Consider the following 56049-nt stretch of genomic DNA (forward strand, 5'->3'; position numbering starts at 1 on the left):
ACACCACAGACCGGCCATGCCATCGAGGATCTTGTTGCCCTCGCTGTCCCACAGGTGCACACCCTTGGCTTCAGTGATGATGCGTGGGCCCTTCTCGGCCAGTTGCTTGTAATCACTGAACGGCGCCAGGTGGTGGGCCTGGCTCAGGGCCTGCCAGTGGGCGGTTTTCGGGTTGTTCTGGGCGTTGTTCATGGCGCCTCCTTCTATCCGTGACATCAGAGATACCAGCGATATTCCCTGGCGTTGATGTCGTGCATGAAGGCCAGGTGATCCTGGCGTTTGTTCTCGCAATAGACCATGACGAACTCACTGCCGAGGCCAGCAGCGACGCGCTCGCTGGTCTGCATGCGGCGCACGGCGTCGAGCATGTCCTTGGGAAAGTCGACGCCGCTTTCGCGGTCGTCATTCAGGGGTGCGATGGGCTCGACCTTGGCGTCGAGGCCATGCTCGATACTGGTCAGCAATGCTGCCAGCACCAGATAGGGGTTGGCATCGGCGCCCGGCAGGCGGAACTCCAGACGCAGGTTGCGCGCGTCCGACTCGGGGATGCGCACGCAGGCGTCGCGATCCTCGAAGCCCCAACTGGCCTGGCTCGCCGAGTTCACCTGGGCGCCGAAGCGGCGGTAGCTGTTGTGGTTCGGCGCGTAGATCGGCATCAACTCCGGCAGCAGATTCAGGCAGCCTGCCACGGCATGACGCAGCGGGCGCTGCTCATCACGCGTCAGCAGGTTGTCACCGGCTTCGTCGTACAGGCTGACATGGATGTGCATGCCACTGCCCGGATACTGCAGGTACGGCTTGGCCATGAAGCTGGCGCGATGGCCGTATTTGAGCGCCACGCCACGGGTCAGCCGACAGAACAGCGCCGACCAGTCGGCCGCCTGCAGCGGGTCGGTGTTGTGGCTGAAGTTGATCTCGAACTGTCCCGGGCCGATCTCGGCGGTGATCACCGTGGTATCGATGCCCTGCAGGCGTGCGGTCTCGGTGATGTCGTCGAGCACGTCGGCGAAGCGCGAGAGCCGCTCGATATGCATGTTCGGCTGATCATCGGCATCACCACTCAGATCATCGCGCGGGTACTGCGGCAAGCCGTCCTTGAGCGCCTTGTCGAACAGGTAGAACTCCAGCTCGAACGCCACCACCGGGCGAATGCCGCGTGCGGCCAGGCGCTGCACCACGCGCGCCAACACCTCGCGCGGCTCGAACTCGATGGGCGCTTCGGTGCCATCGGAGCTGATCAGCATCTGCCCCAGCGGCTGGCGCTCCCAGTTCACCAGCTTGAGCGTGCCGGGAATCAGTCGCCGTGGCGCATCCGGGTCGCCGTCATGAAAGCAGTAATCGCCGATCTCGTAGAGCCCACCCTGGGCGCCGAGCAGCACACAGTTTTGCGGCAGCTTCAGGGCGCTGCCTGCGGCGACCTTTTCCAGCATCTCGATGGGATAGCGCTTGCCATAGAAGTGCCCGGGGATGTCCAGGCAGATCAGGTCGACGAAGCGCACCTCGGGATGGGCCAGGCGAAATTGGCGGACTTCATCGAGCAGCTCGACTCGGGTGGCGTTCATTATGGTTATTTCCGGTTCACGAGTAGGTTCAGGTGTAGATCCACAGCACGCGCGCAGGCGTGTCGCCCTGGTTGGCATAGCGCAAGCGCGCGTAGCTCGGCACCTGAAAGGCATCGCCGGGATACAGGGTGGCGCTCTGTTCGTCCTCGCCCAGCCACAGGGTCAGCTGCCCCTCGAGCACGTAGCCGGCCTGCTCCGAGCGGTCGCTCATCTGCCGTTCGCCACTGCTGGCACCAGGCTCGAGCAGGCTGTCGACCACCATGAAGGCGCCTTGCAGCGTGGGTGACGCCATGATGTCGGTGATACCGCCGGCCAGGTACAGGGTGCGGCGCTCGTCCGGCCGGGTAACCCAGTCCAGCGCCTTGGGCTTGGGCAGGCTGTAGAAATAGGTGGTGGGTACGTCGAGCGCCTCACTGATGGCGGTCAGATCCTCCACCGTCGGACGCGACAGGCCACGCTCGACCTGCGAGAGAAAGCCCACGGAACGACCGATTCGCTCGGCCAGTTCGTTCAAGGTGACCTTCTTGTGCTTGCGCAGGTCGTGGATGAGCACGGCAAGGGCCGCCATCTCCAGATTCTTGTCCATATCAGAAATAGTCCCTGAGTCGATACCAGGCCTTGCCGATGGCCTCGAGCGGCGCCGCCAGGCGCTCGCCGAATGGGAATTGGCGATTGCGCAGTTGCTGGTACAGCGCCAGTTCGTCGTCATTGCCGAGAATGGCATCACTGACTGCCCGCGCCGCCGCCAGGGTCGGCAGCACACCGTGACCGGAAAAGCCCTGCAGCCAGTAGCGACCGTTCTCGCCGCCGATATCCGGGGTACGGCTACGGGTCACGTCGATATGCCCGCCCCAGGCAAAGTCGATGGTCACACCTGACAGCTGCGGGAACACGCGCTCGAGGAAAGGCCGGGTGGCGGCTGCCATGTCCCTTGGCAAACCACCCAGGTAGGTGCAGCCACCGCCGAACAGCAGGCGGTGATCCGGGGTACGGCGGAAGTAATCGAGCACGAACTGGTTATCGGTCACGCAGGCGTTGCGCGGTAACAGTGCTTCAGCGCGCTCGGCGCCCAGCGGTTCGGTGGCGATCTGGTAGGTACCGACCGGCAGGATGCGCCGAGCCAGGCGTGGCTCCAGGCGATCGATATAGGTGTTGCAAGCCAGCACCAGATTGTCGGCCTGCACACTACCCTGCTCGGTGCGCACGCGGTAGCCGCCGCCATGCACATCCTGGGTCAGCACGCGGCTCTGCTCGAAGATCTGCCCACCGGCCCGAACGAAGGCCTCGGCCAGACCGAGCGCCAACTTGAGCGGGTTGAGATGCCCTGCCTCGGGGTCATAGAGGCCGGCGCGGTAACGCTCGCTGGCGACCCATTGCGGCATCTGTTCACGCGACACGAACTGCAGCGCGCGGTGCCCCCATTTATAGGCGGCTTCCTCCTGCCACTCATGCAGCAATGCCACGCGTCGGGGCAATACTGCCGTCCACAAATGACCATGGTGGTAATCGCAGTCGAAGCCATGGCGCTGGGGCAGTTCACGCAGCTCGTGGGCTGCCCAGGTCATGCTGTCCCACAGACGGCGAGCGCGTTCGATGCCCAGCGCTTTTTCCAGCGGCGGCATATCGCACGACCAGCCCAGAATCGCCTGCCCGCCGTTGCGTCCAGAGGCTGCCCAGGCCACGCGACTGGCCTCCAGCAGAATGACTCTGCGTCCCGCTTCGGCCAGGCGCAAGGCGGTGTGCAGGCCACTGAAACCGGCACCGATCACCAGCACCTCGCACTGCAGATCACCTTGCAGTACTGGATGATGCGTCAGTCGATCCTTGCAGCTATGGGCGTAATAGCTGTCGACGTGCTCACTGGCATGACGAAACATAGACGACTCATGAAATTTAAAATAATTAATTTCATGAAAATCTATAGAGATAATTTCACAAAGGCAAGCCTGAGCGGCTCAGGCGACTTGCTGCTGCAACTCCATACCACACTCGAGATGAGTGAACAGCCCTTCGTCTATCGCCTGGGCCACCACCTGGCGCAGGCCTTCGCTACCGAGGAAAGCGTCGCGTGCCGCTGCCGAGCGCCACTGCCCTTCTACCTGCCAGATCAACGGGTCAGCGCGCAGAGAGAACACATGTAGGCGTTCGCAACCCGGGATATCCCGGCCGACCTCATGCAACCGCGCCAGGCACTGCCCCAACCGATTTGAACGGTCGTGGCGGGCGCGAACGGTCATACGGTGAATGATGCTCATGGCAACCTCCTGGAGTTGAATCAATACATACCGGCAGCGTTTCGCTGCAAAACATGGGGCGCTGCGTCCGGCTCTGCAAAAGCCGCTTCGCCAACGGCTCGTGAGTCGAGCCAGGCAGTGGCGAGCAACAACAGGGTCAGCGGCGCGATCAACCATTTACTGGACATGGCTCGCTCCTTTCTTCACGTGTGGGCACCGTTCAGCGGGTGATGTCGCTACTGCATGCGTTCGAGCCGCGCAGAGGCACCGCTCGATGGCTACAAAGATCAGGCAGAAAGTCATCAGAGCGTTAGTCGATTACTGGTAAATTCTTGCCTAAACCTGCAATGCAGGGAATTGCATCAGCGTGGTGCGCAGAGCCGAAGCATTCCTTGAAATACTCTGTATCACTGGCTATTTGCCCATTACTGGCAAATATTTGCCTAATCCTGCCGCCCCTCATGACTTGCCTGAAAAACCTGGCTAGGCTTCGCTGACTTTCCGGAGGCGCGCTATGCATTCACCCATTCACACCGCCACAACTCTCGACACCCCACTTGCCGAGCTGAGCCACGAAATGGCACGTCTGGTCGAGCGCTTCGTCCCCGAGGATGGCTTACACCTCACCGCCATCCCCGGCCTGAAACTGGCGCGCGCCACAACACCCAGCCTGCCGATGCAGACGGTCTACGACCCGTGCCTGTGCATCATCGCCCAGGGCCGCAAGGAGATTCGTCTGGGTGACGAACTCTATGTTTATGATCCGTTGAATTACCTGGTGGCATCGGTGGTATTGCCAGTCACCGGCCGAGTGATCGAAGCCAGTCCGGAAGCGCCATACCTGAGCCTCGCACTGGAGATAGATCCGGCATTGATCAGCAGCTTGATCACCGAGATGCCACCCATTCCGGCCCCTGATGCCGCCTCGCAACGGGCGCTGTTTCTCGATCGTCTCGACCCGCGCTTGCTGGATGCGGTGATTCGTCTGCTGCGCCTGCTGGAAACCCCGCGCGACATCGCCATGCTGGCGCCACTGGCATTGCGCGAGATTTTCTACCGCATGCTGCTTAGCCCGCAGGGCCACCGCCTGCATGAAGTGGTCATCGCCGATAGCCAGAGCCAGCGCATCTCCCGCGCCATCGAGTGGCTGCGCAAGAACTTCGATCAGCCACTGCGCATCGAGGAGCTCGCCCGAGAGGTGAACCTGAGCCCCTCGACCCTGCACCATAGATTCAAGGCCGTCACGGCGTTCAGCCCACTGCAGTATCAGAAGCAGCTGCGCTTGCAGGAAGCCCGGCGACTGATGCTGTGCGACAACCTGGAGGCGGCAGCGGCCAGCTACCGCGTTGGTTATGAAAGCCCATCGCAGTTCAGCCGCGAGTACAGCCGTCTGTTCGGCGACCCGCCGCAACGCGACATAGCCCGCCTGCGCCAGGCAGCGCAGAATCAGCAAGCTTCCTGAACGCTCTCTTCTGTAGAAGGCGCTTTAGCGGCGACGGCGCTCAGCAGCGCCTCTGATCGCAGCTAAAACCCCTTCCACTGCGCGCCCGGCTACAGCCCCATCTGCTTCGCGATGATCTCGTTCATGATCTCGCGCGTACCACCACCGATAGAGAGGATGCGATTGTCGCGGTACAGGCGCTCGACGAGAGATTCACGCATGTAACCCATGCCGCCCATGATCTGCACGGCATCGTAAGTCAGACGGTCGGCGATATCGGTGGCGAAGTTCTTGGCCATGGAGATCTCCTTGATCACGCTCCTGCCGGCGGCCATCTGCACAGCCTGCCGGTAGGTGAATTCGCGGGAGACCTCAAGCTGCGTCGCCATCTCGGCCAGGCGATGCTTGAGCACCTGGAACTTGCCTATTGGCTTGCCGAACGCCTGGCGTTCGCGCGCCCATTTCAGCGACTCCTCCAACGCCAGTTGCGCGGTCATGTTGGCCATGATCGCCAGGCTCAGACGTTCACTCTGGAAGTTGGCCATGATGCAGGCGAAGCCGGCGTTCTCTGCACCGATCAGGTTATCCACCGGCACCTTGCAGTCATCGAAGAACAACTCGGCGGTATCGGACGCCCACCACCCCATCTTCTTCAGCTTACGGCCCACACTGAAGCCCGGCGTACCCTTCTCTACTAACAGCAGACTCACACCACCGAAGCCTTCACCGCCGGTACGCACAGCGACCGTGTAGTAATCGGCACGCACGCCGCTGGTGATGAAGGTCTTGCTGCCATTGATACGGTAATGATCGCCGTCGCGTACGGCGCAGGTCTTGAGACTGGCCACGTCGGAGCCACCGCTGGGCTCGGTCACCGCCAGCGCCATGATCTTCTCGCCAGCCAACACCTGCGCCACCACAGTTTCACGTACAGCCGGCTTGGCCCATTTGACGATAGGCGGCAGCCCGATATCCAGCGAACCGAGCCCGGCCACCAGGCCGCCGGAACCACAACGCATCAGCTCTTCGCTGGCCGCGACCTTGGCGAATACGTCGCCCTCATGGCTGCCGCCATACTGCTCGGGGTAACCAATGCCAAGAATGCCCGCCGCGCCCGCCTTCAGATACAGTTCGCGAGGAAACTCCTCGGCCTCTTCCCATTCATCGATATGCGGCAGAATCTCGCGCTCGACGAAGCGGCGAACGGAATCGCGAACCAACTGGTGAGAATCATCGAAATAGGATTGAGGGGCGGCCATGCGGGTACTCCCGTTATTGTTTTGGCCACCCTAACCTAGCGCTTGCTTGGTTTTCAAGCGAGCGTTTCATTTGTGCTCGCGCAGGGCCTTTCTAACCCGCTCGCCCATCACGTAGGCAGGGTCTTCAACCGACCGGAAATTGCGCGTGTAACGCTGGGCGAAGCCATCCGTGCCCCACTCGCGGTATTGCTGTACATGCCACAGTTCATGGGCCCAGAGCGCCGCATCCTGGGTGGCAGCATCGGCGTCGCGGAAAACCACTACGTCGACCAGCGTCACGGCCTGCACATCGGGGTTCTGCAGCATGACGGTGGCGGCGTCCATCTCGTCGGTGATTCCGACGCGAAAGCGCACTTCATCAAGCAACGTATCGTCGTAGAACGGCGCCAGCTGTGCACGGATCATCAAAGGAATCGGCTCGGCACCCGCTCGCAGCGCCGCCTGGCGAGATTGCAGCAACCAGGCTTCGAGACGCGCCGCAGCCAGCTTCAGGCCGTCCTCACGCACCCGTACGGGATCGGGCACGCACAAGCAGGAAGCGCCCAGACACACCTGCACCTGCCCGGTCGGGCATTGAGCCTGTGCGGCCAGAGGCGCTCCAAGCAGGAGCAACAGAGCGAGGCGGCGCAGAGTGTCGGTGGTCACTGGCACTGCGAAGCGAGAGGTTTGACTGCTTACAGGTTGATCGGGCGCCGACCTGCCAGTGCATGGGCCAGGGTGCCGCCGTCGACCAGCTCCAGCTCACCACCCAGCGGCATGCCATGGGCGATACGCGAGGCGACCAGACCTTTGCCGGCAAGGATCTGGGCGATGTAGTGCGCCGTGGCCTCACCTTCCACCGTCGGATTGGTGGCCAGGATCACTTCACTGAAAGCACCGGCATCGATACGCTCCAGCAGCGCTGGAATACCGATGGCCTCCGGCCCCAGACCATCGAGCGGTGACAGATGCCCCTTGAGCACGAAGTAGCGACCGCGAAAGCCGGTCTGCTCCACGGCATGCACGTCCATCGGACCTTCCACCACACACAGCAGGCTGTCGTCACGCCGCTCGTCCAGGCACAGCAGGCAGACCTCGTCTTCGCTCAGGCTGCGGCAGCGCTTGCAGTGCCCCACACCTTCCATCGCCGCATTCAGTGCCTGCGCCAGACGCTGACCGCCACTGCGATCACGCTCGAGCAGCTGCAGCGCCATGCGCTGCGCGGTCTTCTGCCCGACGCCGGGCAGGATGCGCAGGGAGTCGATCAACTGGCGAATCAGAGGGCTGAAACTCATGGCGTTCCTACAGGTTGATGGCCCGGATGCGATCCGGGGAACGAGACATACATCTATCCCCGGATTTCATCCGGGCTACGCCCCCACCTGACTCGGCTGTGGGCGCGTCATTATCACCACGCAATCCGAGGGGGCGACCAGACGGTATGCAGTACAAGGCGCGAAAGGCCGCGAGCACCGGAGTTTACGTCTGTAAATGAGGATGCTCGGGGCCTTTCGCAACGCAGTAATGCGTACCGGCTGTGCGTCACAGGCTCAGAAAGGCATTTTGAAGCCGGGGGGGAGTTGCATGCCCGCGGTCATGCCGGACATCTTCTCCTGGCTATTCTGCTCGACCTTGCGCACCGCGTCGTTGACGGCAGCCGCAATCAGGTCTTCGAGCACTTCCTTATCTTCCTGCATCAGGCTGTCATCCAGGGTGATGCGCTTGACGTCGTGACGACCGGTCATCACCACGCTGACCAGGCCGGCGCCGGACTGGCCGGTGACTTCAGCGTTGGCCAGCTCTTCCTGCATCTTCTGCATCTTTTCCTGCATTTGCTGAGCCTGCTTCATCAGGCCTGCCATGCCACCTTTCATCATGTCGGTTTCCTCGGTGTTCAGAATTAACTGGGGGTATCGATAGGTTCGATGCTGTCGTCGCGCACCTTGGCGGCGAACTGCTGAATCATCTGCTGCACCAGCGGGTCGGCATGGATCGATGCCTCGGCACTGCGCTGGCGGTCCGCGCGGCGTCGAGCAGCGGCCTGCGCCGGGGTTTCCTGCTCGGGCTTGCAAAGCTCGATGCGCAGTTTGATGCTGCGCCCCTGCTGCTGGTTCAGCGCATCATTGAGTCGACGCTGCTGAGTCGGATTGAACAGCGCGCTGTGCGCCGGGTCCAGGTGCAGCAGCCAGTCATCACCATTGGCTTCGATCAGGGTGCAGTTGGCAGCGATGCTGCCCGTCATGCCGCCCAAGCCAAGCTGCGGGAACAGTGACAGCCACTCTGCCGCCAGACCGGTAGCCGGCTTGGCGGCCGGTAGCGGTTCCTCGACCGCCTGCGTCACGGCTTCGGCTTGGCCGAAATCGTAGTCGAGGGTCTCGGCGTCCATTTCGACATAATCGTAGTCGCCGAGCGGTGGCTCGTCCTCACCGCCTTCAACATCGGCTACTGGCTGCGTGATCTCAGCCGGTGCGGGCACTTCGACCGCAGCAACTTGCACGGCTGCTGGCTCTGCGGGTTTCACCTCTGGCTCTGCCAGGGCGACAGACTGAGCAGGCTCAGCCACAGGCTCGGCAGCCCTGGTAGTTTCCCAAGGCACATCAACCACAGGAACAGCGGGCTCGGGCTCGGGCTCGGGCTCGGCGGGCAGGTTAGCGGCCGGCGCAACAGGCGCTTCAACAGGCTGAACCGGCTCTCTCACAGCAGGCGTGACACTCGCTGCCGGCACAACAGGGCTCGGCTCGACCACCGCAGTCACGACGGGAGCGATGACAGGCGCTGGAGCAGAAACCACGGGAGCCGGCATAGCGGTGCCGGCCACTGGGTTTTGTTGGGAATCAGCAGTGGCCTGGCTGATCCCCAAGGGCTTTAGCGTGACCCTGGGCGCGTCATCGGCGCCCGCCGGGCGGAAGGCCAACATGCGCAGCAGCACCATCTCGAAGCCGCCGCGCGGTTCAGGCGCCAAGGGTAGATCGCGACGACCGATCAAACCCATCTGATAGTAGAACTGCACGTCTTCGGCCGGCAGCGCCTGGGCCAGTTGCAGCACGCGCTCGCGGTCTCCCTGGCCATTGTCGACGGCCTCCGGCAGCGCCTGGGCAATCGCAACGCGGTGCAGAACGTTGAGCATCTCCGACAGCACGCCATTCCAGTCCGGCCCCTGCTCGGCGAGATGACGCACCGCCTCGATCAACGCCCGGGCATCGCCCTCGATCAGCGCATGCAGCACACCGTAGACCTGGCCGTGATCGAGCGTGCCGAGCATGGCGCGCACATCGGCCGCCAGCACCTTACCCTCGCCGAAGGCAATCGCCTGGTCGGTCAGACTCATGGCGTCGCGCATCGAGCCATCGGCAGCACGACCGAGCAACCACAGGGCGTCGTCCTCGAACGGCACGTTCTCGGCAGTCAATACGTGGGTCAGGTGCTCGACCACCCGCTCCGGCGGCATGTTCTTCAACGAGAACTGCAGGCAGCGCGACAGCACGGTGACCGGCAGTTTCTGTGGATCAGTGGTGGCGAGCAGAAATTTGACGTGGGGCGGCGGCTCCTCCAGGGTCTTCAACAGGGCGTTGAAGGAGCTGGTGGAGAGCATGTGCACTTCGTCGATCAGGTAGACCTTGAAGCGACCCCGACTTGGGGAGTACTGCACATTATCGAGCAGCTCACGGGTGTCTTCGACCTTGGTGCGGCTGGCGGCGTCCACTTCGATCAGGTCGACGAAACGACCCTCATCGATTTCCCGACAGACCGAGCAGGTGCCACAAGGGGTAGAGCTGATGCCGGTTTCGCAGTTCAGGCACTTGGCGATGATCCGCGCAATAGTAGTCTTGCCCACACCACGCGTGCCCGTGAACAGATAGGCATGGTGCAGGCGCTGACTGTCCAGAGCGTTTATCAAGGCTTTGAGCACATGCGTCTGGCCGACCATTTCGCGGAACGAGCGCGGACGCCATTTACGTGCAAGAACCTGATAACTCATGGAAAACCGTCATATAAGGAAAGCAAAAGTGGGCTAATCCTAGCGGAGCAACCGGCAAATTGCATCCGCCACCCGCTTGTGTGGAGCAGCATCGCCCCAGCTTGAGAAATAACACTGGTCATTTCTTGCACAAAGCATTAACATTTGCGCCGTTCGTACCACGCTGTAAGTCATTAAAGGCCTTTGCGCCCCCTCGCTGGTTTCCCGGTTCAACGTCTAGCGCATCTCTGCGCTGCCGCCCTCCCCGATCCCATCTGCTGACTGATCAGGCCGACTCGCCGTTTATCGGCGCAGTTCCTCTGCCTGCCTCCGACGTACCGACCACGCCGAAGAACCGTAACAATGGAACTTTATCGTGCTAATCAAGCTCCGATCGGTTGACATGCTATGGCCGCTTTTCGGCCAACCACATGGAGCTACACCACGCGCAACGAAGCGCACATGCTTTAAAGGAATACCCAGAAAAATGAATGCTCAACATCAAATTCAGAAAGCCATCAGCACCCTGACTCACGCCTTCGCTCCGTTCGATTGCCGCATCCTGGCAACGCGCAAGGGCAGCTTCAGCTTTACCCTGGTCGACAAGACTGGTATCGCTCAGTACAGCCAGCGTCTTTACCCAGGCCAGTACAGCGACGAGTCTCTGCAACAGGTGATCGAGCGTACCCGCCAGTCGCTCACCGCCTGAACTTAGTCGTCATCCTGAGGTCAAACGTGGCCAACCTCAGGATGGAGTAGGACATGGAACTCACCCACCAACAGCTCGTCGATCACCTGTTCAATCCGTTGCGTGCCAGCTTCAGCTCACCACGACCGGACGGCAGCATCATCCTCGCCCTGCTCGACGAGAGCGACAGCACCGTCTACAGCCGCGTCCTGGCCAAGCCACAGATCACTGACCAGAATGCCTTCGCCCAGAGCCTGGAAGAAATCCGCCTGGAACTGGCCGTACGCGCCGGCAATATCCCAGCCGACCTGCGCAAGACGCTCAAGGAACAGGACAGCGTGCTGAATTACCGCATCGCCTGAGCCTGCAAACACCCAAAGCCCGCGCCCAAAGCGCGGGCTTTTTTGCGCACAGCAAAAAACCACCAGATAGGCGCTGAAGATGGGGATAAGGGAGAGGCAACAGCCTGGAAAACTGGAGGTGGACCCCACCAGCCACACCCCGGCACACGATGTTCCCGCTGTGGCTGCTCCCTTCCGGGCCTGACCAGGTTGACGGGTAATCGTTGCGAGGGGACCGGCAGGGCCACCATAACGCTGCTCGCCATTGCGACAAGCCGCGCCATTGTAACGGCTAAACGTAAACTTACAACTGCTTCAAACACTTAGATACGCGAGACACTCACGTTACACCCGGAAACGCCCCACCAACTGGGCCAGTCCGTGGGACAACTCGGACAGATGCTGGCTGGCCCTCGTGCTCTGTTCGGAGGTCTGCGCCGCTTCGTTGGAAAGGTCGCGAATGTCGCTGATATTGCGTGCGATTTCCTCGGTGACGCTGCTCTGTTCCTCACAGGCGGTAGCGATCTGCGCGGCCATATCGTTGATGCGCTGCACCGAATCACCGGTCACGCTCAGCGCCTGGTCCACACCGGCCGCCTGTTCCACGCTTTGCCGCGCTCGCGCGCTGCCCGAATGCGTGGCCTTGACCGCGTTCTGCACACCCGCCTGCAGACGCTCGATCATCTGCTGGATGTCCTTGGTCGACTCCTGGGTACGCGCTGCCAGCGCCCGCACCTCATCGGCGACCACGGCGAAACCACGACCCTGTTCGCCTGCGCGCGCCGCCTCGATGGCCGCGTTGAGCGCCAGCAGGTTGGTCTGTTCGGCAATGCCCTTGATCACCGCCAGCACCGCACCGATGTTGGCAGTTTCCTGCTCCAGGGTCTGGATGGTGTCGGAGGCGCTCTCCACTTCCTGGGCCAGTTGACGGATCGAATGAATGGTCGCGCCGACCACCTGGGCCCCCTCGCGTGACTGCACTTCAGCGTGCCTCGCTGCATCGGCGGCATTCTGCGCATTGCGCGCCACCTCATGCACGGCCACGCTCATTTCGGTGGCCGCCGTGCTGACCTGATCGACCGCCGCGTGCTCGCTGCTGATCAACCGGTCATTGGCAGCCGCCATGCCAGCGAGACTCTGCGCCGAGTCGGCCACCTCACCCGTGACCCTTCCGACTTCCTTGATCAATGGCTGCAGTTTGTCGAGAAAGCGGTTGAAGGCATGACTGAGCTTGCCCAGTTCATCCCTGGAGAGCACGTCCAGGCGCACCCGCAAGTCGCCATCACCGTCGGCGATCTGTTCGATGCGATAAAGCAGGTTATGCAGCGGACGGGTCACCAACAGCGGGAACCCCACCACCAGAATCAGGCACACCAGCAGGCCTATGGCGATGATCAGTCCCTGCTGCCAGACCAGCGCTTCGCCGCGAGCAATGGCCTCGGTGCCAACGGCATTGGCGGCGTTGTCTTCCAACTCACCGAGCTTGTCGATGGCAGTGCGCGCCTCTTCGAACTGTGCCTCGCTGTCTGCGAAACTCAGCCGGCTGGCCGCATTGGGATCGCTACCGGCCATTTCCAGCACGCGCAACGAAGTCGCCTTCCAACGTTCAAAGCCGCGATCGAACTCCGCCACCAGTGCCAGCGCCTCGCTGCCCGGCTGCATGTCGGCGAACTTGTGCACACGGTCATAGGCCTGCTGCAAATTCTCCGTATGTGAGGCGCGCAGTTGTGCGGAATGCGTCCCGGAGTCTTCGTCGAGCAGACTGCGCTCGGCAACGAAGGCCTGGTAGAGGTCGCGGTCGGCATTGAGCAGCAGGCTGATGGCCGGCAGATGACGATTGGTCAGCGTGGTACTGGATTCGGCAACCTGAGTGATGCCACGCACCCCCAAGGTTCCCATCGCTACCAGCAAGGCAGCCAAGAGCAGAATGGGTAGGGCAATCTTCCAACGGAACCCCAGATCGGCAAATGCGCGCAACATGATGGCACTCCAGCACTAGGCAAGTATCAGTAGCTTAGTCGAGCCGTGCCAAGTCGCCGTCTGGCCGTGCAAAAACCCGGAAAACCTGTGGCGCTGGGCTAACCTTCTCCACTCCTACTCGCACCACTCGTCGCATCCCGCAGTTCGGCCATGATGAGCATTCCCGAGGCACGCGCACGCCACCTCAGGAGCAACCATGGCCAATTCGCATAGCCCCTTCGATCCGTTCATCTACGTGCGTGGCTACGCCTGCCCCGGCATCAGTGGCCGGCTGCGTTTTTTGCTCGCACGCTGGAACCACCAGAACTGATGCGACACTAAGCCCTATCGGCAGTGCCCGTTACGGCGCTGCCGAACCACCCCTTTTATGTTAGCGTTCCCATGTTTTCGGCTGTGCAGCCCATGTCTGCAGCACCGAACCTCTCACCTGCAAACGGAGTTACATCATGGCAATCACCAAAGACCAACTGATCAGCGACCTGGCCGAGGCCGTATCCCTGCCCAAAGCCACAGTCCGCACCCTGATCGATCAGCTGGGCGAAATTGTCGGCGACGCACTGGAGAACGACGGTGAGATCACCCTGCCAGGCATCGGCAAGCTCAAGGTAAGCGAGCGCCCAGCCCGCACCGGCCGTAACCCGCAGACCGGCAAGAGCATCGAGATCGCGGCCAAGAAAGTGGTCAAGCTGGTGCCTGCCAAGGCCCTGACCGACGGCCTGAATTGAGTGTTTGCTGGCCCAGGCGCAATGCCTGGGCCAGCTCGCCCCTAGTTATTTCATGACATGCAGCTCGGTGACGATGTAGCGATTTCCTTGTTGCTGTACTTGGAAACTCACCTTTTCTCCAGCTGAAACGCCTTCAAGCAGTTCCGGCTTCTCGACCTCGAACACCATGGTCATCGGCGGCATGCCAACACTGGCAATAGGGCCGTGACGCAGGGTGATCTTCTGCGCAGCGACGTCCACCTTGCGTACCTCGCCCTGACTCAGCGGCGCGGGGTCTGCGGCCAGCAGCGGCAGGCTGAACAGGGCGGCCAGGGCAGTGATCATCAGTTGCTTCTTCATGCGTTTTTCCTCTCGCAGGTCATTCGGCCAGCACGTGGATGGTGCCGACCATGCCAGCCTGGTAGTGGCCGGCGATCAGGCAGGCAAAATCGAATTCGCCTGCACGATTGAAAGTCCAGATCATCTCGCCGACTTGACCCGGCGACACATGCGCCATGTAGGGTTCGTCGTGTTCCATGCCGGGAAAGCGCAGCATCATCGCGGCGTGCTCGTCCAGCGTCTGGCGGGTGCCGATCACGAACTCGTGGAGCATCTTGCCGTCGTTGTGATGAACGAAACGGATGGTCTCGCCCTGCCTGACCTGCAGCCGATCCGGGGTGAAGCGCATCTGGTCGGTCATGCGAATCTCGATGGTACGGCCGACCTCACCGGCATCACCGGCGATGCCCCAGGGTTTCTGTTCCTTGATCGTCGCCTGAGTGTGATGGCCCTCGTGCGCCTGGCTGTGGGCCAGGGCAGGAGCGGCGACCAGCAAGCCGACCAGGAGCATTGGGATGGAAAATTTTATCGGTTTCATCTGCGGATTCCTCAAATTGCGCTGGCAACGCCTTTAACCGGGCGCTGCGTCAGTTCGCTTCGCGGCTATAGCGGAATGCCGCCCAGCCGCTCCTACTCACTCTACTTCCAGTGTCCGTCAATGCCCGGCATGACCGCCCGGCTTACGCACCTGAACCTCCACCGGCGCCTCGATCGGCTGCTTGAGCGGCATCGACTGGCCGCCGCCGTCGTGCGAGCGACTCGGGCTGGCCAACGCCGCCCCCTTCCATTCATAAGCCACCGTGCCGGCCGGATGCTTGAACCAGCCGGGGTCGCGGTAATCGCCGGCGGCCTGTTCCTTGCGCACCTTGAGCATGGTGAACATGCCGCCCATCTCCACCGAGCCAAACGGGCCGTCGCCGGTCATCATCGGCACGGTGTTGTCCGGTAGTGGCATCTGCATCTCCGCCATGTCGGCCATGCCGCGCTCGCCCATCACCATGTAGTCCGGCACCAGTTTGGCAATCTTGCGGGTCATCTCGCGATGATCGACACCGACCAGAGTCGGTACGTCGTGGCCCATGGCGTTCATGGTGTGATGACTCTTGTGACAGTGCAGCGCCCAGTCGCCCTCCTCGTCGGCGATGAATTCGAGCTGGCGCATCTGCCCCACCGCAACGTCGGCGGTCACCTCCGGCCAGCGTGAGCCGACCGGTGTCGGCCCGCCATCGGTGCCGGTGACCTCGAACTCATGGCCGTGCAGATGGATCGGGTGGTTGGTCATGGTCAGGTTGCCGACGCGCAGGCGCACACGCTCGCCCTGGCGCGCCACCAGCGGGTCGATACCGGGAAATACGCGGCTATTGAAGGTCCACAGGTTGAAGTCGAGCATCTGCATGATCTTCGGTGTGTAGGCGCCCGGCTCTATGTCGTAGGCACTGAGCAGGAAGCAGTAGTCGCGGTCCACCTCGGCGATCAACGGCTGATGTTCCCTGGGATGGGTGACCCAGAAGCCCATCATGCCCATGGCCATCTGCACCATCTCGTCGGCGTGCGGGTGGTACATGAAGGTGCCGGGGCGGCGGGCGACGAATTCGTAGACGAAGGTCTTGCCTACCGGGATCGCCGGCTGGGTCAACCCCGCCACGCCGTCCATGCCGTTGGGCAGACGCTGGCCGTGCCAGTGGATACTGGTGTGTTCGGGCAGCTTGTTGGTGACGAAGACGCGCACTCGGTCGCCCTCCACCACCTCGATGGTCGGCCCCGGCGACTGGCCGTTGTAGCCCCACAGATGGGCCTTGTAACCAGGCGCCAGCTCGCGCACCACCGGCTCGGCAACCAGGTGGAACTCCTTGACACCGTTGTTCATGCGCCATGGCAGGGTCCAGCCGTTAAGGGTCACTACCGGGTTGTAGGGCCGCCCGCTGCCCGGCTGCAGCGGCGGCTGGGTGTCGGCGCTGGCCTGCAGCACCGGCTCGGGCAGGGCAGCCATGGCTACCCTGCTGACCGAAGAAGTGGCCACCGCAGCGCCGATGGCGCTGGCCCCGAGAAAGAAATCGCGTCGTGAAACCATCAGAGAAATCCTTGTTCAGTGGCCGGCGGCGGCCGGCTCGGCGGTAGCGGCAGGTGCCGCGGCGAGCGAGGGATTGGGAGCGCCCAGCAGGGCCATGTCGAGGTCGGCGCGGGCCAGCCAGAAATCGCGCTGCGCCTGCAGGTAGCCGTCCACCGCCTGCACCTGGCGACGCGCGTCGGCGAGCAGGTCGAAGGTGCTGATGAACATGCCGTTGTAGCGCAGCAGGTTTTCTTCGGCGATGCGCTGGCGCAGCGGCAACACCTCGGCACGATAGTGCTGCGCCAGCTCGAAGGCATTGCGGTAGGCGTGATAGGCCTCGCGCACCTGCGAACGGGCATTGATCGCCGTCTCGGCCGCGCGGTTGAGCGCCTGACGATACTGCGCCTCGGCCCGCGCCACCCTGGCACCGCTCCAGTCAAACAGCGGCAGCTCGACGCTGATCTCGTAGCCTCGCTGGGTCGGTTCCTCGTTGGAGCGGTTGTTGACGACGCCCAGCTCGAGCACGTTGATGAAACGCGTGGTGCGGGTCAGCCCGAGGTTCTGTGCCAGGCGCTCGGCATCCAGGCGCACGGCCTGAATGTCCTGGCGCTGGCTCATGGCCAGGCGCTCCACGTCCGGAAGCTGGTCGGCGCTTTTCGGCAATGCCGGCAAGCGTTCGGGCAGGCGATAGTCGAGTTGTTCGCCCCACAGACCGAGCAACCGGGTCAGGCGCTCGCGGCTGCGTACCCGCGCCTGTTCGGCCTGCAGCAGGCCGATGCCGGCTTCGGCGTAGAAGGCTTGCTGCTCGACCTGCTGCAGTTTGCTGAAGTTGCCTACCGCAGCCATTCGCCTTGCCAGTTCGCCACCGACCTCAGCGGCATCCAGCACCTGCCGTGCATAGACCGCGCTTTCCTCGGCAGCGACCGCCTCATACCAGGCTTTGCGCGTCTCGCTGGCCAACTCGAATACCGCCAGGCTGGTCTGGCGCTGCAGTTGCTCGAAGCGCTGCCCTTCCAGGCGCGAGGTCAACGGCAAGGCGATCAGCCGCGCCAGGTTCAGGTGCAGGCCACGCTCGTACTCCACCTCACTGCCCTTCTCCAGACGACCGTAGGAGAAACCGGGATTGGGCAGGCGCCCGGCCTGCACCCGCTCGGCCTCGCCGATGCCCAGCTCGTCGAGGGACGCCTGCAGACCGCGGTTGTTGAGCAGCGCCAGTTGCACCGCGGCATCCAGGCTGAGGGGGTCGGCCAGCAGCTCAGTCACCCGCGCGTCGATCTGACCGCGACCAGCTTCGTCCCGGGCCCACAGCAGTTGCTTGTCCAGCTGGAGCTCGCTGGCCTGCTGCACCGGACCGAAACCGCCGTCCTGGCTGAAGCTGGCGCAGCCGGCCACCAGCGATACGGCGCAGAGCAGCGCGAGGGGTCTAGTGATGGCCATGGTCACCTCCCTCGGACGGATCAGCGCCCTGTTCGTCCGACTGCTCCCAGCCTTCCATGCTGTAGGTACGCCAGCCGCCGATACGGCCGACCAGGTCATTGGCCGCGCGCCAGTCCTGCAGGGGCTCGTCGGTCTGGGCGCGATAATCTTCGAGGGGGGAACGGTAATCCTGCACCGGTACGGCGGCGTTGGCGTCCAGCGGGTCGGGCTGGGCCGCCACCAAGATGCCGGGTAGCGCCAGGGCAGCAAAGCCCAGCAGCCTTCCGGCAAGGAAATGCAAAGTCATGATGTGTTCTCGCATACAGCGGCCAGGCGGCCGCGTGAGCTACAGGCGCCGCATGACGGCGCTACCTAAAGGGCTCAGGCGAGAGAAAGACGCGGGGGACGTTCAGGTGTGTCGGCCACGCCGACTATAAGACGGTCGGGCCAGGTCGCAGGCAACTCGACGGCTTGCAGGACAGAGTCGTTCAGAAACGGCTGGCTGGGCGCTGCGACACCGACGCAGAAGGCGCACAGGGTACAGAGGCTGGCATCGGCGGGAGCATCGCTGCTGGCCACCGGGGCGGTGTCCTGATGCGCACCATGCGAGCTGTCGGCCGCCATGTCATGTTGTATGCCGTGCTGGCTCCCGCTCATCTGCAGGACACCGCTGCGATGCACCTGCTCACACAGTTGCATGCCGAGCGCCGCCATGGCCTGTGCCGGCAGGGCCAGCATCAGCATCCAGATCAGGGCGGTACGCAGGGATTTGCGCATGGGTTCGCGAAGCCAGGGTCAGAGGGCGATGAGCAGGATTATCCGCGCGCCGGCCGCTTTGTCCAGCCCTACAGCGTCAGATGACCGGCATACAGACCGTATCCGGCCAATACGGCTGTCAGTAATACCACGGCAAATATTGGCCATTCGTAACGGGAGAACAGCGCCTGTCCCTGCTCGCGCTTGGCCTGGCGCAGCAGCAGTGCCCCCGGCGCGTAGAGCAGCGCCGACAGCAGCAGGTACTTGACCCCGCCGGCATACAGCAGCCAGATCGCATAGGTTACCGCCAGCAGGCCGATGGCCAGGTCCTTGCGGCGCACCCCGGCCTGGCCTTCGTAGGTTTCGCCACGCAGCGCCAGCAACAGCGCATAGACCGCCGACCACAGGTAGGGCACCAGAATCATCGACGACGCCAGGTAGATCAGCGACAGGTAGGTGCCCTGGGAAAACAGGGTGATCAGCAAAAATAGCTGGATCATGCCGTTGGTCAGCCACAGCGCGTTGACCGGCACCTGGTTGGCGTTTTCCGTACGCAGGAAGGCCGGCATGGTGCCGTCCCTGGCGCAAACGAAGAGGATTTCGGCGCACAACAGCGCCCAGGACAACAGCGCGCCGAGTAGCGAGACCGCCAGGCCGATGCTGATCAGCACCGCACCCCAGCGCCCCACCACATGCTCCAGCACACCGGCCATCGACGGGTTCTGCAATGCCGCCAGCTCGGGCTGAGTCATCACCCCCAGTGACAGCAGGTTGACCAGCATCAGCAGTGCCAGCACGCCGAGAAAACCGATCACCGTGGCCTTGCCCACGTCGCGACGGCGCCCGGCGCGCGACGAGTACACACTCGCCCCTTCGATGCCGATGAACACGAACACGGTGACCAGCATCATGTTGCGCACCTGCTCCAGCACATCGCCGAACTGCGGATTACTGCGCCCCCAGATATCACGGGTGAAGATGTCGCGATCGAAAGCCAGGCCGACAATGACGATGAACAGCAGGATCGGTACCAGCTTGGCAACCGTGGTGATCAGGTTGATCAGCGCCGCCTCCCTGATGCCGCGCAGTACCAGGGCGTGCACGCACCACAGCAACACCGAGGCACAGGCAATCGCCAGCGGCGTATTGCCCTGGCCGAAGGCCGGGAAAAAGTAACCGAGGGTAGAGAACAGCAAGACGAAGTAACCGACATTGCCCAGCCAGGCGCTGATCCAGTAGCCCCAGGCCGAGGAAAAACCCATGTAGTCGCCCAGTCCTGCCTTGGCGTACACATAGACACCGCCATCGAGCTGGGGCTTGCGATTGGCCAGGTTCTGAAACACGAAGGCAAGCGCCAGCATGCCCACTGCGGTGATACCCCAGCCGATCAGCACGGCACCGACGTCAGCCCGAGCGGCGATGTTCTGCGGCAGCGAAAAGATCCCGCCGCCCACCATCGAGCCCACCACCAGCGCGGTCAACGATCCCAGGCCCAGCTTGCGGCTTTCCCCTGTCATGCGTCTCCCCCTGGCAGTCCCTGCACTCACTCTAGCAGCCCCGTACGTCGTGCCGGTGGGCAAACCTCGGCACAGCCCGATACCAGAATCGCAGTTACATCCAATCCGAGCGGCGACGGCTCTGCAATAGTCCTTTCGCCTACCCGGACGGCAACGACCGACGGGATGCGTGCATCGTCTACCGCCCCACCAACAGGTAACCGCTATGAGCAATCCAAAAACCGAAGTCCTGACCCCGCACAACAGCCAGTTGATCTTCATCGACCAACAGCCGCAGATGGCCTTCGGCGTGCAGAGCATCGATCGGCAAACCCTGAAGAACAACACCGTGGGCCTGGCCAAGGCGGCCAAGATCTTCAACGTGCCGACCATCATCACCACGGTCGAAACCGAGAGCTTCTCCGGCCACACCTATCCCGAACTGCTCGCCGTGTTCCCCGACGCACCGCTGCTCGAGCGCACCTCGATGAACTCCTGGGACGACCAGAAAGTCCGCGACGCGCTGAAGAAGAACGGTCGTAACAAGGTCATCGTCTCCGGCCTGTGGACCGAAGTGTGCAACACCACCTTCGCCCTCTCTGCCATGCATGACGCCGGCTACGAAATCTACATGGTCGCCGACGCTTCCGGCGGTACCTCGCAGGCCGCCCATGACTACTCCATGCAGCGCATGATCCAGGCCGGCGTGGTGCCGGTGACCTGGCAACAAGTACTGCTGGAATGGCAACGCGACTGGAAGAACCGCGACACCTACGACGCTGTGATGGCCCTGGTCAAGGAGCACTCCGGCGCCTACGGCATGGGCGTGGACTACGCCTACACCATGGTCCACAAGGCGCCTGAGCGCGTCGAGCACGGTCCAACCCTGGCCCCTGTAGCGGCGCCCATCTGACCTCATGACGGCGGAAACGCCCTCGACTCGACCAGTGGCGCGCACAGTTGCGCGCCACTGGATCGCCAAATCCAAAGCATTGAGCAGAGTCTCCAGCATGAGCGAGACCCAAGCGGAAACCGTCACCCTGGTGGTGCGCCATCAGGTTCGCCCGAGTCATGTGCCACATTACGAGGCTTGGTTACGGCGCATCATCGCGACTGCCAGCCAATGCCCCGGCCACTTGGGGGTCGACGTGGTACGTAGCCATCAAACCTGCCTGGCGCAGTTCACCTGCGTGCTGCGCTTCGCCAGTCTGCAGCAGTTGCAGAGCTGGATCGAATCGGAACAACGACGCCAGCTGATCGCCGAAGTCGAGCCACTGCTACGCGCCGGCGACCAGTTGGAAATCGCCGAGAACAAGGAATTCTGGTTCGTGCCGGAAACCGCACAGGCGCCACCGCCCCGCTGGAAACAGGCCTGCGTCACCTTCCTGGTGATCCTACCGCTGAGCCTGCTGGTCCCGCTGCTCTGGCAACCCCTGCTCCATCTTGTTCCCTGGCTCGGCGGTTACCTGCCGAGCAACGTCCTGATCACCCTGAGCATCGTCCTGCTCGTGGTGTACCTGTTCATGCCCATGGCCACGCGCCTGTTCGACGCCTGGCTGAACCCAACCGTAGACGAGGATCGACCATGAGCCAGGACCCCTCCGACCCGAAACGCCGCCACTTTCTCGCCACCAGCAGCGTGCTCGGTGCAGCCGGGGCATTGTGGTCAGCCATGCCCTTCGCGGCCATGGCCAGCGACTCATCCGTCAGTTCATCAGGAGGCAACATGAGCGCCGATCTCATTCTCTACAACGGTCGCCTGCACACGGTCGACCGCGAAAAACCCCAGGCCAGCGCCGTGGCCATCAAGGATGGGCGCTTCGTCGCCGTCGGCAGCGACGCCGAGGCCATGGCCTTGCGCGGTGATGCAACCCGCGTCATCGACCTGCAAAAGCGCACCGTCATTCCCGGCCTCAACGACTCGCACCTGCACCTGATTCGCGGCGGCCTCAACTACAACCTGGAGCTGCGCTGGGAAGGTGTGCCATCGCTTGCCGACGCCCTGCGCATGCTCAAGGACCAGGCCGACCGCACGCCGACGCCGCAGTGGGTGCGCGTGGTCGGTGGCTGGACCGAGTTCCAGTTCGCCGAAAAACGCCTGCCGACGCTGGATGAACTGAACAAGGCAGCGCCCGACACCCCGGTGTTCGTCCTCCACCTCTACGACCGCGCCCTGCTCAACCGCGCGGCATTGCGCGCCGTGGGCTACGACAAGAACACGCCGAACCCGCCCGGTGGCGAGATCCAGCGTGATGCCAGTGGCGAGCCCACCGGCATGCTGATCGCCCGGCCCAATGCGCTGATCCTCTACGCCACCCTGGCCAAGGGGCCGAAGCTGCCACTGGAGTATCAGGTCAACTCCACCCGCCAGTTCATGCGCGAGCTCAACCGCCTGGGCGTGACCAGCGCCATCGACGCCGGTGGCGGCTACCAGAACTACCCCGACGACTACCAGGTGATCCAGGAGCTGGCCGACAAGGATCAGCTCACCGTGCGCATCGCCTACAACCTGTTTACCCAGAAGCCCAAGGAAGAGCTGACCGACTTCAAGAACTGGACCAGCAGCGTCAAGCTGCACCAGGGCGATGATTTCCTCCGCCATAACGGCGCCGGCGAAATGCTGGTGTTCTCCGCCGCCGACTTCGAGGATTTTGTCCAGCCGCGTCCGGACCTGGCGCCGAGCATGGAAGCCGACCTGGAGCCCGTGGTGCGTCACCTGGTCGAGCAACGCTGGCCGTTCCGCCTGCACGCTACCTATGACGAGTCCATCTCGCGCATGCTCGACGTGTTCGAGAAAGTCGACCGCGACATGCCGTTCAACGGCCTGCCCTGGCTGTTCGACCATGCCGAGACCATCAGCCCGCGCAATATCGAGCGCGTGCGCGCGCTCGGTGGCGGCATCGCCATCCAGCACCGCATGGCTTTCCAGGGTGAGTACTTCATCGACCGCTACGGCGCCAAGGCTGCCGAGGCCACGCCACCGATCCAGCGCATGCTGGCAGAAGGCGTGCCGGTCGGCGGCGGCACCGATGCAACTCGCGTGGCCAGCTACAACCCCTGGACGGCGCTGTACTGGCTGGTCAGCGGCAAGACAGTCGGCGGCACCACGCTCAACCCACAAGGCCTGTCACGCGCCACCGCGCTGCAGCTGTTCACTCACGGCAGCGCCTGGTTCTCCAGCGAACAGGGCAAGAAGGGTCAGATCAAGGTGGGTCAACTGGCCGATCTGGTGGCCTTGAGCGCGGACTTCTTCAGCATCGAGGAAGAACAGATCAAGTGGCTGGAGTCGGTGCTGACCATCGTCGGCGGCAAAGTGGTGCATGGCACCAGCGAGTTCGACAAGCTCGCCCCGCCGACACTACCGGTACTGCCGGACTGGTCGCCGGTGGCCATGGTGCCCGGGCACTGGAAGCCGGCAGCCGCCCCCATGGCCGCCAGCATCCACCAGTGCATCGGCGCCTGCTCGGTGCATCAGCACCAGCATGACCGCGCGCGTCGCAGCAGCATACCGGTTAGCGACCACCAGGGCTTTTGGGGTGCCTTCGGATGTTCGTGCTTCGCCTTCTGAACCTGGCCAGCCCGCGGTCAGCTCCCACGAGCTGGCTGCTGGGAGCAATCCTGGTGGGCAGCGGCGGCCAGGCCATTGCAAACGTCACCGACGAGAACGGTAGATGGGACTTGCTGCTGCGCAACTACTTCCTGAACAACGACCTGCGCGATAACTCTGGCACTGGAGGGCCAAGCTATCAGCAGGAATGGGCACAAGGCTTCATCGGCAACCTCCGTTCTGGCTTCACGGAAGGTTCGGTCGGGCTGGGCATCGATGCGCATGGCTTCGTCGGCATCAAGCTTGATGGTGGCCGCGGCCGTGCCGGCACCGGATTGTTGCCGGTCGACTCCCGGGGGCGCAGCCATGGCTACGCCTCCGCCGGCGGTGCCCTCAAACTACGCGCTGGCAACCACCTGCTGCGCTATGGCGAAATGATGGTCGAGACACCGGTATTCGATACCGGCGACAAGCGCCTGCAACCGGAATACGCCACTGGAGTGATGCTCGACAGCACGCTGTCACCCAGCCTGTTGCTCCAGGCAGGGCGTTTCACACGATTCAAGAACCAGAACGGCAGCTCTTCCCGTGACGACTTCAGCGGCGTAGGTGCCTCGACTCAGAGGGCCGCCATGACGCTTGCCGGTGTTCGCCTGGTCGATAGCCAGGACATCAGCGCCGCACTCTATGCAGCGCAGCTGGAGGACACCTGGCGCCAGGGATATCTGAATCTGAAAGTCCAGCGCGGTCACTGGACCTTGGACACCAATCTGTACCGTACCCACGACCAGGGTGCGGCCCGTGCAGGCGCCATTGATACCCTGGCCTACAGCCTGCTGGCGCGCTATCAACTTGGCGCGCAGAAGTTCACCGTCGCCTATCAGCGAGTCAATGGCGACACGCCCTTTGATTTTGTCGGTGGTGACTCGATCTACCTGGCGAACTCGGTCAAGTACGCCGACTTCAATGGCGCCCAGGAACGCTCCTGGCAGGCCCGTTACGATCTGGACTTAGCTGCATTCGGCATTACCGGACTGAACCTAATGGCGCGCTACATCCGCGGGCACGGCATCGACAGTTCACGCGCCCCTGCCGATGGTGCCTACGCATCGAACAGAACAGCTTCAGGTGGCCGCCACTGGGAACGTGACATCGATCTGCGTTACACGGTACAGCACGGCTCGGCTAAAGGCCTGCGGATGAGCCTGGCCCATGTCAGCCACCGCGGAAACAACTCCCAGAATTTGCCCGATATCGACCGGCTCTACATCACCCTCGAATACCCATTACAAGGCCTGTTCTGATCATGCCCACCGCAAAACCATCGCCCTGGGGCGCACTCAAGCACAGCACCTTCCGCTGGCTGTGGCTGGCCAGCATCGCCTCGAATATCGGCACCTGGATGCATGAAGTCGGCGCCGGCTGGCTGATGACCAGCCTGTCGGCCAACCCCATGCACGTGGCATTGGTACAGGTCGCCGGCTCCGCGCCGATGTTCCTTTTGGCGCTGCCGGCCGGGGCCATGGCCGATATCGTCGACAAGCGCCGCTACCTGCTTGGCGTGCAGTTGTGGATGGCGGCAGTGGCGACGCTGCTGGCTGTGCTTACCCTGCTCGGGCTGACCACGGTCTGGCTGCTGCTGGGTATGACCCTGGCCATGGGCGTCGGTACCGCCTTGATGATGCCGGCCTGGTCGGCGCTGACACCCGAGCTGGTAAGCAAGCGCGACCTGCCCTCGGCCATCGCCCTGTCGAGCCTCGGCATCAATGTCGCCCGCGCACTCGGCCCGGCAGTCGCCGGGGTACTGGTCAGCTTGAGTGGTCCCTGGGCGACCTTCGCCCTCAACGCCCTGTCGTTCTTCGCGGTGATGGCGGTGCTGCTGACCTGGAAGCGTGAGCGCCAGGTCGCTGCCTTCCCGGCCGAACGCCTGCTCGGCGCCATGCGCGCCGGTTGGCGCTACAGCCGCGCATCGCGACCGCTACAGGCGGTCCTGGTGCGCGCCGCTGCGTTCTTCGTCGGCGCCAGCGCCGGCATGTCGCTGCTGCCGCTGATCGTACGTGGTGAATTGAAAGGCAGTGCCAGCGACTTTGGCCTGCTGCTGGGTAGCGTCGGCATCGGCGCAGTGCTCGGCGCCATGCTGCTGCCCAAACTGCGTGAGCGCATCAGCACCAACAAGCTTGTGGCCGGGGCCAGCGTGCTCTACGCACTGGTGCTGCTGGCCTTGGCCTGGGTGCGTGACTTCGCCGCGCTGCTGCCGGTGATGCTGCTCAGCGGTGCGGCGTGGATTGCCGTGCTGTCGAGCCTGCAGGTCAGCGCGCAGACCTCGGTACCGGATTGGGTGCGAGCTCGTGCGCTGTCGGTGTATATCCTGGTGTTTTTCGGCAGCATGGCTGCTGGCGGCGCACTCTGGGGTTATGTCGCCAGTCAGGCGTCGATTCCGGTCGCCCTGTTCGCCGCAGCGGGTTGCCTGGCACTGGGCTTGCTGCTGACGCTGCATTTCCCCCTGCCGGTAACCGAAAGCGAAGACCTCGCCCCATCACTGCACTGGCCAGCGCCGATTCTGGCTGACGAAGCCGATCTGGAGCGCGGCCCAGTCATGGTCACCCTGCAGTACGATATCGCACCTGAGCATGCGTCCGACTTCCGCCAGGCGATGGCCGAGGTCGCCCACATGCGCAGACGCAACGGCGCGTTCTCCTGGGGGCTGGTACAGAACAGCGAAAATCCTCGCCACTGGCAGGAGTTCTTCTTTGACGAGTCCTGGCTCGAACACCTGCGTCATCACGGCCGGGTGACGCGCGCCGAGCAACGCATCGAGGCTGCGGCCAGACACTTCCAGAATCCGGATGTGCCCGTGCACATCGAGCATTTTCTGATGCCGGCCAAGGATGTGCCCCATGCCACCCCCTGACGACGGCGACCGCCCGAACCAGGGCGCAGCAGGTTGAGTGCAGCATGCCTCGTCACGCCCTGTTCATTCACGGCATCTGGCTCACGCCAGCGATCTGGGAGCCATTTCAGAGACGCTTCAGCGCCTGCGGTTATCGCTGCACGGCGCCGTCTTGGCCGGTTGGCAAAGGCGGTCGACAACCCGGCATCAGCACCCTCCTCGCCCACTACGAAACACTGGTACGCAACCTGGAGCAGCCGCCGCTACTGATTGGCCATGACCTCGGTGGTCTGCTGGTCCAATTGCTGCTCGACCGCGGCCTGGGCCAGGCCGGCATAGCCATTGCCCCACTGCCACCACGCGCCGGTTTGCTGGGTTTGTATAGCACCTGGCCATGGCCATTGCCTTGGGTGGGCTGGCGTGACCTTCTGTACATGACACCGCAGTATTTCGCGCGCAATATGGCGCAAACGCTGACACCTGCACAGCAAAACGCGGCCTATGCGCGCCACATCGTTCCGGCGCCCGGCCGGGTGTTCGTCGAGGCTGCGCTAGGCATCGGTAGCACCGTCGACTTCAGCAACGGCGAACGTGCACCTCTGTTGTTGCTGGCTGCAGGCAATTCCCACATCGTTCGCGCCAGCGTAGTGGCCGCCCTCTATCGTCGTCACCGAGGCTCGTCAGCCATCACCAGCTTCAAGCAGTTCCCCGGCTACAGCCACTGGCTGATCGCCGAACCCGGTTGGGAGAGAATTGCCGACTACAGCATCGAATGGGTTCAGAACCAAGTTGGACGTTTTTAAAGCACACACCCCACAAGCTCGCCTCGGCGTCATGGCAAGCCTGTTTTGCCTGATGTTTTTCAGCACTGTCGCGCTGGCCGACAGAAGCGCTCTGGAGCAGCAACTGGAACATCGGCGCTGGACGCTCAACGACGACAGCCCCAGCCAGATCGGCGCTTTGGCCGAAGCCCGTGACGGCTACCTGTGGCTGGGTACTCACGACTCCCTGTATCGCTTCGATGGCTTCGACTTCACCCGATATCGCACGCCTGGTGGCCATGAACTGGGTATCGTATCCAGCCTGCTGGCCAGCGAAGCCGGGCTTTGGGTCGGTTTGCGCAACGGCGGCGTTCACCTGATCGCATCGGGGGAGGAACACCCCAGCAGCTTCGATCTGGCCCGAGGGGTAATCTACGCCCTGGCACAGACAGCAGACGGCAGCGTCTGGGCTGCAGCCAACGACGGTCTGATGCGTTTCGACGGCAAGCACTGGCAGCAACTGGGCATGGCGGAAGGTTTTATCGGCGAAAATGCCTACAGCGTCTTCGTCGACAGCAGTGACCGTCTCTGGGTAGCTGATGAGCAGCGCCTTTATGTACTGCCGCCTGGCACCCGGAAGCTGCACGACACCGGGGTTCGCAGCCAACGCACGCGTCAGATCGCGCAAGCCGCCGATGGCGCACTGTGGTTGATCGAACGCGACCGCGACAGCCTGCTGCGGGTAAAGACCGATCAGCCGCGACTGCAGGCGACCCACGTGGCACTTGGCGAAGTGGCCAACGCCATGCTGTTCGACCAGCATGGCTGTCTCTGGCTGAGCACCGCTGGCGGTGGTCTGTTGCACGTAGCCAAACCCAACGAACATGGCAACGGCAGCTTCGATGATATCGAGCGGCTTTCTTCGCGTGATGGTCTGAGCTCCAACTTCGCCTGGCCGCTGCTGGAGGACAGCGAAGGTAGCCTGTGGATCGGCACGCAGAACGGGCTTGATCGGCTGCGCGAACGCCCTCTGCGCCCGGCTGGCTTTCCGCCCGAGGCGAACAACCTGGCGATTGCCGCAGATGACGCCGGCAATCTCTGGGCTGCCAGCAGCAACCTACCGCTCATGCGCCTGGATGAACAGGGTTTGCACGAGCTGCCGCTGCGTACACCGATCAGCGCAATCAGCAAAGGCCCTCACGGCTCGGTCTGGCTGGCCGGACCCGAAGGTATCTGGCGCAGCGCTGAGGAACAGGTGGAGAAAATCTCCGCCCTGCCGGTCGAGCACGACCTGGATTCATCGGTGCGCACTCTGCTGATCGACGCTCAGGGCGCGCTCTGGCTCTCACTCAACCGTCAGGGTCTCTACGTTCTGCGCGATGGCAACTGGCGACGACTTCCCGCCCCAAGCAAGGACCCGACGCAACTGATGCCGGTGAGCTCTGCCCTCGCCCCTGATGGCAGGCGCTGGTTCGGCTATCGCAACAACCTGATCGTCAGCCATGACGATCAGGGCGAACGCCAGTGGGGCAGCGCAGATGGGCTGGATATTGGTCACGTGACGGCAATGGCTCATTTGCAGGACCACAGCTGGTTCGGCGGCCAACGGGGCCTGGCACGCTTCGATGGGGAGCGCTTCCAGAATCTTCCGCTGAGCGAGAATGGGCTGTTCAACAATCTCTACGCGATCATCCCGGTCACCGGTCCTCAGGGAGAAGACCTCTGGCTGCACGGCAAAGGTGGCGTCTTTCAGTTACCGGCCGCAGAAATCGAAAAGGCGCTGAACGATCCCAAGCACCATATCCATTACCGTACCTACGATCTGCAAGGCGGGCTCGCCAACAACCCGCACCAGGTGCTCGCCCTGCCAACAGCGGTGCGCAGCAGCGATGGTCGTCTGTGGTTCGTCACCCGCAACGGCGTGGCCGGCTTGAGTCCACATAAGGCGATACATAGCGACAAGCCCCCCAGGGTGCGTATCGATTCGCTCATGGCTGACGGTGCGACCATCTCCGTGCAAACGCCGCCAACCCTGCCCGCAGACAGCAAACGCCTGGTCATTCACTACGGCGCCCTGAGCCTGTCTACGCCCGAGGGGCTGCATTTTTTCTACCGTCTCGATGGTTTTGACAGCGAATGGCACTCCGCCGGACGTCAGCGCGAGGCGACCTATACCGGCCTGCACGCCGGCGACTATCGCTTTCGCGTGCGTGCGCTCAATCAAAATGGCGTAGCCAGCGAGCAGGATGCCGAACTCAGGTTCAGCATCGATCAGGTGTTCTACAGTCATCCGCTGTTCATCCTGACCATGGCATTGGTCGTGCTACTGACCCTGCACCTGCTCTATCGCAATAACATGCGGCGCGCAGCCGAACGCCTGCGCACACGCCTGGAAGAACGTCACGACGAACGCGAGCGCATCGCCCGCGAACTGCACGACACCTTGTTGCAGGGCGTGCAAGGGCTGATGCTCCACGTGCAGGCTGCGGCAAACAGTCTGCCAGACGATCAGCCTGCGCGGGGCAAGCTGGAGAATGCCCTGGATCGTGCCGATCAGGTGATCGCCGAAGGTCGTGAGCGGGTGCGCAACCTGCGCCACGCACAGGAGGCGTCGAATGACTTGCCGCAGACGCTACACGAGCTCGATCAGTTGCATGAACATGCGGATACCGAGTACCGAGTCGAGATCGCAGGCACACCCTGCACCCTACACCCGGTGGTGCATGACGAGCTCAGCCAACTCGCCCGCGAGGCGGTCAGCAATGCCTTTCGTCATGCCGGGGCTCGCCATATTTGCGTGCAGCTGGATTACCACCCCCGGCAGTTCTCATTGTGCGTTATCGACGATGGCCGCGGCCTGCTGGCCGAGTACCTGCTGGGCGCAGAGCCGGTCGATCACTGGGGCCTGAGAGGCATGTACGAACGCGCCGCCAAGATTGGCGGCACACTTAATATCGACAGCACCCCCGGCCACGGTTGCCAGGTACGACTGACCCTGGCCGGACCATTGGCCTATCGCCAGTCGCCCCCTCGCGCGCGACGTTGGCTAAACTGGAAAGGATTGATCAGGAGCTCGCAGTAATGACCGCTGTCAACCCCATCCGCGTGCTGGTCGCCGACGATCACCCTCTGCTGCGCGAGGGCATCGCTGCCGTGCTCGCCGGACAGGCGGATATCGATCTGGTCGGCGAAGCCAGCGACGGCCGCGAAGCACTGGAATGTTTTCGCCACCTGCGACCGGACGTCACCCTGATGGACCTGCAGATGCCTCATATGAACGGCATCGACAGCATCCTGGCGATTCGCGGCGAATGCCCGGATGCACGCATCGCCATCCTCACGACCTATCGCGGTGACGTGCGTGCGCTGCATGCGATCCAGGCGGGCGCGCAGGCCTATCTGCTGAAAAGCACACTGCGCAAGGAGCTGGTGGAGACCATTCGCAGCCTAGCCGCCGGCAGACGCCATATTCCGCCCGAGATCGCCGCCGACCTGGCCCAGCACATCGGCCAGCAGTGCCTAAGCCCACGTGAAGTGGAAGTTCTGCAGGCAGCAGCTCTGGGTTATTCAAATCGCGATATTGCGCTGCAACTGCGTATCACCGAAGACACGGTCAAAGGCCATATGCGCCTGATCATGGACAAGCTCGGCGCCAACAATCGCACCCACGCCGTGGCCATCGCCGTGCAGCGCGGCGTGCTGGAGATCGGCACCCCACTTTAGTGTTGTCACCCTTCCCCTCCTTGTGAGCTGTGCGCCGCCGACTGCGCCGCGCATGCTTTACAACCAATAAGACAAGGAGGCTGGCAATGGGCTCGTTCGGCGAACTTCAGGCAATTACGCCCTGCCTGCACCAGGCCGGGCTAGAACCACAGCTACTGGACCGTATCGCTGCCTTGCTCGCGGAGGCGGAAACGCAGCTGCTGGAGGACACGCAAAGCGCCTACGTGCATGTCGAGCAGGCCATGACGCTGCTACGCCAGGTCAACGGCTGCAAGCAGTGCAGCATTCGTCATTGCACAACCGGTCTGACACGCTGGCAGACGCGACGCCTGGATCAGTACATCGGCGACAACCTGGCCGCCGCCATTCGCACTTGCGACCTGGCTGCCCAACTCAAACTGAGCAGCAGCCATTTTTCCCATGTGTTCAAACAGACCTTCGGCATCACGCCACTGGCCTATGTGGCACGCAAGCGCATCGAGGCGGCCAGGGAGATGATGCTAGCCACCGACCAGCCGTTGACGCAGATCGCCCACGCCCTCGGCTTCTGCGACCAGTCGCATTTCACCCGCACCTTTCGCCGCGAGACCGGATTGAGCCCCTTGGTATGGCGGCAGCGCTGCGCTTCACGGACGCAGGCCATCGCCGAACCGTGATCAGCCGAGCATGGTCACGTGGCGTGGATGACTGGCGACGCGATCAAGCCAGGCGCGAACCGCCGGGAAAGCTTCGAGGCTGAAGCTGCCCTCGTGAGCCACGTGGGTGTAGGCATATAGGGCAATGTCGGCGATGGAATAATGCTCGCCGACCAGATAGGGCGTACGCTCGAGCTGCCTCTCCATCACCTTCAGGGCCTTGTAGCCGAGTTTCAGGCAGCGCGCGTGCTCGTCGCGGCGTTCCTCGGGCATGCCCTGATAGAGCTGGATGAAACGCGCCACCGCAACGTAGGGCTCGTGGCTGTACTGCTCGAAGAACTGCCACTGCAGCACCTGGGTACGCAAGCGCGGCTCGGTCGGCAGAAACTCGCTGCCATCGGCGAGGAAATTGAGGATGGCGTTGGACTCCCACAGACAGGTGCCGTCTTCCAGCTCCAGCACCGGGATCTTGCCGTTGGGGTTCTTGGCCAGGAAGGCTTCGCTCTGTGTCTCGCCCTTGAGGATATCGATGGGAATCCACTGGTACTCCTTGCCCAGCAGATGCAGCATCAGCTTGACCTTGTAGCAGTTACCCGAGCGGTAATCGCCGTAAACCTTGAACATCGCGTTGCCCTCCCGTGTTTCCTTCTTTTACCTGTAGGAGCCGGCTTGCCGGCGATCCGCCTTAGCAAGCGCATCGCCAGCGAGCCGGCTCCTACGCTTCAAGCTTCTACTTCGCCTGTGCCGCTTGAATCACCTCCGACAGGCGGCGCAACCCTTCGCCCAGGCGCTCCGGTGCCACGTGACTGAAATTCAGTCGCAGGTGGCCGGGGTTGGCATCCGGATCGATAAAGAACGGCTCGCCAGGCATGAAGGCGACGTTCTGCGCCAGCGCCGCATCGAGCAGCGTGCGGGTGTCGAGCGGCTGCTTCAGGGTCAGCCAGAAAAACAGGCCACCCTGCGGAATCTCCCACTCGGCCAGGTCGCCGAAGTGCTCCAGCAGCGCCGCCTGCATGGCGTCGCGGCGAATGCGGTAGAAGTCGCGCAGCTCGGCCAGGTGGCCACGATACTGCTCGCTGCCCAGCCACTGCAGCGCCTGCCACTGACCGATGCGGTTGGTGTGCAGGTCAGCCGACTGTTTCAGGCGCAGCAGGTGCGGGTACAGGTCCTTGGTGGCGATCAGGTAGCCGACGCGCAGGCCTGGCAGCAGCGTCTTGGACACGGTACCGGTGTAGATCCAGCTGGTCTTCTGCAGACGGCTGACGATGGGGGTGGCGCTACCGGCATCGAACACCAGCTCGCGGTACGGCTCGTCCTCGATCAGGGTCACGCCGAACTCGTCGAGCAGCGCCGCCACGGCTTCACGCTTGGCTTCACTGTAACGGGTGCCGGACGGATTCTGGAAAGTCGGGATCAGGTAGGCGAAGGCCGGCTTGTGGTTTTCCAGACGCTGACGCAGCGCCGCCAACTCGGGGCCGTCGGCCTCCTGCGGTACGCTGATGCAGTCGGCGCCAAACAGTTGAAAGGCCTGCAGGGCAGCCAGGTAGGTCGGCGCTTCGAGCAGCACTTCGGTGCCCGGATCGATGAACAGTTTGGAGGCCAGGTCCAGGGTCTGCTGCGAACCGCTGACGATCAGTACCTGGCTGGCATCGCAGGGCACACCCAGCGCACGTGCCTCAGCGGCGATGGCCTCGCGCAGCGCCGGCTCGCCTTCGCTCATGCCGTACTGGCCCATGCTCGCCGGCATCTCGGTCCAGTCCACTTTCGGCAGCATCGGCTCGGCCGGCAGGCCACCGGCGAAGGACATCACTTCCGGACGCTGCGCCGCGGCAAGAATTTCACGGATCAGGGAGCTTTTCAGGCGGGCGATGCGTTCGGAGAAGGCCATGGGATGTCCTGGGGTGCAAAAGTCATTGGAATTAAGTCAAACTGCTTGACCGAAACTACGCCGCCAAACAGAGATACGTCAATATGACTGACCTAAAAAATTTCCCCGAGAGATTTTTAACGTCACCCGCCGAGGGCGCGCAGGCCGGCCGTCATGGTTCGCAGGTCATCAAAAACGCCGCTGCTCAGCAGGCCGCCATGGAAGCCTTCTTCTTCGGCTACCAGGCCTTCACTGCCAAGCCCGACGAGATGCTCGCCAAGCGCGGCCTGTCGCGCGTGCATCACCGCATCCTGTTCTTCATCGCCAAGTACCCGGGCCTGAACATGACCGAGCTGCTGGGTTACCTGGGCGTGAGCAAACAGGCGCTGAACATGCCGTTGCGCCAGCTGATCGAGATGAACCTGGTACAGAGCGGGGCTGCCGCAGACGACAAGCGCAAGCGTGTTCTCGGCTTCACCCCCGAGGGCGCCAAACTGGAGCAGGCTCTGCGCCGCGAACAGGCGCGCCTGTTGCAGCGCGTGTTCGGCGAGATGGGCGAAGAGGCCGTGCAGGGCTGGCTGGACGTCAATCATGCGCTGGCGCGCAGCCGCTAGGAGCGTACGTAACCATCGCATCCATATTTCATTTGCAGAGTTCGCGCCTACCGATTCAGCCTGCCTCCTTGGTTCCTCTGCGCCGCCGGTCACGCAGGCTACTGCGTGATTGCACCCCGACACGACCTCTGCGATCATATGCGAATCATTATCACCTTAACTTAGATCTCGCGAGGTGCGCGTGTCGGTTCAGGATTCCAGCAATCAGCAACTGGTCGGTCTGCTTTATCGCGATCACCGTGACTGGCTGTTCGGCTGGCTGCGCAAAAGCCTGAATTGCACGCAACGCGCCGAAGACCTGAGCCAGGACACCTTCGTCCGCCTGCTCGGTCGCACCGACCTGCACAAACCGCGCGAGCCCAGAGCCCTGCTGACCACCATCGCCAAGGGGCTGCTGGTCGACCAGTTCCGCCGCCATGCGCTGGAACGTGCCTATCTGGAAGAACTCGCACTGGCTCCGCAAGCCGTGCAACCCAGCTCGGAAGAACAGGCTCTGGCTCTGGAGCAACTGGCCGAGATCGATCGTCTGCTCGGTCAGCTTTCGAGCAAGGCTCGTGCAGCTTTCCTCTATAACCGTCTGGATGGTATCGGCCACGCCGAGATCGCTGAGCGGCTTGGCGTGTCCCCGTCGCGCGTGCGCCAATACCTCGCCCAGGGCCTGCGCCAGTGCTACATCGCACTGTACGGAGCGCCGCAGTGAGCCAGGTCTCGGCTCGCGTGCTCGATGAGGCAATCGCCTGGCAGCTGTGCCTGGATTCGGGTGAAGCCAGCGAGCAGCAGCGCCACGACTTCGCCGACTGGCTGGCCGCTCACCCGGAGCATGGCCTGGTCTGGCGACGCCTCGGCGGCATCGACCAGCAACTTTCTGCCGCCAGCGCGCCGATGGCACGACGCGCCCTTTTGCAGAGCAGCGTCAGCCGTCGGCGCAGCCTGCGCCGTCTTGGCGGTAGCGCCCTGGGTCTGCTGCTGGCCACCGGAGTAACGCTGGCGCTGCTGGCTCAGCAACGCCCGCTTGGCGATTACCTCGCCGACTACCATACCGCCAGCGGAGAACAACGCGATCTGCTGCTCGCCGACCGCAGCCAGGTGCGCCTCAACAGCCGCAGTGCGCTGGATATCGAGTTCGACGACAACGAACGACGCCTGCACCTGCGCAGCGGCGAGATCCTGATCCAGACCGCCAAGGGCGACGCACGCCCCTTTATCGTCGAGACGGACCAGGGACGACTGCGTGCGTTGGGTACTCGCTTTCTGGTCCGACGCGAAGGGACTGCGACCGAATTGATCGTGTTGCAGTCGGCGGTCGCTGCCAGGCCGTTGGCCAGTTCGCAGGAACGCATCATCCACAGCGGCGAGCAGGTGCGGATGGATAGCCAGTACCTCGGCGACAGCCACCCTGCCCCCATCAGCGCCGACGCGTGGAGCCGCGGCATGCTGGTGGCGGACAACCTGCCACTGCAGCGCCTGATCGATCAGCTTGGCGAATACCGCGACGGTTATCTGAGCCTCGACCCGAGCCTGGCCGGGCTGCGCATCAGCGGCAGCTTCCCGCTGCACGACAGCGACAAGGCACTGGCCGCTCTGGCGCTCAGCCTGCCCGTGCGCTCCGAGCAATTGGGCCCCTGGTGGACCCGCGTGGTGCCGGCAGAAAAATAATTTTCTCCGCCCCTGTCATTTTTCTTTCCTGCTTCGGCAAGAAGGACATTGAGATACATTAACTCTTAGGAGACGTTCGCAATGTCCTTCCGCCCCGCTCCCTTCCGCCACACGCTGCTGGCCCTGACCATCGCCTTCGCCGGCCATGCCGGGCTGGCCCATGCCGAGGCCTACCAACTGCCTGCCGGCCCTCTCGCAGCCACGCTCAACCAGATCGCCAGCCAGGCTGGCGTGACCCTGAGCATCGATCCGGCCCTGACCGAGGGCAAGAGCTCGGCACCGGTCAGCGGCGACTACGAAGCCATCGAAGCCCTCGATCAGGCGCTGCGTGGCACGGGCCTGCAGCTGCAAGGCGGCAGCGGTGGCACCTACAGCCTGGCCCCTGCAGCAGAAGCGGCAATGGCACTGCCGGACGTGACCGTGACAGCCAGCGAACAGGCCGCCGAGACCGCCTGGGGCCCGACCCGTGGTTATCTGGCCAACCGCACCGCAACCGGCACCAAGGCCGACACGCCGCTGCTGGAAACCCCACGCTCGATCTCCGTCGCCACCCGCGAGCAGATGCAGGACCGCAAGGTGCAGAACCTCGATGATGCCGTGCGTTATATGCCCGGAGTCATCGCCAGCAGCTACGGCAGTGACAGCCGCGCCGACTGGATGAAGATCCGCGGCTTCGAACCGATCCAGATGCTCGACGGCCTGCCGCTGCCCAAGGGCAGCTACACCATGGCCAAGCTGGAAACCTGGAACCTGGAGCGCGTCGCCGTACTGCGCGGCCCGGCCTCGGCAGTGTATGGCCAGACCCCGCCCGGCGGCCTGGTGGATGCGGTCAGCCGCCGCCCGCAGGCCGAAAGCAGCCATGAAGTGCAGGTGCAGATTGGTAACTACAACCACAAGCAGATCAGCTTCGACAGCACTGGCAAGATCGACGATGAAGGTCGCGTTCTCTACCGTTTCAGCGGCACCGGTCGCGACAGTGGCACCGTTATCGAACATATGGACGACCAGCGTTTCAACCTGGCGCCCAGCCTGACCTGGAACATTGCCGACGACACCAGACTGACCTTCCTCGGCCAGTTCAACCGTGACGATACCGGCGGCACCAGCCAGTTCCTGCCCCTGCAAGGCACCAAGCTGGGCACGCCAGCCGGCAAGGTCGATTACAACAAGAACCTGGGTGACCCTGACTGGGAGTTCTACGACAAGACATTCTACGCGCTGGGCTACGCCTTCGAGCACCGCATCAACGATACCTGGCAGTTCAATCAGAACCTGCGTTACAGCAAGCTCGAACTGGACAATCAGATCATCACGGCTGGGGGCTGGGCCACCGCGGTTTCCGATGACGGTACAGTTGCACGCGGTGCCAACGTGTACGACGAGAACATCAGTCACTTCGCCGTGGACAACAACTTCCAGGCGGACTTCAACACTGGCGTAATCGGTCACACTCTGCTGCTCGGCGTAGATTATCTGCGCGTCAACACCGATTACCGCTGGCTGTACGGTGCGGCTCCCAGCAGCAACATCATTCGCCCGATCTACGGTCAGGACTTCAGCGGCGTCGCCTACACCGCCCTCCAGGACTACAACCAGAAGCGCAGAAACACCGGCCTCTATCTGCAGGACCAGATGGCACTCGACGCCTGGCGCCTGACCCTGGGCGGCCGCTGGGACCGGCTGGATACCGACTCGGTGTTCTACAACGCCAATAACGCCAAGGACAGCCGTCGCGACAGCCAATTCAGCGGCAACGCAGCGCTGAGCTACGTGTTCGATTCCGGCTTCACGCCCTATGTGTCCTATGCCGAATCCTTCCAGGCCGAAGCGGGCGGCAACAGCGGCGAAGCGTTCAAACCCAGCACCGGCAAGCAGTACGAACTGGGCATCAAGTATCAACCGCTGGGCAGCGACATGCTGTTCACCGCCGCCGTCTATGACCTGAAGCGGCAGAACATCGTCACCACCAACACCGCCGGCGCCACCGAGCCGGTGAGCGAGGTGGAAGTGCGCGGCCTGGAGCTGGAGGCTACCGGTAACGTCACCGAGAACCTCAGTTTGACGGCGTCCTACAGCTATACCAACAGCAAGATGACCGAGGTCGGTGACCCGCGCGACAAGAACCGCGCCCTGCCGCTGATACCCGAGCATCAGGCGTCGATCTGGGCCGACTATGACTGGAACCACGGCTTGCTGGCGGGCTTCGGCGCCGGCTTGGGTGCCCGCTTTGTCGGCTCCACCGACAATATTGCCGTCGGCAGCATGGGCTTCGTGCGTGATCCTTCCGACGGCCACAGCAGCGCCTATACCGTCTACGACGCCGCAGTGCGCTACGACCTCGGTCAACTCGATGCCGGCCTGCGTGGCGCCAGCGTATCGCTCAACGCCAACAACCTGTTCGACAAGGAATACCTTTCGACCTGCGATGGTTTCTATTGCTACGCAGGTGACCCGCGCCGGGTCACGGCCAGCCTCGATTACAAATGGTGACCAGCCGATGGGCTAATGCCTGTCAGTCAAACGTAGAAAAATGACTGTGTAGGAGCCAGCTTGCTGGCGATCAAGCGTCTCGGCGAGCACCAGCCTCACAAAGGCAAAGCATCGCCGGCAAGCCGGCTCCTACAGGTCTGTAGCGCCCCCGCGGTGATCTGGCCTTGTGCCCATCAGACAGCTATTGCCGTTTGGACGCAGTCAGTGCGCCCCCCCCTGCAACTCGGCAGCGCCTTTGAAGAACACCAGCATCAGCGCTACGCCGGCCCCAAGCAAGGGCAGCAGCGCCACCAGCATCAACAGCACGCTGGTCAGCATCAGCCCACCGACGATATCGAGCCAGGCCATCACCTTCAGCGACGGATAGGGATATTGCAGTTTAAGCAACCGTATCCCCAGCCAAGTGGTGCAGAGCCCCGTCAGGCACAGCAGCGCCACATAACTCAGCGTCTGCCAGTCCAGCCCTGCAAACAGCTGCTCGCCGAACAGCAGGTCGGCCAATTCCAGCAGCAGGGAAACTACCAGCACGGCCCATACCGGCACGCTCAGGTTGCGCGCAGCGAAGCGAGCTTCGGCAAAAGCCTTGAAACGCAGCAGCAGGTAGCAACCGAGTAGTGTCAGCGCCAGCCTCAGCCAGTCGGTGTAGCTAAACAGAAGTTCAGCCTCATGTGCCTCCAGCAGGGCACCGGCGAACAGCAGCCCAACTACCAGGACATTGACCACTACCGAGACCAGTGCCAGCCAGCCCAGCACCTGCAACTGCCTGGCGCTCCAGCCTGGCAACGACTGCACGCCAGCGCTATCGAGCAATTCCACCTGCGGTGCACTGTAGGGATTGTCCGGTTGCATCGCCTTTATCCTTGTTCGGCAAAAAACCGAGGCTAACCATCCAGGCAGCGCTTGACCAGACTGTATGGTTCAACCCACCGGTGGCTGTACCGCGACGCCACTGCAGCCGCGCAATAGGCTTTGCCAGTCACCGGAGAACGACCATGTCCACCGAACTGCTGCTCGCCTTCATCGCCTTCGCCTTCGTCACCTCGGTGACGCCCGGCCCCAACAACATGATGCTGCTCGCCTCTGGCGTGAACTTCGGCGTGCGCCGCAGCATTCCGCACATGCTCGGCATCAGCCTGGGTTTCATGCTGCTGGTGGCCGCCGTGGGCCTGGGCCTCGGCCAGGTGTTCCAGCGATTGCCGGTACTGCACGACGTGCTGCGCTATGTCGGCGCCGCGTACCTGATTTACCTGGCCTGGAAGATCGCCCAATCCGGCGCACCGCAAAGCCAAGAGAACCCTGAAGCCAAACCGTTCACGTTCATCCAGGCGGCGGCCTTTCAGTGGGTCAACCCCAAGGCGTGGATCATGGCCATCGGCGCCATCACCACCTACACGCCGCAGGAGGGCTTCTTCAGCAACGTGCTGCTGATCGCCGCGCTGTTCGCGCTGGTCAACTGCCCAAGCGTGGGGTTGTGGACCGTCGCCGGCAGCCTGCTGCGCAAGTGGTTGAACAACCCGCGCGCACTGCGCGTCTTCAACATCGGCATGGCGTTGCTGCTGGTCGCTTCGCTCTATCCCATCCTCGTCGACACTGGAACGTTCTGATGCAAGACGCCGCCCCAACTCGTCTGCGCCCACTGGCGGACACCTCCACCTCGGCCGTGGTCGCTGGCTTCATCGCCATGCTCACCGGCTATACCAGTTCCCTGGTGCTGATGTTCCAGGCCGGCCAGGCAGCCGGCCTGACTAGCGGACAGATTTCTTCGTGGATCTGGGCGCTGTCGATCGGCATGGCGCTGTGCTGCATCGTGCTCTCGCTGCGCTATCGCGCGCCGGTGATGATCGCCTGGTCCACCCCCGGCGCTGCGCTGCTGGTCACCAGCCTGCCCCAGGTCTCCTACGGTGAGGCCATCGGCGCCTACATTCTGGCCTCGGGATTGATCGTGCTGATCGGCCTGACCGGCACCTTCGACCGGCTGATGCGCCGCATTCCCGGCTCCATAGCCGCGGCGCTGCTGGCCGGCGTACTGTTCAAGATCGGTCTGGAAATCTGCGTGGCCGCCGAGCAGCAGCCGATTCTGGTGGTTGCCATGCTGCTCGCCTACCTGCTCGGCAAGCGCCTGTGGCCGCGCTATTCGGTACTGTCTGCGTTGATCGTCGGCAGCGTGCTGGCCGGGGTCTTCGGCCTGCTGGATTTCAGCGATTTCCAGTTGCAACTGGCCACGCCTGAGTGGACGACGCCAAGCTTCTCGCTGGCCGCCGCCATCAGCATCGGCATTCCGCTGTTCATCGTCGCCATGGCCTCGCAGAACCTGCCGGGCATGGCCGTACTACGCGCCAATGGCTACGACGTGCCGGCTTCACCGCTGCTGACCAGCACCGGCCTGGTGTCGATCCTGATGGCACCGTTTGGCAGCCATGGCATCCACATGGCGGCCATCAGTGCCGCCATATGCGCCGGGCCGGAAGCTCATGAGGACCCACGCAAGCGCTACACGGCGGCGGTCTGGTGCGGGGTGTTCTACGCCATCGCCGGCATCTTCGGCGCCACCCTGGCTTCGCTGTTCGCGGCGCTGCCGGCGGCGCTGATCCTGTCCATCGCCGCATTGGCGCTGTTCGCTTCGATCATCGGCGGCCTGACCCAGGCCATGAGCGAACCCAACGAGCGTGAAGCGGCGCTGATCACCTTCCTCGTCACTGCCTCCGGCATGACCCTGGGCGGCGTCGGCTCGGCGTTCTGGGGCATCGTCGCCGGCCTGTTGACCCTGGCGATACTCAACGCAGGTAAACGCTAGCCCCCCCGTACGGGAATGCTCTGCAAGGCCACCCCGGATTGCATCCGGGCTACAGTTCTGGGGCAGTCAGCAGGGTGCGCCGTGCGCACCGCCAGCCACGCGGCCTTCCCGGTGCGCGCAGTGCACCCTACCGTTCGGCCACAGCTTCGTGGGCCAGTTCGGTGCCATGCATGCGGTTGACCCACAGCCCGAACAGCGCTGCAGTCACGAACATGATCAGGCTGTAGATCGCCGCCGGAATCGCCATGGTCGGGTTGTTCAGCAGCGCCGGACTCAGGGCCAGGGCGATGGCCAGGGTGCCGTTGTGAATACCGATCTCCATGGCGATGGCGATGGCCTGACGCAAGTTGAGCTTGAGCAGCCTGGGTATGCAGTAGCCCACCGCCATGCTCAGCAGGTTGAAGGCCAGCGCCGCCCCGCCCACCGCAGGCGCGTAATCGACGAAGGTGCGCCAGTCCTTGGCCACCGCCAGCAGAATGATCAGCAGCAGGAACAACGCCGAGATGATCTTCACGGGTTTCTGCATGCGCTCGGCGAAACCAGGGAAGTGGCTGCGCAGCCACATGCCGATGGCCACAGGACCAAGGACGATCACGAATACCTGCACCACCTTGGCGAACTGTAGCGGGATGGCCTGATCGGCAGACATGAAGTACGCCAGCGATAGATTGACGATCAGCGGCATGGTCAGAATCGCAATCACCGAGTTGACGGCGGTGAGGGTGATGTTCAACGCCACGTCGCCATGAGCCAGATGGCTGTAGAGATTGGCGGTGGTGCCACCCGGCGAGGCTGCCAACAGCATCAGACCCACGGCCAGTGCCGGCGCCAGACCAAAGGCCTTGGCCAGGAAGAAGCACGCCAGCGGCAACAGCAGCAGCTGGCAAGCCAGGCCGATCAGCACGGGTTTGGGAAATTTGGCCACGCGGGCGAAATCGGCCAGGCTCAGTGACAAGCCAAGCCCGAGCATGATGATGCCCAGCGCAGCGGGAAGGAAAAACGTCAGCAAGGGATCGGCGGTCATTATTGTTATCGCTCCAGTTGAACCTGGCAGGATTGTGCTGAGTCAGGACCACTGCGGACAGTGGCCCTGCGAGCCAACCTTAGCCTGCTTGCAGACTACCAGGATAGAGCCTTCATATTGCCGTGGCCCCGCCGTCCACCGCCAACGCCTGGCCGGTGGTGAACGCAGCGTGGTCGCTGCATAGATAGAGCACGGCAGCTGCGATCTCCTCGACCTTGCCGATGCGCCCGACGGGGTGCATGGCGGCGGCGAACTCGGCCTTCTTCGGATCGGCTTCATAGGCGCGGCGGAACATATCGGTGTCGATCACGGCCGGGCAGACTGCGTTCACCCGCAGTTTCTTCTTGGCGTACTCGATCGCTGCGGATTTGGTCAGACCGATCACCGCATGCTTGGAGGCCGCGTAGATGCTCATCTTGGGAGCAGCGCCCAGGCCGGCCACCGAAGCGGTATTGACGATAGCGCCACCGCCCTGGGCCAGCAGCAAGGGGATCTGATGCTTCATGCACAGCCACACGCCCTTGACGTTGACCCCCATGATGGCGTCGAACTCGGCTTCGTTGCCGTCAGCCAGCTTGCCCTGCTCGATCTCGATACCGGCGTTGTTGAAGGCATAGTCCAGGCGGCCGTACTGCGCCAAGGTAGCGTCCATCAGCACCTTGACCTCGGCATCGCGGGTCACGTCGCAACGCACGAAGCAAGCCTCGCCGCCAGCCCCACGAATCAGCTCGACGGTGCCCTCACCGCCTGCCACATCCACGTCGGAAACTACCACCTTGAGCCCTTCGGCAGCGAACGCCTGGGCGGTGGCACGGCCAATACCGGCTGCAGCGCCGGTGACCAGGGCGACCTGGCCGGAGAACGTCATGCTCATGTCTGCTTCCTCGCAGCGATTTTTGTTGAATTGGCGAGGAGTCTAGCCAGGCGGCCGGACGCAGAGCAGCACTATCAGGCTCTGGAGTGGCGAGTCATGCAGGGCGCTGATGGCGGCTCCACCAGCGCGGTGCCGCGATCAGCGGGTAGCCCGGATGAAATCCGGGACAGATCGGACGGCATATCAGACAGCCCCGGATTTCATACGGGCTACAGGGTTCAGCCTTGTAGTTCAGCGACTACAGCAGCCAGCGCCTGTGCCGGATCGGCAGCCTGGCTGATCGGGCGACCGATCACCAGATAATCGGAACCTGCTTCCAGTGCCTGACGTGGGGTGAGGATGCGCTTCTGGTCATCGGCGCTGCTGCCGGCAGGACGAATACCCGGTGTCACCAGTTGCAGACGCGGCTGCGCGACCTTGAGTGCACGGGCTTCCTGCGCCGAGCAGACCAGGCCATCGAGCCCGGCCTCGGCGGCCAGACCCGCCAGGCGCAACACCTGTTCCTGCGGCGGCACGTCCAGGCCGATGCCGGCCAGGTCCTGCTGCTCCATGCTGGTCAGCACCGTCACGCCGATCAGCAGCGGCTTGGCGCCAGCCAGTTTGTCCAGCTCGTTACGACAGGCCGCCATCATGCGCAGGCCGCCGGAGCAGTGCACGTTGACCATCCACACGCCCAGCTCCGCAGCAGCCTTGACCGCCATCGCCGTGGTATTGGGGATATCGTGGAATTTCAGATCGAGGAACAGCTCGAAACCCTTGGCCTGCAATGCCTCGACCACTTGCGGACCACTGCGGGTGAACAGCTCCTTGCCGACCTTGACCCGGCACAGCGCCGGATCGAGCTGATCGGCCAGCGCCAGAGCGGCATCACGGCTGGGAAAGTCGAGGGCGACGATGATCGGGGTTTGGCAGACAGGCATGGGGTGGTCTCGAACAGGATGAAAAACGCCGCGCATTGTAGCGCAAAGCGTCCTGTCACTGGTCGCGGTTAAACCCTTCTAAGCCGCCCCATAGCCGATGCAATCCGAGGCATTGGCGCCGGCACCCGGGCATCGCAGCTGAAGCACAGCTCCCACAGACATTCACTCACTGCTCCGTTGGAGCGGCTTCAGCCGCGAAAGCGCAGCACAGCCAAGGATCAGGCAATCAGCCGTTCACGCAGGCGCCCGAGCATGCCCATCAGGCTGCCAACCCTCTCCTGCTCACGCGCGTCACGCGGCACCTCGGCCAGGCGAGTGACCACTTGCTGTGGTTGCGCGCGCCAGATCAAGGCCTGCTCGGCTGCAGCCTTCAAGCCTTTCTCGAACAGACCACGGCGAATCGGCTTGGGCAGGTAGCGGAAGATCTGCGCCTCATTGACCAGACGCAGCAGCGCCTGGGTGTCCTGAAATGGCGTAACCACCAGACTGAGCAGGCGCGGGTGGGCTTGCGCGAGGGTCTTGAGCAACGGCGCGGTATCTTCGCCGGCCAACCTGAGGTCACTGACCAGAATGTCCGCGCCTTCGTTGTTGAGCTGCAGCATGGCTTCGGCCAGATTGCGTGCGCGCAGCAGGCGATGCCCACCCGCCACGCAGAACTCGCCAACGACGGCAAGCGTGTCCGGCTCGTCGTCCAGCAGCAGCACCGACAGCGGTGCACTCAACCCTTCACTGGCGACAGCTTGCAGCGGCTGCGCCTGGCGTACGGCCAGCTCAGCCGCCTGGCGCAGGGTGAAGGCCATTTCCTGCTGATCCCAGGGTTTGGTCAGGTAGCGGAAGATGCCGCCGTTGTTCAACGCCTCCACCGCAGCATCCAGATCGGAATAACCGGTCAGCAGGATGCGCAGCGTGTTCGGCGCGATCTCGCGCGCTTCGGCCAACAACTGGGCCCCGCTCATCTGCGGCATGCGCTGATCGCTGACCAGTACATGGATGTGTTCCTCACGCAGACGCTGCAGCGCGCGCAGCGGGTCGCTCTCGGTCAGTACCTCGTAGTGGCGGCGAAACTGCAGGGCAAGGCTGCGCAGAATACGCTCCTCGTCGTCGACGAAGAGAATGCGAACGGGTGCGGACATCAGGCGCTCCTTTTCATGGCGGAGGTAGCGGGCAACGGCAGGCTGATGAGAAAGCGCGTGCCACGTCCTGGCTCGGAGGCGACGCGAATCTGGCCGCCGTGGTCCTGGACGATCTTGTAACTGATGGACAAACCGAGGCCGGTGCCCTGGCCGACCGGTTTGGTGGTGAAAAAGGGATCGAAGATCTTCGCCAGGACCTCGGGCGGCATGCCACGGCCGTTGTCCTGCAGCGACACATGAACGCCCTGGGCATCGACCCAGCTACGGATCTGGATACGCCCCACTCCCTCGATGGCCTGTGCAGCGTTGGTCAGCAGGTTGAGCAGCACCTGGTTGATCTGTGATGGCGCACAGGCAATGCGTGGCAGCTCGCCGAGTTGCTGCACCACTTCTACCTTGTCCTTGATGTGATTACGGGCGATCAGCAGCGCGCTGCGGATGCAGTCATTGAGGTCGACCTCCTCACTCATGGCGCGGTCGAGACGGGCGAAATCCTTGAGGCCAACCACCAGCTCGGCGATCTGTTCCAGGCCATACAGCGTGTCGCCGTAGAGCTGCTTCAGGTCCTCGGCCAGCAGCTCCGGCGCCGCCTGCTGGCGAGCCTGTTCGGCGGCCTGCAGGGCCTGGGCGAGGCTTGCCTCATCGCAATCCGGGTCGCTCAGGCATTGGCCCAGTCGCGCCTGCGCGGCGGCCAGTCCGAACAGAGGCTCGCTCAGCTCGCGCAGCAGTTGCACGTTGTTCTTCACGTAGCCCAGCGGCGTGTTCAGCTCATGGGCGACGCCGGCGACCATCTGTCCGAGCGACGCCATCTTCTCCGACTGCAGCAACTGCGCCTGGGATTCCTTGAGGTCCACCAACGCCTGGCGCAATACGCGATTGCGCTGGGCAACGCGCGCCTCCATGGCCTTGAGCAAATCCAGCACCGTGCCCAGACCGCAATATTCACCTTGGGCATCGATCAGGATGAAGTCCTCGGTGATCGGGTACTGCAACTGCGCGGTAACCTGCTTGGCAGCCTCTTCCAGGCTGGTTTCCAGGCTGACGATCAGCGGCGCTTGGTTCATCACCTCGCCCACCGGGTGGCGACCTCGCAGGTCGCGCCCGAAGCGCTGCATGAAGATGTCCTGGAGCGTGGCGCGACTGACCAGGCCAAGCGGCCGATTGTGCTCATCGACCACCGGCAGAGAGAGAAAAGCGCGGTGTTCAGCCGCCAGGAACAGATCGGCGACCTCGTTGATATTCATCGACGCGGCGAGCGGTGTAACGGCTCGCATCAGCGATTGCAGCGCTCTGGCATGGGTCACGAACGGCCTCCCCGTGCGATCGGAAAGCCGACATTCAAACAGCGCCAAGTTGCCATCATGTGACAGACATCACGATGCCGACGCGCTAATCTGATGCACCAGTCTCAGCCCTGCACCGTTTTCAGGCTTCCGAAATATTCGGCCGCGCCTGCGGACCACCAATCACCGGCGGCAAGCCCGCTGGCATGAGCACTGCACGGCAAGTACATCCTCTTGCAACGGGTTGCAGCCATGCCCTATCAAACCACCATCGGCAGCCTGGTCTACCGCTTCGCGGACCTCAAGACGCTGCTGGCCAAGGCCAGCCCGGCGCGATCCGGCGACTACCTTGCAGGACTGGCTGCCGCTACCTACGAAGAGCGCATGGCGGCCAAGCTGGCCCTGGCCGAGGTGCCGCTCAAGCGCTTTCTCGACGAGGCGCTGATTCCCTACGAGCAGGACGAAGTCACCCGCCTGATCATCGACCGCCATGACGCCGCCGCCTTTGCCCCGATCAGCCACCTGAGCGTGGGCGACCTGCGCGACTGGCTGCTGCTGGAGAAGACCGACAGCGCGCGTCTGGCAGCAGTGGCCGCCGGGCTGACACCGGAGATGGTTGCCGCAGTGAGCAAGCTGATGCGCAATCAGGACCTGATTCTGGTGGCACGCAAATGCCAGGTGATCACGCGTTTTCGCAACACCCTGGGCCTGCCCGGTCATCTGGCCGTACGCCTGCAGCCCAACCACCCCACCGACGACGTGCGCGGCATCGCCGCCAGCATGCTCGACGGCCTGCTCTACGGCTCCGGCGACGCCACGGTCGGTATCAACCCGGCCAGTGATTCGCTGCCGACGCTGATGCGCTTGTGGCAGATGATGGACGAAGTGCGCCAGCACTTCGAAATCCCCATGCAGAGCTGCGTGCTGACCCACGTCACCACGCAGATCCAGGCCATCGAAGCCGGCGCGCCGATCGATCTGGTATTCCAGTCCATCGCCGGCACCGAAGCCACCAACGCCGGCTTCGGCGTATCCCTGGCTATCCTGCGCGAAGCCCATGAAGCTGCGCTGTCGCTGGGGCGCGGCACCCTGGGTGACAATGTCATGTACTTCGAAACCGGCCAGGGCAGTGCGCTGTCGGCCGGCGGTCATCATGGTGTCGACCAGCAGACCTGCGAAGCCCGCGCCTATGCCGTGGCCCGCGAATTCCGCCCGCTATTGGTCAATACCGTGGTCGGGTTCATCGGCCCGGAATACCTCTACGACGGCAAGCAGATCATCCGCGCCGGCCTGGAAGACCACTTCTGCGCCAAGCTGCTCGGCCTGCCGATGGGCTGCGACGTCTGCTACACCAACCACGCCGAAGCCGATCAGGACGACATGGACAGCCTGCTCACCCTGCTCGGCGCGGCCGGTATCAACTTCATCATGGGCATCCCGGGTGCCGACGACATCATGCTCAACTACCAGAGCACCTCGTTCCACGATGCGTTGTACCTGCGCCATGTGCTGGGCCTGAAACGCGCACCCGAATTCGATGCCTGGCTGGCGCGCATGGCCATTACCGAACCGAGCGGCCGACTGCGTGAGATCGGTAGCGGTCATCATCTGCTCAAACAACTGCCGCACATCTCGGGAGCTGCGTGATGGCCAATGATCTGATTCAGCAAAATCCCTGGGACGAACTGCGTGCGCATACCTCGGCACGTATCGCGCTCGGCCGCGTCGGCTGCAGCCTGCCCACCCGCGAAGTGCTGAAGTTCGGCCTGGCCCATGCCCAGGCGCGCGATGCGGTGCATCGCCCGCTGGACTTCGGCGAACTCAAGCATCAACTGCATGCGGCGGGTTTTCGTACCCTGAAAGTACGCAGTAACGCCGAAGACCGGCAGACCTACCTGCTGCGCCCGGATCACGGCCGTCATCTGCATGGCGACTGCCAGGTGCAACTGCTGCACGAATTGCCCGCCCCTGAAATCGCCATCGTGCTGGCCGATGGCTTGTCGTCCGTTGCCGTGCAGCGCCATGCCCTGCCGCTGCTGCAAGCCTTCCGCGAGCGCTTCGACACCGACTGGGCCAACACTCCGGTGGTGCTGGCCGAGCAAGGCCGCGTGGCAATTGGCGATGGCATAGGTGAAGCGCTGCGCGCGCGTCTGCTGATCGTGATGATCGGCGAACGCCCTGGACTCACCTCGCCGGACAGCCTCGGCCTGTACCTGACCTACGCACCGCGCGTAGGCTGCCTGGACAGCGAACGCAACTGCATCTCCAATGTGCGTCCCGAGGGCCTGCCCTACGAGCAGGCAGCACATAAACTCGACTACCTGGCGCGCCATGCGCTACGCCTGCAACTGAGCGGCGTGCAGCTCAAGGACGACAGTAACCTGCTCCCGGTCCTACAGGCAGACTGACAAGAACCAGAACGCGCGTTATGGTGACAGCTACATTCCTTGTGAGGAGTCATCATGCCCTGGTACGTCTGGCTGATGCTGGTTATGGTATTCGGCTCGGTGATCGGCAGCCTGCTGGTGCTGCGCAGCAGCGCCAAGAAAATGCCCCTGAGCGAAGACCAGCTCGAACGCATGCGCAAGCGCGCCATCGAGCAGGAAGCCAAGGACGAGAGCGAGCGTCAGCGCTAAACGCACTTGTTCCATCAGGTAACGCCAAGACTGCCCGCAACGCAGCCTGCTAGCAGGTCGTTGAAAAACGTAGGCGAGGCAGCTAATGCAAGGCAAAAACAGGCGAGGAAGCGGAGTTTACGAGTTGTAAATGAGCATTCCGAGCCTGTTTTTAACGCAGCAATAGCAACGCAGGTAGTTTTTCGACTGCCTGCTAGACTGCGCGCCTTCTCCAGGAGAGGTGCCATGCCCCTGCATCTGCGCTTGCTGCTCCCCGCTCTCACCCTGGTCCTGGGCACCGGCCTGGGTTTCATCCAACCCCTCGGCCTGCTGCTGGGCAGCGCATTCGTCATAGTCCTGTTGGCCGGACAATCGCGCCTGCCGAACTGGCTATGGCTACCTCTCATCCTGCTCGGCGCAATCGCCCTGGCGGCGCACCTCATACCCGGTTTCAGCCCTTGGCAGTTGTGGCAGCCACGTCTCATCAGTCACGACGCAGCTCCCTATGGCCTGCGTCTGTCCTGGGACAAGCTGCTGTTGGGCACCGCCCTGCTCGCCTGGTGGCTGGGGCTGCCACGCAGCCCTGTGATCTCGCTGAAACATGCCTGGCTGACGTGCGTCGCCACCTTGCTGCTGGTGCCGCTATTGGCCATGGCGCTGGATCTGGTCGCCTGGCAGCCCAAATGGCCGCAGGGCCTGCTGCTGTGGCTGGCGGTCAATCTCGGCGTGGCGGTACTGGCGGAGGAATTGCTCTTTCGCGGCCTGTTGCAGACTGCCCTGATCAAGCGCCTGGGCATCTGGCCTGGTCTGCTGCTGACGGCGGGCCTGTTCGGCGCGGCCCACCTGCCCTTCAGCACACTATTCGCCGTGGTGGCGACATGCGCGGGGCTGGGTTACGGGCTGGCCTTTCACTACAGCGGCCGCCTGAGCCTGGCCATCACCCTGCACACAGCGGTCAATCTTCTGCATATATTGCTGTTGAGCTATCCGCTACGCCTGGCGTGACGGCAATGCGATAGGGCGAGAAAATGCGTTGCAGCTCGCCTTTCGCCCTCAACTGCTCGAGCAGAGCGGCGAAGCGTTCAGGAGTAATCGGCGCGCCGGCGCGAATCATCGCATGATGGCGATAGACCTGATCGACACGTTCGGAGATCAGTAACTGCCGTGCATACTCACGATTGCGCTCGAGGAAGTCATAGAGATTGGAGCGCGTCACCAGCGCGACATCGGCGCGCCCGCGTATCACCATCCGCAGGTTGCTGTCGTGGGAGTGACCGAGGTTGGCGTTGAAGGTGTTGGTAAGGAACTCCGGGTCGCTGTTGAACTGGGCAAATCCGTAGTGATAACCACGATATAGCGCCAGGCGCTTGCCTTCGAGCTGTTCGAAGTAACGCTGGTCGCGCAGCGCCTCGTTTCTGGCGACGAACAACTCCGCATCTTCCAGCCTCATATCGACGGCTTCAGCGTCGATGTCCTGCCATCCCCATTGCGGATTCTCGAAAATAGCCATATCGATACGCCCGCGCTGCAGGTCGCTGAAGCGACGCACGATGGCGGTGGGCAACATGGTGAAGTGGTATTCGCTCTGCTCTCGATTGAGCGCTTCGAGCAGCTGCGGCAGCAGGCCACTCGAGTCATGCAGGTTGGACTTGATCACGTAGGGGGGGAAGTGCGCGCCACCGACCTTGACCACGTCGGCCGCATGAAGAGGACCCACCAGCAAGAGACACAAGGCACCCAAACATCCATGAATCCAGCACCGCGCATGCCGCATGTCGAGTCCCCAAAAAATTCCTTCTCTCAGTGAGCTGCACACTACTCCAGTCTCTCCTGACCGACTAGATGGATTTTCACTCTACTGACACTTTGTTACCCAATGCCAGACGATAGCGCCCAAGTAGCTTCGATAGTTCACCACTGGCCTGCAGCCGGTTCAACAGCTCGGCAACTTCAGCCGGGCTCAGCGGTCCCCTGGGCCGCAGCAGCACCTGATGGTGATAGAACTGATCAGGGCGATCGGAAACCAGCAACTCGGACAGCATTTCCGGGTGCCGATCCAGGAACAGCTCCAGATACGAGCGCGTCACCACGGCGATATCGACGCGTCGCGCCAGGAGCATGCGCAGGTTACTGTCATGGGAATAGGTCAGCAACGCGTTGAAGTTCCGCGCGAGATAGTCAGGGTCGGCGTCGAAACTGGCGAAGCCGTAGTGATAGCCGTTGTAGAGCGCCATGCGCTTGTCGCTGAAATTCTCGAAATAGTCCTGCCCACGCCCCGGTTCCGCCGCAGCGACATAGACTTCCGCATCACCGATATCCAACCCCAGGGCCACGTATGAAGTGCCCTGCCAACCCCAGCGACTGGACTCGAAGAACATCAGATCGAAGCGTCCGCTTTCAAGGTCGCGGTAACGGCGGGTCGCCGAGGTCGGTACCAGGACGAAACGGTATTGCTGCTGCAACGCGTTGAGTGCGCGCAACAACTCTGGCACCAAACCTTGCGGGTAAGGTGATTCGGGCTTGTCCAGATAGGGCGGAAAGTGATAACCGCCAACGCGCACCTCCTGCAGCGCAACGGCAGCAGGTACATGCAACAGCCACAGACAGCACAACAGGTAAAAGGCTAGTGCGCGCAAACTCGACCTCTCGTCACGGATGACAACGCGGAAGTAACCCAACGCCCGTGTTCGAGCCGAAAACCGGCAGATGCTCCTATCCTAGCCTCAGGCTTCCTTACATACCAATGACAGCGCTTCTTCGGCCAACTGATCCAGTGTCATCGGTCCCTGCGAGCGGAACCAGGTATTGGTCCAGCTCAGCGCACCCGTGAGAAAACGCCGCTGAATGAAGGGATCGCCCCTGAAGTAACCGGCATTGCGCGCCTCGCCCAGCACCGTCAACCAGATCTGCTCGTAGGTATCGCGCAAGGCCAGTACCTGCGCCTGCCCATCTTCCGAAAGCGAGCGCCATTCGTAGACCAGCACCGCCATGGCCTCGCCGGTGCCGCCCATGATCGATTGCAGCTCGCAGCGGATCAGCGCCAGCAGCCGCTCACGGGTGCCCTGCGCCTCGGCCAGTGCAGCGCGCATGAGCGCGGTGTTGTAGACGATGGTTTCCTCCATCACCGAGCGCAGGATCTCGTCCTTGCTCTTGAAGTGGTGAAAGATGCTGCCCGACTGAATACCGATCGCGGCGGCCAGATCACGCACCGTGGTGCGCTCGTACCCCTTACTGCGGAACAGGTGGGCGGCCATCTGCAACAGCTTGCCGCGGGCACTGTCCGGATCAGTTACCTGGCCGCTGGCGACCAGTTCCTGCATCACGGCCTGGGCTCTGTGTTCATCCACGCTGACTTCTCCCCTGGCTGCCTTGCTCGGCGATTGTTCTGATGAATTCTCTATGCTGCCGGCAAGTGCTTGTCTTGCTTGATGAAATGTATGCGGCGAGAGCCGACCAAGCAAGCGCTTGGGCGCATTTTTGGCCGAATTGCCGTCTTCCACCACTTTAAAACCAAGCGCTTGCTTGGTAGTGTGAGCTCACCTTTCAATGTGTGACGGGCCAATTCCAATGAGCAAAACCGTACGCATCGGCTGCGCCTCCGCGTTCTGGGGCGACACCTCTACAGCAGCCGCCCAGCTGGTTCGCGGCGCCGAGCTGGATTACCTGGTATTCGACTACCTAGCCGAGATCACCATGTCGATCATGGCCGGCGCCCGCATGAAGAAGCCTGACGATGGCTACGCCCGCGATTTCGTCGAGGTCCTCACACCGCTGCTGGGCGAGCTGGCGGCGAAGAAGATCCGCGTCATCAGCAACGCCGGCGGGGTCAACCCGATGGCCTGTGCCACCGCACTGAGCGCTGCCTGCGAGCAGGCAGGCGTGCAACTTAAGATCGCCGTGCTGCACGGCGACAACCTGCAACCCAAGCTTGGCGAGCTGGTCAAGGCCGGCACCCGCGAGATGTTCAGCTGCGCAGCGCTGCCGCCCTTCTGCGTGTCGGTCAACGCCTACCTGGGCGCGCCGGGCATCGTCGCCGCGCTCGAACAGGGCGCCGACATCGTCATCACTGGCCGGGTGGTCGACAGCGCCGTGGTCAGCGCCGCCCTGGTGCACGAGTTCGGCTGGGCCTGGACCGACTACGATAAGCTCGCCCAGGCAGCCCTGGCCGGGCACATCATCGAATGCGGCGCGCAGTGCACCGGTGGCAACTTCACCGATTGGCGCGACGTACCGGATTACGAGCACATCGGTTTTCCCATCGTAGAAGTCGAAGGCGATGGCCGTTTCGTCGTGACCAAGCCCGAGGGTTCCGGCGGCCTGGTCACGCCTCTTACCGTTGGCGAGCAGATGCTCTACGAGATCGGCGACCCGCGCGCCTATCTGTTGCCGGACGTGATCTGCGACTTCACCCTGGTCGAACTGCGTCAGGTCGGCGACAACCGCGTGCAGCTGCAGGGCGCGCGCGGCCTACCGCCTACCGATCAGTACAAGGTCAGCGCCACGCACCCGGACGGTTTTCGCTGCACCGCCAGCTTCCTGCTCGCAGGTATCGACGCCGTGGCCAAGGCCGAGCGCGTCGCCCAGGCGATCATCAAAAAGACCGAAGAAATGTTCGCCGAGCGTGGCTGGGGCCGTTACCAGGAGGTCAGCGTCGAGCTGCTGGGTAGCGAGGCGACCTATGGCGCCCACGCTCAACATCAGGGCAGCCGCGAGGTGGTGGTAAAGATCGCCGCACGCCATGCCAGGAAGGAGGCGCTGATTCTCTTCTCCCGCGAGATCGCCCAGGCCGCCACCGGCATGGCGCCAGGCCTGACCGGCATCGTCGGCGGGCGCCCCACCGTCTACCCAGTGATCCGTCTGTTCAGTTTCCTGGTGGACAAGAGCGCCTGCGCCTTGAGCGTCGAGATCGATGGCGAGCGCCAGCCGGTTGTCTTGCCTCAGGTCGATACCTTCGACTCCGATCAGCTCCGCGCGCCGGCCGCCCTACCCGTGCCCATGGGTGAAGCGGACGCTGCCGTGCCGCTGATCCGTCTGGCCGTAGCCCGCTCTGGCGACAAGGGCAACCACAGCAACATCGGCGTGATGGCCAGAAAGCCCGAATACCTGGCGTGGATAGCCGCTGCACTGACGCCTGAAGCCGTGGCCAACTGGATGGCGCATACCCTGGACGCCGAGCAGGGTCGCGTCAGCCGCTGGTACCTGCCAGGCAGCCACAGCCTCAACTTCCTGCTGGAGAACGCGCTGGGCGGTGGTGGCGTCGCCAGCCTGCGCATCGACCCGCAAGGCAAGGCCTTCGCCCAGCAACTGCTGGAATTCCCGGTACCGGTGCCCAGCGTGCTGGCGCAAACCTTGAATGGTGTGCACGGCGCACCCTACACCCCGTAGGGTGCGCCATGCGCACCGGCATCAGTCAGGACAACAATAAAAATGCCATACGACTCAGTCTTTAAATCCGCTCTGTTCAGCGGCCAGACCATCCTGGTCACCGGCGGTGGCAGCGGCATTGGTCGCTGCGTAGCCCACGAGCTGGCCCACCTTGGTGCCCATGTGGTGCTGGTCGGACGCAAGTTGGAAAAGCTGGAGAAGACCTGCGCCGAGATCATCGAGGACGGTGGCAGCGCCAGCTTCCAGGTCTGCGACATCCGTGACGAAGACGCCGTGAAAACCATGGTCGGCGCGGTGATCAAGGAGCGCGGGCGCATTCACCAGCTTGTGAATAATGCAGGCGGCCAGTTCCCTGCGCCACTGATCGGCATCAACCAGAAAGGCTTCGAAACGGTGGTACGCACCAACCTGGTGGGCGGTTTCCTGGTGGCCAAGGAAGTCTTCCTGCAGAGCATGAGCAAGCACGGTGGCGCCATCGTCAACATGCTCGCCGACATGTGGGGCGGCATGCCCGGCATGGGCCACTCCGGCGCGGCGCGGGCCGGCATGGAGAACTTCACCAAGACGGCTGCCTACGAGTGGGGCCACGCGGGCGTGCGGGTCAACGCCGTGGCGCCGGGCTGGATCGCCTCCAGCGGCATGGACACCTACCCCGAGTCGATGAAGAACATGATCCGTAACCTCAAGGATCACGTGCCGCTGCAGCGCATCGGCAGCGAATCGGAGGTAGCCGCAGCCATCGTCTTTCTGCTCAGCCCCGGTGCCAACTTCATCAGCGGCAACACCATCCGCATCGATGGCGCCGCCAGCCAGGGCACTCGAGCCTGGACGCTGGGCAAGGCGAGAAACAGTGAGCCCTACAACGGTTTCCATCGGGCCTATGTGCCCGATGTACTGAAAGACCAGGAGTAAGGCGATGCCCGTGATCCAATCGGAAATCGATGTGCATGGCGATGCCTTCGCGCAGAACCGCGAAGCCATGCTGGCCGCTATCACGGCCTTCCGCGAGGTCGAGCAAAAGGTCCAGGACAAGGCGCAGGAAGCCAAGGCTAAATTCGAGAAGCGCGGCCAGTTGCTGCCACGCGAACGCATCAATCTGCTGCTCGATGCCGGTGCGCCGTTCCTCGAGTTGGCCTCGCTGGCCGGCTACAAGCTGCACGACGACAAGGACGGCAGCCAGGCCGGCGGCGGCCTGATCGCCGGCATCGGCTACATCGCCGGCGTGCGCTGCCTGGTGATCGCCAACAACAGCGCGATCAAGGGCGGCACCATCTCCCCGACTGGCCTGAAGAAGTCGCTGCGCCTGCAGCAGATCGCCTTCGAGAACAAGCTACCGGTGGTGACCCTGGCCGAGAGCGGCGGCGCCAACCTCAACTACGCCGCCGATATCTTCGTAGAGGGCGCGCGCGGCTTCGCCAACCAGGCACGCATGTCCGCCATGGGCCTGCCGCAGATCACCGTGGTGCATGGATCAAGCACCGCCGGCGGGGCCTATCAGCCAGGCCTGTCGGACTACGTGGTGGTGGTGCGCGGCAAGGCCAAGATGTTCCTCGCCGGTCCTCCACTGCTCAAGGCCGCCACCGGCGAGATCGCCACCGACGAGCAACTTGGTGGCGCCGAAATGCACGCCCAGGT

General features: G+C 63.1%; 55 protein-coding genes, 1 other RNA gene and 2 pseudogenes (1 of these 58 only partly in view). 26 read left to right on the forward strand and 32 right to left on the reverse strand.

Going from position 1 to position 56049, the window contains the following annotated elements; translation table 11 throughout:
• From H3221_RS08350 to H3221_RS08375, 6 genes and pseudogenes are all read right to left on the reverse strand, one after another.
• Positions 1 to 192, reverse strand: a pseudogene (locus tag H3221_RS08350) (aspartate aminotransferase family protein); the annotation flags it as partial.
• 23 nt (positions 193 to 215) lie between these two features.
• Positions 216 to 1562: a glutamine synthetase family protein gene (locus tag H3221_RS08355; RefSeq protein ID WP_196474182.1), complete on the reverse strand. Its 1347-nt coding sequence runs from the start codon at positions 1560 to 1562 to the stop codon at positions 216 to 218.
• 28 nt (positions 1563 to 1590) lie between these two features.
• Positions 1591 to 2148, reverse strand: a complete 558-nt coding sequence (locus H3221_RS08360) for a helix-turn-helix domain-containing protein (RefSeq protein ID WP_196474181.1) — start codon at positions 2146 to 2148, stop codon at positions 1591 to 1593.
• A gap of 1 nt (position 2149) precedes the next feature.
• On the reverse strand, positions 2150 to 3439 hold the full coding sequence (locus H3221_RS08365) for an NAD(P)/FAD-dependent oxidoreductase (protein WP_196474180.1): 1290 nt from the start codon (positions 3437 to 3439) through the stop codon (positions 2150 to 2152).
• 78 nt (positions 3440 to 3517) lie between these two features.
• Positions 3518 to 3817, reverse strand: a complete 300-nt coding sequence (locus H3221_RS08370; RefSeq protein ID WP_196474179.1) for an antibiotic biosynthesis monooxygenase — start codon at positions 3815 to 3817, stop codon at positions 3518 to 3520.
• 20 nt (positions 3818 to 3837) lie between these two features.
• Entirely contained in the window at positions 3838 to 3984 is a 147-nt protein-coding gene (locus tag H3221_RS08375) for a hypothetical protein (protein WP_017677236.1), read from the reverse strand.
• A 326-nt stretch (positions 3985 to 4310) separates the two neighbouring features.
• On the opposite strand from H3221_RS08375, the gene H3221_RS08380 reads away from it, so the two are divergent.
• The gene (locus H3221_RS08380; RefSeq protein WP_196474178.1) at positions 4311 to 5258 is read left to right on the forward strand and encodes an AraC family transcriptional regulator; all 948 of its coding nucleotides are present in this window, start codon (positions 4311 to 4313) and stop codon (positions 5256 to 5258) included.
• Positions 5259 to 5347: 89 nt separating this feature from the next.
• On the opposite strand, the gene H3221_RS08385 is transcribed toward H3221_RS08380, so the two are convergent.
• The 5 genes from H3221_RS08385 to dnaX form a co-directional block, all read right to left on the reverse strand.
• On the reverse strand, positions 5348 to 6496 hold the full coding sequence (locus tag H3221_RS08385; RefSeq protein WP_196474177.1) for an acyl-CoA dehydrogenase family protein: 1149 nt from the start codon (positions 6494 to 6496) through the stop codon (positions 5348 to 5350).
• A 66-nt stretch (positions 6497 to 6562) separates the two neighbouring features.
• A complete protein-coding gene (locus H3221_RS08390; protein WP_196474176.1) occupies positions 6563 to 7141 on the reverse strand; it encodes an eCIS core domain-containing protein in 579 nt (192 codons plus the stop codon).
• Positions 7142 to 7170: 29 nt separating this feature from the next.
• Complete coding sequence (gene recR, locus H3221_RS08395; protein ID WP_196474175.1) at positions 7171 to 7770, reverse strand: recombination mediator RecR; 600 nt, start codon at positions 7768 to 7770, stop codon at positions 7171 to 7173.
• Positions 7771 to 8025: 255 nt separating this feature from the next.
• Positions 8026 to 8352, reverse strand: a complete 327-nt coding sequence (locus H3221_RS08400) for a YbaB/EbfC family nucleoid-associated protein (RefSeq protein ID WP_003460931.1) — start codon at positions 8350 to 8352, stop codon at positions 8026 to 8028.
• A gap of 23 nt (positions 8353 to 8375) precedes the next feature.
• Entirely contained in the window at positions 8376 to 10454 is a 2079-nt protein-coding gene (gene dnaX / locus H3221_RS08405) for a DNA polymerase III subunit gamma/tau (RefSeq protein WP_196474174.1), read from the reverse strand.
• Positions 10455 to 10920: 466 nt separating this feature from the next.
• On the opposite strand from dnaX, the gene H3221_RS08410 reads away from it, so the two are divergent.
• Positions 10921 to 11142 (forward strand): hypothetical protein, encoded by a 222-nt coding sequence (locus tag H3221_RS08410; protein ID WP_037004057.1) that lies wholly within the window; start codon positions 10921 to 10923, stop codon positions 11140 to 11142.
• A 53-nt stretch (positions 11143 to 11195) separates the two neighbouring features.
• Positions 11196 to 11483 (forward strand): DUF3509 domain-containing protein, encoded by a 288-nt coding sequence (locus tag H3221_RS08415; RefSeq protein WP_196474173.1) that lies wholly within the window; start codon positions 11196 to 11198, stop codon positions 11481 to 11483.
• Positions 11484 to 11606: 123 nt separating this feature from the next.
• Here H3221_RS08415 and ffs read toward each other — a convergent pair.
• From ffs to H3221_RS25790, 3 genes and pseudogenes are all read right to left on the reverse strand, one after another.
• Positions 11607 to 11703: signal recognition particle sRNA small type (ffs, locus tag H3221_RS08420), an RNA gene on the reverse strand.
• Between the two features lie 104 nt (positions 11704 to 11807).
• Positions 11808 to 12587, reverse strand: a complete 780-nt coding sequence (locus H3221_RS25785) for a methyl-accepting chemotaxis protein (protein WP_370604793.1) — start codon at positions 12585 to 12587, stop codon at positions 11808 to 11810.
• Between the two features lie 78 nt (positions 12588 to 12665).
• Positions 12666 to 13442 (reverse strand): annotated as a pseudogene (locus tag H3221_RS25790) (MCP four helix bundle domain-containing protein); the annotation flags it as partial.
• A gap of 446 nt (positions 13443 to 13888) precedes the next feature.
• Between H3221_RS25790 and H3221_RS08430 the strand changes: the two are divergent.
• Entirely contained in the window at positions 13889 to 14167 is a 279-nt protein-coding gene (locus H3221_RS08430) for an HU family DNA-binding protein (RefSeq protein ID WP_072424786.1), read from the forward strand.
• A gap of 45 nt (positions 14168 to 14212) precedes the next feature.
• On the opposite strand, the gene H3221_RS08435 is transcribed toward H3221_RS08430, so the two are convergent.
• The 7 genes from H3221_RS08435 to arcD all read right to left on the reverse strand — a co-directional run bounded on the left by H3221_RS08435 (position 14213) and on the right by arcD (position 20224).
• Positions 14213 to 14506, reverse strand: a complete 294-nt coding sequence (locus H3221_RS08435) for a copper-binding protein (protein WP_196474171.1) — start codon at positions 14504 to 14506, stop codon at positions 14213 to 14215.
• Positions 14507 to 14525: 19 nt separating this feature from the next.
• Positions 14526 to 15023, reverse strand: coding sequence for a cupredoxin domain-containing protein (locus tag H3221_RS08440; protein ID WP_196474170.1), 498 nt, complete (start codon positions 15021 to 15023; stop codon positions 14526 to 14528).
• A 117-nt stretch (positions 15024 to 15140) separates the two neighbouring features.
• Positions 15141 to 16556, reverse strand: a complete 1416-nt coding sequence (locus H3221_RS08445; protein WP_196474169.1) for a multicopper oxidase family protein — start codon at positions 16554 to 16556, stop codon at positions 15141 to 15143.
• Between the two features lie 15 nt (positions 16557 to 16571).
• Positions 16572 to 17972, reverse strand: a complete 1401-nt coding sequence (locus H3221_RS08450; protein WP_196474168.1) for a TolC family protein — start codon at positions 17970 to 17972, stop codon at positions 16572 to 16574.
• Positions 17959 to 18258, reverse strand: a complete 300-nt coding sequence (locus H3221_RS08455; RefSeq protein ID WP_196474167.1) for a hypothetical protein — start codon at positions 18256 to 18258, stop codon at positions 17959 to 17961. The genes H3221_RS08450 and H3221_RS08455 overlap by 14 nt, the downstream gene beginning before the upstream one ends.
• A 74-nt stretch (positions 18259 to 18332) precedes the next feature.
• Positions 18333 to 18728 (reverse strand): hypothetical protein, encoded by a 396-nt coding sequence (locus H3221_RS08460; RefSeq protein WP_196474166.1) that lies wholly within the window; start codon positions 18726 to 18728, stop codon positions 18333 to 18335.
• Between the two features lie 68 nt (positions 18729 to 18796).
• Positions 18797 to 20224, reverse strand: coding sequence for an arginine-ornithine antiporter (gene arcD / locus H3221_RS08465; protein ID WP_196474165.1), 1428 nt, complete (start codon positions 20222 to 20224; stop codon positions 18797 to 18799).
• Positions 20225 to 20429: 205 nt separating this feature from the next.
• Here arcD and H3221_RS08470 point away from each other — a divergent pair, with 205 nt between their 5' ends.
• The 9 genes from H3221_RS08470 (at position 20430) to H3221_RS08510 (ending at position 31780) form a co-directional block, all read left to right on the forward strand.
• Positions 20430 to 21116 carry a hydrolase gene (locus H3221_RS08470; protein ID WP_021489897.1) on the forward strand — a complete coding sequence of 229 codons (687 nt, stop codon included), beginning with the start codon at positions 20430 to 20432 and terminating at the stop codon, positions 21114 to 21116.
• Between the two features lie 97 nt (positions 21117 to 21213).
• Positions 21214 to 21792 carry an antibiotic biosynthesis monooxygenase gene (locus H3221_RS08475; RefSeq protein ID WP_196474164.1) on the forward strand — a complete coding sequence of 193 codons (579 nt, stop codon included), beginning with the start codon at positions 21214 to 21216 and terminating at the stop codon, positions 21790 to 21792.
• 137 nt (positions 21793 to 21929) lie between these two features.
• A complete protein-coding gene (locus H3221_RS08480) occupies positions 21930 to 23771 on the forward strand; it encodes an amidohydrolase (RefSeq protein WP_196474198.1) in 1842 nt (613 codons plus the stop codon).
• A complete protein-coding gene (locus tag H3221_RS08485) occupies positions 23750 to 25054 on the forward strand; it encodes an OprD family porin (RefSeq protein ID WP_196474163.1) in 1305 nt (434 codons plus the stop codon). Before H3221_RS08480 ends, H3221_RS08485 begins: the two co-directional genes overlap by 22 nt.
• 2 nt (positions 25055 to 25056) lie before the next feature.
• A complete protein-coding gene (locus tag H3221_RS08490; RefSeq protein ID WP_196474162.1) occupies positions 25057 to 26661 on the forward strand; it encodes an MFS transporter in 1605 nt (534 codons plus the stop codon).
• 44 nt (positions 26662 to 26705) lie between these two features.
• Positions 26706 to 27443 carry an alpha/beta hydrolase gene (locus H3221_RS08495; protein ID WP_192982038.1) on the forward strand — a complete coding sequence of 246 codons (738 nt, stop codon included), beginning with the start codon at positions 26706 to 26708 and terminating at the stop codon, positions 27441 to 27443.
• 52 nt (positions 27444 to 27495) lie between these two features.
• Positions 27496 to 30483 carry a sensor histidine kinase gene (locus H3221_RS08500; RefSeq protein ID WP_224490534.1) on the forward strand — a complete coding sequence of 996 codons (2988 nt, stop codon included), beginning with the start codon at positions 27496 to 27498 and terminating at the stop codon, positions 30481 to 30483.
• Positions 30483 to 31124, forward strand: coding sequence for a response regulator (locus H3221_RS08505; RefSeq protein ID WP_196474160.1), 642 nt, complete (start codon positions 30483 to 30485; stop codon positions 31122 to 31124). The genes H3221_RS08500 and H3221_RS08505 overlap by 1 nt, the downstream gene beginning before the upstream one ends.
• An 86-nt stretch (positions 31125 to 31210) precedes the next feature.
• Entirely contained in the window at positions 31211 to 31780 is a 570-nt protein-coding gene (locus tag H3221_RS08510) for a helix-turn-helix domain-containing protein (RefSeq protein WP_196474159.1), read from the forward strand.
• Here H3221_RS08510 and H3221_RS08515 read toward each other — a convergent pair whose 3' ends face one another.
• On the reverse strand, positions 31781 to 32383 hold the full coding sequence (locus tag H3221_RS08515; RefSeq protein ID WP_196474158.1) for a glutathione S-transferase family protein: 603 nt from the start codon (positions 32381 to 32383) through the stop codon (positions 31781 to 31783).
• A gap of 106 nt (positions 32384 to 32489) precedes the next feature.
• A complete protein-coding gene (locus tag H3221_RS08520) occupies positions 32490 to 33647 on the reverse strand; it encodes an aminotransferase-like domain-containing protein (protein ID WP_196474157.1) in 1158 nt (385 codons plus the stop codon).
• A gap of 83 nt (positions 33648 to 33730) precedes the next feature.
• Here H3221_RS08520 and H3221_RS08525 point away from each other — a divergent pair, with 83 nt between their 5' ends.
• The 4 genes from H3221_RS08525 (at position 33731) to H3221_RS08540 (ending at position 38386) form a co-directional block, all read left to right on the forward strand.
• Positions 33731 to 34240 (forward strand): MarR family winged helix-turn-helix transcriptional regulator, encoded by a 510-nt coding sequence (locus H3221_RS08525; protein ID WP_196474156.1) that lies wholly within the window; start codon positions 33731 to 33733, stop codon positions 34238 to 34240.
• A 181-nt stretch (positions 34241 to 34421) separates the two neighbouring features.
• Positions 34422 to 34940: an RNA polymerase sigma factor gene (locus H3221_RS08530; protein ID WP_196474155.1), complete on the forward strand. Its 519-nt coding sequence runs from the start codon at positions 34422 to 34424 to the stop codon at positions 34938 to 34940.
• A complete protein-coding gene (locus H3221_RS08535) occupies positions 34937 to 35896 on the forward strand; it encodes a FecR domain-containing protein (protein ID WP_196474154.1) in 960 nt (319 codons plus the stop codon). The genes H3221_RS08530 and H3221_RS08535 overlap by 4 nt, the downstream gene beginning before the upstream one ends.
• A gap of 81 nt (positions 35897 to 35977) precedes the next feature.
• Positions 35978 to 38386 (forward strand): TonB-dependent siderophore receptor, encoded by a 2409-nt coding sequence (locus H3221_RS08540; protein WP_196474153.1) that lies wholly within the window; start codon positions 35978 to 35980, stop codon positions 38384 to 38386.
• 201 nt (positions 38387 to 38587) lie between these two features.
• Here H3221_RS08540 and H3221_RS08545 read toward each other — a convergent pair whose 3' ends face one another.
• The gene (locus H3221_RS08545; RefSeq protein ID WP_196474152.1) at positions 38588 to 39235 is read right to left on the reverse strand and encodes a hypothetical protein; all 648 of its coding nucleotides are present in this window, start codon (positions 39233 to 39235) and stop codon (positions 38588 to 38590) included.
• Positions 39236 to 39378: 143 nt separating this feature from the next.
• Between H3221_RS08545 and H3221_RS08550 the strand changes: the two genes are divergently transcribed.
• Positions 39379 to 39990, forward strand: coding sequence for a LysE family translocator (locus H3221_RS08550; protein WP_196474151.1), 612 nt, complete (start codon positions 39379 to 39381; stop codon positions 39988 to 39990).
• Positions 39990 to 41180, forward strand: a complete 1191-nt coding sequence (locus tag H3221_RS08555; RefSeq protein WP_196474150.1) for a benzoate/H(+) symporter BenE family transporter — start codon at positions 39990 to 39992, stop codon at positions 41178 to 41180. The genes H3221_RS08550 and H3221_RS08555 overlap by 1 nt, the downstream gene beginning before the upstream one ends.
• A 127-nt stretch (positions 41181 to 41307) precedes the next feature.
• Here the strand turns inward: H3221_RS08555 and H3221_RS08560 are convergent, their stop codons facing one another.
• The 5 genes from H3221_RS08560 to H3221_RS08580 form a co-directional block, all read right to left on the reverse strand.
• Positions 41308 to 42204, reverse strand: coding sequence for a bile acid:sodium symporter family protein (locus H3221_RS08560; RefSeq protein WP_196474149.1), 897 nt, complete (start codon positions 42202 to 42204; stop codon positions 41308 to 41310).
• Positions 42205 to 42316: 112 nt separating this feature from the next.
• Positions 42317 to 43078 carry an SDR family oxidoreductase gene (locus tag H3221_RS08565; protein WP_196474148.1) on the reverse strand — a complete coding sequence of 254 codons (762 nt, stop codon included), beginning with the start codon at positions 43076 to 43078 and terminating at the stop codon, positions 42317 to 42319.
• 218 nt (positions 43079 to 43296) lie between these two features.
• On the reverse strand, positions 43297 to 43998 hold the full coding sequence (pyrF, locus tag H3221_RS08570; RefSeq protein WP_074914639.1) for an orotidine-5'-phosphate decarboxylase: 702 nt from the start codon (positions 43996 to 43998) through the stop codon (positions 43297 to 43299).
• A gap of 218 nt (positions 43999 to 44216) precedes the next feature.
• On the reverse strand, positions 44217 to 45134 hold the full coding sequence (locus tag H3221_RS08575; RefSeq protein WP_196474197.1) for a response regulator: 918 nt from the start codon (positions 45132 to 45134) through the stop codon (positions 44217 to 44219).
• A complete protein-coding gene (locus H3221_RS08580) occupies positions 45131 to 46405 on the reverse strand; it encodes a sensor histidine kinase (RefSeq protein WP_196474196.1) in 1275 nt (424 codons plus the stop codon). Before H3221_RS08580 ends, H3221_RS08575 begins: the two co-directional genes overlap by 4 nt.
• Before the next feature lie 261 nt (positions 46406 to 46666).
• Between H3221_RS08580 and H3221_RS08585 the strand changes: the two genes are divergently transcribed.
• The 4 genes from H3221_RS08585 to H3221_RS08600 all read left to right on the forward strand — a co-directional run bounded on the left by H3221_RS08585 (position 46667) and on the right by H3221_RS08600 (position 50034).
• The gene (locus H3221_RS08585) at positions 46667 to 48061 is read left to right on the forward strand and encodes an ethanolamine ammonia-lyase subunit EutB (RefSeq protein WP_196474147.1); all 1395 of its coding nucleotides are present in this window, start codon (positions 46667 to 46669) and stop codon (positions 48059 to 48061) included.
• Complete coding sequence (gene eutC / locus H3221_RS08590; protein WP_196474146.1) at positions 48061 to 48822, forward strand: ethanolamine ammonia-lyase subunit EutC; 762 nt, start codon at positions 48061 to 48063, stop codon at positions 48820 to 48822. Before H3221_RS08585 ends, eutC begins: the two co-directional genes overlap by 1 nt.
• Before the next feature lie 54 nt (positions 48823 to 48876).
• The gene (locus H3221_RS08595) at positions 48877 to 49050 is read left to right on the forward strand and encodes a DUF2897 family protein (RefSeq protein WP_196474145.1); all 174 of its coding nucleotides are present in this window, start codon (positions 48877 to 48879) and stop codon (positions 49048 to 49050) included.
• A gap of 225 nt (positions 49051 to 49275) precedes the next feature.
• The gene (locus H3221_RS08600) at positions 49276 to 50034 is read left to right on the forward strand and encodes a CPBP family intramembrane glutamic endopeptidase (RefSeq protein ID WP_196474144.1); all 759 of its coding nucleotides are present in this window, start codon (positions 49276 to 49278) and stop codon (positions 50032 to 50034) included.
• Here the strand turns inward: H3221_RS08600 and H3221_RS08605 are convergent.
• The 3 genes from H3221_RS08605 to H3221_RS08615 all read right to left on the reverse strand — a co-directional run bounded on the left by H3221_RS08605 (position 49985) and on the right by H3221_RS08615 (position 52376).
• On the reverse strand, positions 49985 to 50803 hold the full coding sequence (locus H3221_RS08605) for a substrate-binding periplasmic protein (protein ID WP_196474195.1): 819 nt from the start codon (positions 50801 to 50803) through the stop codon (positions 49985 to 49987). The two genes, H3221_RS08600 and H3221_RS08605, sit on opposite strands and share 50 nt — an antisense overlap.
• 76 nt (positions 50804 to 50879) lie before the next feature.
• Positions 50880 to 51665 carry a substrate-binding periplasmic protein gene (locus tag H3221_RS08610; protein WP_196474143.1) on the reverse strand — a complete coding sequence of 262 codons (786 nt, stop codon included), beginning with the start codon at positions 51663 to 51665 and terminating at the stop codon, positions 50880 to 50882.
• Positions 51666 to 51752: 87 nt separating this feature from the next.
• Positions 51753 to 52376 carry a TetR/AcrR family transcriptional regulator gene (locus tag H3221_RS08615; protein WP_196474142.1) on the reverse strand — a complete coding sequence of 208 codons (624 nt, stop codon included), beginning with the start codon at positions 52374 to 52376 and terminating at the stop codon, positions 51753 to 51755.
• 220 nt (positions 52377 to 52596) lie between these two features.
• Between H3221_RS08615 and H3221_RS08620 the strand changes: the two genes are divergently transcribed.
• The 3 genes in view from H3221_RS08620 to atuC are tightly spaced (at most 42 nt apart) and all read left to right on the forward strand, a layout consistent with a single transcriptional unit that may run on beyond the window.
• Positions 52597 to 54414: an acyclic terpene utilization AtuA family protein gene (locus H3221_RS08620; protein WP_196474141.1), complete on the forward strand. Its 1818-nt coding sequence runs from the start codon at positions 52597 to 52599 to the stop codon at positions 54412 to 54414.
• A gap of 42 nt (positions 54415 to 54456) precedes the next feature.
• The gene (locus tag H3221_RS08625) at positions 54457 to 55326 is read left to right on the forward strand and encodes an SDR family oxidoreductase (RefSeq protein ID WP_196474140.1); all 870 of its coding nucleotides are present in this window, start codon (positions 54457 to 54459) and stop codon (positions 55324 to 55326) included.
• A gap of 4 nt (positions 55327 to 55330) precedes the next feature.
• Positions 55331 to 56049 carry the 5' end (the start) of a geranyl-CoA carboxylase subunit beta gene (atuC, locus tag H3221_RS08630; protein WP_196474139.1) on the forward strand. 898 nt of this gene lie beyond the right edge of the window, so only the first 719 of its 1617 coding nucleotides appear in the window; its start codon is at positions 55331 to 55333; the stop codon falls past the right edge of the window.

The sequence above is a fragment of the Pseudomonas chaetocerotis genome (assembly GCF_015712105.2).
Lineage (GTDB): Bacteria > Pseudomonadota > Gammaproteobacteria > Pseudomonadales > Pseudomonadaceae > Aquipseudomonas > Aquipseudomonas chaetocerotis.

Excerpts from the sequence above, each read along its gene's own strand:
- H3221_RS08355 (WP_196474182.1), bottom strand. The coding sequence starts at position 1,562 with ATGAACGCCACCCGAGTCGAGCTGCTCGATGAAGTCCGCCAATTTCGC.
- H3221_RS08360 (WP_196474181.1), bottom strand. The coding sequence starts at position 2,148 with ATGGACAAGAATCTGGAGATGGCGGCCCTTGCCGTGCTCATCCACGAC.
- H3221_RS08365 (WP_196474180.1), bottom strand. The coding sequence starts at position 3,439 with ATGTTTCGTCATGCCAGTGAGCACGTCGACAGCTATTACGCCCATAGC.
- H3221_RS08370 (WP_196474179.1), bottom strand. The coding sequence starts at position 3,817 with ATGAGCATCATTCACCGTATGACCGTTCGCGCCCGCCACGACCGTTCA.
- H3221_RS08375 (WP_017677236.1), bottom strand. The coding sequence starts at position 3,984 with ATGTCCAGTAAATGGTTGATCGCGCCGCTGACCCTGTTGTTGCTCGCC.
- H3221_RS08380 (WP_196474178.1), top strand. The coding sequence starts at position 4,311 with ATGCATTCACCCATTCACACCGCCACAACTCTCGACACCCCACTTGCC.
- H3221_RS08385 (WP_196474177.1), bottom strand. The coding sequence starts at position 6,496 with ATGGCCGCCCCTCAATCCTATTTCGATGATTCTCACCAGTTGGTTCGC.
- recR (WP_196474175.1), bottom strand. The coding sequence starts at position 7,770 with ATGAGTTTCAGCCCTCTGATTCGCCAGTTGATCGACTCCCTGCGCATC.
- H3221_RS08400 (WP_003460931.1), bottom strand. The coding sequence starts at position 8,352 with ATGATGAAAGGTGGCATGGCAGGCCTGATGAAGCAGGCTCAGCAAATG.
- dnaX (WP_196474174.1), bottom strand. The coding sequence starts at position 10,454 with ATGAGTTATCAGGTTCTTGCACGTAAATGGCGTCCGCGCTCGTTCCGC.
- H3221_RS08410 (WP_037004057.1), top strand. The coding sequence starts at position 10,921 with ATGAATGCTCAACATCAAATTCAGAAAGCCATCAGCACCCTGACTCAC.
- H3221_RS08415 (WP_196474173.1), top strand. The coding sequence starts at position 11,196 with ATGGAACTCACCCACCAACAGCTCGTCGATCACCTGTTCAATCCGTTG.
- H3221_RS25785 (WP_370604793.1), bottom strand. The coding sequence starts at position 12,587 with ATGGCGGCTGCCAATGACCGGTTGATCAGCAGCGAGCACGCGGCGGTC.
- H3221_RS08430 (WP_072424786.1), top strand. The coding sequence starts at position 13,889 with ATGGCAATCACCAAAGACCAACTGATCAGCGACCTGGCCGAGGCCGTA.
- H3221_RS08435 (WP_196474171.1), bottom strand. The coding sequence starts at position 14,506 with ATGAAGAAGCAACTGATGATCACTGCCCTGGCCGCCCTGTTCAGCCTG.
- H3221_RS08440 (WP_196474170.1), bottom strand. The coding sequence starts at position 15,023 with ATGAAACCGATAAAATTTTCCATCCCAATGCTCCTGGTCGGCTTGCTG.
- H3221_RS08445 (WP_196474169.1), bottom strand. The coding sequence starts at position 16,556 with ATGGTTTCACGACGCGATTTCTTTCTCGGGGCCAGCGCCATCGGCGCT.
- H3221_RS08450 (WP_196474168.1), bottom strand. The coding sequence starts at position 17,972 with ATGGCCATCACTAGACCCCTCGCGCTGCTCTGCGCCGTATCGCTGGTG.
- H3221_RS08455 (WP_196474167.1), bottom strand. The coding sequence starts at position 18,258 with ATGACTTTGCATTTCCTTGCCGGAAGGCTGCTGGGCTTTGCTGCCCTG.
- H3221_RS08460 (WP_196474166.1), bottom strand. The coding sequence starts at position 18,728 with ATGCGCAAATCCCTGCGTACCGCCCTGATCTGGATGCTGATGCTGGCC.
- arcD (WP_196474165.1), bottom strand. The coding sequence starts at position 20,224 with ATGACAGGGGAAAGCCGCAAGCTGGGCCTGGGATCGTTGACCGCGCTG.
- H3221_RS08470 (WP_021489897.1), top strand. The coding sequence starts at position 20,430 with ATGAGCAATCCAAAAACCGAAGTCCTGACCCCGCACAACAGCCAGTTG.
- H3221_RS08475 (WP_196474164.1), top strand. The coding sequence starts at position 21,214 with ATGAGCGAGACCCAAGCGGAAACCGTCACCCTGGTGGTGCGCCATCAG.
- H3221_RS08480 (WP_196474198.1), top strand. The coding sequence starts at position 21,930 with ATGAGCGCCGATCTCATTCTCTACAACGGTCGCCTGCACACGGTCGAC.
- H3221_RS08485 (WP_196474163.1), top strand. The coding sequence starts at position 23,750 with ATGTTCGTGCTTCGCCTTCTGAACCTGGCCAGCCCGCGGTCAGCTCCC.
- H3221_RS08490 (WP_196474162.1), top strand. The coding sequence starts at position 25,057 with ATGCCCACCGCAAAACCATCGCCCTGGGGCGCACTCAAGCACAGCACC.
- H3221_RS08495 (WP_192982038.1), top strand. The coding sequence starts at position 26,706 with ATGCCTCGTCACGCCCTGTTCATTCACGGCATCTGGCTCACGCCAGCG.
- H3221_RS08500 (WP_224490534.1), top strand. The coding sequence starts at position 27,496 with ATGTTTTTCAGCACTGTCGCGCTGGCCGACAGAAGCGCTCTGGAGCAG.
- H3221_RS08505 (WP_196474160.1), top strand. The coding sequence starts at position 30,483 with ATGACCGCTGTCAACCCCATCCGCGTGCTGGTCGCCGACGATCACCCT.
- H3221_RS08510 (WP_196474159.1), top strand. The coding sequence starts at position 31,211 with ATGGGCTCGTTCGGCGAACTTCAGGCAATTACGCCCTGCCTGCACCAG.
- H3221_RS08515 (WP_196474158.1), bottom strand. The coding sequence starts at position 32,383 with ATGTTCAAGGTTTACGGCGATTACCGCTCGGGTAACTGCTACAAGGTC.
- H3221_RS08520 (WP_196474157.1), bottom strand. The coding sequence starts at position 33,647 with ATGGCCTTCTCCGAACGCATCGCCCGCCTGAAAAGCTCCCTGATCCGT.
- H3221_RS08525 (WP_196474156.1), top strand. The coding sequence starts at position 33,731 with ATGACTGACCTAAAAAATTTCCCCGAGAGATTTTTAACGTCACCCGCC.
- H3221_RS08540 (WP_196474153.1), top strand. The coding sequence starts at position 35,978 with ATGTCCTTCCGCCCCGCTCCCTTCCGCCACACGCTGCTGGCCCTGACC.
- H3221_RS08545 (WP_196474152.1), bottom strand. The coding sequence starts at position 39,235 with ATGCAACCGGACAATCCCTACAGTGCACCGCAGGTGGAATTGCTCGAT.
- H3221_RS08550 (WP_196474151.1), top strand. The coding sequence starts at position 39,379 with ATGTCCACCGAACTGCTGCTCGCCTTCATCGCCTTCGCCTTCGTCACC.
- H3221_RS08555 (WP_196474150.1), top strand. The coding sequence starts at position 39,990 with ATGCAAGACGCCGCCCCAACTCGTCTGCGCCCACTGGCGGACACCTCC.
- H3221_RS08560 (WP_196474149.1), bottom strand. The coding sequence starts at position 42,204 with ATGACCGCCGATCCCTTGCTGACGTTTTTCCTTCCCGCTGCGCTGGGC.
- H3221_RS08565 (WP_196474148.1), bottom strand. The coding sequence starts at position 43,078 with ATGAGCATGACGTTCTCCGGCCAGGTCGCCCTGGTCACCGGCGCTGCA.
- pyrF (WP_074914639.1), bottom strand. The coding sequence starts at position 43,998 with ATGCCTGTCTGCCAAACCCCGATCATCGTCGCCCTCGACTTTCCCAGC.
- H3221_RS08580 (WP_196474196.1), bottom strand. The coding sequence starts at position 46,405 with ATGCGAGCCGTTACACCGCTCGCCGCGTCGATGAATATCAACGAGGTC.
- H3221_RS08585 (WP_196474147.1), top strand. The coding sequence starts at position 46,667 with ATGCCCTATCAAACCACCATCGGCAGCCTGGTCTACCGCTTCGCGGAC.
- eutC (WP_196474146.1), top strand. The coding sequence starts at position 48,061 with ATGGCCAATGATCTGATTCAGCAAAATCCCTGGGACGAACTGCGTGCG.
- H3221_RS08595 (WP_196474145.1), top strand. The coding sequence starts at position 48,877 with ATGCCCTGGTACGTCTGGCTGATGCTGGTTATGGTATTCGGCTCGGTG.
- H3221_RS08600 (WP_196474144.1), top strand. The coding sequence starts at position 49,276 with ATGCCCCTGCATCTGCGCTTGCTGCTCCCCGCTCTCACCCTGGTCCTG.
- H3221_RS08605 (WP_196474195.1), bottom strand. The coding sequence starts at position 50,803 with ATGCGGCATGCGCGGTGCTGGATTCATGGATGTTTGGGTGCCTTGTGT.
- H3221_RS08620 (WP_196474141.1), top strand. The coding sequence starts at position 52,597 with ATGAGCAAAACCGTACGCATCGGCTGCGCCTCCGCGTTCTGGGGCGAC.
- H3221_RS08625 (WP_196474140.1), top strand. The coding sequence starts at position 54,457 with ATGCCATACGACTCAGTCTTTAAATCCGCTCTGTTCAGCGGCCAGACC.